Origin of the sequence: Geodermatophilus saharensis, assembly GCF_900188205.1 — a bacterium.
Taxonomy (GTDB): Bacteria; Actinomycetota; Actinomycetes; order Mycobacteriales; family Geodermatophilaceae; genus Geodermatophilus; species Geodermatophilus saharensis.
Map to the genome: position 1 here is coordinate 227,995 of NZ_FZOH01000006.1, position 57,671 is coordinate 285,665.

A 57,671-nucleotide genomic window follows, 5' to 3' on the forward strand; every position below is an offset into this window, starting at 1 on the left:
ATGCCGATGATCGGCTTCACGCCGGCCGCGTTGGCCTGCTTGTAGAAGTCGTACGCGCCGAAGACGTTGCCGTGGTCGGTCATCGCCAGCGCCGGCATGCCCTGCTCGGCGGCGGCCTTCGTGACCTCGGGCAGCTTGGCCGCCCCGTCGAGCATCGAGTACTCGGTGTGGACGTGCAGGTGCACGAACGAGTCGGTGCTCTGGGCGGCTGTGCTGCTCACGGTGCTGCGGCGCTCCTCACGGGTCGTGCTGGCCCGGCCGTCGGGTGCTCCGGCGGGCGACCGGCGGGGAAGACCGGGTGGTGCGGTGCGGGCTCGGGACTGCTCCGGCCGGGCACCGACGCGGGCCCGGGCCGGTGCCTGCGATCCTCGCACCGGGGACGTTCTACGCCGAGGGTCTGACAGGACGTGTCTCGGCCCGGCGGGAGGCGCCGGTCACGTTCCCGGCGCGTCGTGCCGCAGCGGCCGACGCATCGTCACGTGCACGATCCCCGCCTCCACGTACTCCTCGCCGACGGCGGTGTAGCCGGCCCGCTCGTAGAAGCCGCGGGCGCCCAGCTGCGCGTGCAGCTCCACCTCGGCCAGGCCGCGAGCGAGCGCCTGGCGGTGCAGCTCGGCGAGCACCGCGGCGCCGTACCCGCCGCCGCGGGCGGAGGCCTCGACCGCCATCCGCCCGATCGCGGCGCGCCCGTCGCGCTCCAGCAGCCGACCGGTGGCCACCACCCGGCCGGCGGGGTCGCGGGCGACGGCGTGGACGGCGACGGCGTCGGCGTCGTCCTGCTCGACCTCCGGCGGCACGCCCTGCTCCTCGACGAACACCCGGGTGCGCAGCGCGACCACCTCGGGCCAGTCGGCCGCCGTCGCCACCGACGCCGTCGGTCCGCTCACGCGGGCGCTCCCCCGGCCGGCCGGCGCCCCGGCAGCGGGCCCGGCACCGGGTCGGGCAGCGCGGAGGCCGGCACCAGCAGGAAGCGCAGGTCGACCGCGGCGTGCAGCAGCACCGGCAGCAGCAGCGAGCCGGTCTGCAGGTACAGCGCGGCGAACACCGCCCCCAGGGCGCCGGTGAGCACCACCCCCGGCAGCCCCTGGTAGGCGTGCGCCAGGCCGAAGGCGACACCGGCGACGGCGACCAGCGCCAGCTGTGGCAGCCCCCCGGCGACCGCGGCGACGACGGCGAGGAAGAACCCGCGGTAGAGCCACTCCTCGCAGACGCCGGCGGTCACCCCGACCACCGAGAACAGCCGCCGCTCCGCCGGGGACCGCGGCAGCAGCGCCAGCGTCGCGTGCACCGGCGGCTCGGCGTGCCGCCCCTGGGCGGGCGCGGCGGACGGCCGCGGCGGCACGGCACGGGCCAGCGCACCCGAGCGCAGGGCGCGCACCGAGGCCAGTGCCATCACCAGCACGAGCACCGTTCCCGCCCCGGTCACCGGACCGGGCAGCCCGGTGGGCCAGGCCAGCCCGACGGCCGCGGCGTCGACGCCGGGCGCGGCCAGCCAGACGACCAGGGCGAGCACTGCCAGGCCCCACTCGAGGACCATCAGCCGCAGGTAGAACGAGCGCCGCGCCGCGGGGTCGGTGCGCAGCCGGCCCTCGAAGCGGCGGTGCAGCACCTGCCCGACCAGCGGCTCGCCGACCACCAGGTACACCGCGACGACGACGGCCGAGAGCGCGGCGGGGCCGAACGCGGCGAGGGAGTCGGGCAGGTCGGTCACGGTGCGGGCGCCCCCGGCGTCAGGACTCGGCGCGCAGGATCGCCAGGGCGCCGGCGAGGTCGTCGGGGTAGCCGCTGGTGAACTCCACCCAGTGGCCGTCGGCGGGGTGGGCGAAGCCGAGCCGGACCGCGTGCAGCCACTGCCGCGACACCCCCAGCCGCGCGGCCAGGGCCGGGTCGGCGCCGTAGGTCGTGTCGCCCACGCAGGGGTGGCGCAGCGCGGAGAAGTGCACCCGGATCTGGTGGGTGCGGCCGGTCTCGAGGTGCACGTCGACCAGGCTGGCGGCGGGGAACGCCTCGATGACCTCGTAGTGGGTGACCGAGGGCCGCCCGCCGCTGACGACGGCGAACCTCCAGTCGTGCCGGGGGTGGCGGTCGATCGGCGCGTCGATGGTGCCGCGCGAGGGGTCGGGGTGGCCCTGCACCAGCGCGTGGTAGCCCTTGTCGACGGTGCGCTCCTTGAACGCCGCCTTGAGCACGGTGTAGGCCCGCTCGCTCTTGGCCACCACCATCAGCCCCGTCGTCGCCGCGTCGAGCCGGTGCACGACGCCCTGCCGCTCCGGCGCTCCGGAGGTGGAGACGCGGTAGCCGGCCGCGGCCAGCCCGCCGACGACGGTCGGGCCCTCCCAGCCGGGGCTGGGGTGCGCGGCGACGCCGACCGGCTTGTCGACGACCACGACGTCGTCGTCGTCGTGGACGACGGTGAGGCCGGGGACCGGCTCGGGCGCGGGCGGCTCCCCGGGCGGCGGGGGCAGCTCGACCTCCAGCCAGCTGCCGCCGGTGAGCCGGTCGCCCTTGCCGCGGACGCGGCCGTCGACCCACACCCGCTCGGCGTCGGCGAGGTCGGCGGCGGCGGCGCGGGAGAGACCGAACAGCCGGGCCAGGCCCTGGTCGACGCGCTGACCCTCCAGCCCGTCGGGCACCGGCAGCGCGCGGTGCAGGCCGGGGGAGCTCACTGGTCCATGGTGACAGGTGGCGGAGGTCAGCCGCGGGAGACGGCGTCGGTCCCGGAGTCGTCCCGGCCGCGCGTGCCGTCGAACTCCACGCCGCGCAGCGCCAGGTAGGCGCCGAGCACGCCGCCGCAGACGATCGCCGAGTCGGCGACGTTGAAGATCGGGTAGACCTCCCCGTCCGGCGCGAACACCGACACGAAGTCGACGACGCCGCCGCGCAGGAAGCCGGGGTCCCGGAAGACCCGGTCGACCAGGTTGCCGACCGCGCCGCCGAGGACCAGGCCCAGCGCCACCGCCCAGCCGGTGGAGAACAGCCGCCGCGCCGTCCGCACGATCACCACCGCCACCGCGACGGCGATGAGGGTGAACACCACGGTGAAGCCCTCGGCGAAGGAGAACGCGGCGCCGGTGTTGCGGGCGTGGGTCAGGTAGACCAGCCCGCCGAGCAGGCGCAGGTTCTCGCCCTGCTCGACGGTGGCGACGACGAGCAGCTTGCTCGCCAGGTCGACGAGGAACACCGTCGCCGCGAGGACGAGCAGCAGCCGCGTGCGCGGCCGGCGGGCCGGCGTCGCGGGGACGGCGTCCTCGGGGTGGTCGTTCAGCGGGTGCTCCTGGGGTGGGGGGCCGACCTCGCGAGGGTAGCCGCGGTGGCTGGGCGCACCGGGCCCGCCGCGCGGCCGTCGTCCGGCCCCGGACCGGCGCCCGCGGGTGGCCGCCCGGACGCCGGAGTAGCGGATCTCACACCCCGCCGAGTGCGTGTTCACCCGCTGTTCGGCCGATCGTCGGAGGTGGCGCACGTCCACCGGCAGGAAGGCAGTCGTGTCCACCGACCTCGGTTCAGCCACCGACCCCGACGTGGTCCTCGTCGGCGGCGGCATCATGAGCGCGACCCTGGCGTCGCTGCTCGGTGTCGTCGCACCGGACCGGACGATCACCGTCTTCGAGTCCGCGCCCGAGGTCGCCGGGGAGAGCTCGGACGCGTGGAACAACGCCGGCACCGGTCACGCGGCGCTCTGCGAGCTCAACTACACCCCGGCCGGGCCCGACGGCCGGGTCGACACGGCCAAGGCCCGCACCATCAACGAGCAGTTCCAGGTCTCGCGCCAGTTCTGGTCGCACCTGGTGCGGACCGGGCTGACCGGCTCGCCCAAGGAGTTCATCTCCCCGGTCCCGCACGTCAGCTTCGTCACCGGCGAGGAGGGCCGCGCCTACATGCGCGCCCGCCACGCGGCGCTGTCGGCCGAGCCGCTGTTCGCCGGGCTCGAGTACACCGACTCGCCGTCGGAGCTGGCCGGCTGGGTGCCGCTGGTGATGGACGGCCGCGACCGCACGCAGGTCGTCGCCGCCACCCGCTCGGTCGCCGGCACCGACGTCGACTTCGGCTCGCTCACCCGGCTGCTGTTCACCCAGGCCGAGGACCGCGGCGTGCAGGTGCACACCGGCCAGCGGGTCACCGGCCTCGACCGGCTCGGCGACGGCCGGTGGAAGGTGACCGTGACCGACCGGCGCACCGGTGAGGAGCGCTCGGTGCGCACCCGGTTCGTGTTCGTCGGCGCCGGCGGTGGCGCGCTGCCGCTGCTGCAGGAGGCCGGCATCCCCGAGATCCGCGGCTTCGGCGGCTTCCCGGTCAGCGGCATGTTCCTGCGCACCCGCTCGCCGGAGCTGGTGACCAAGCACCAGGCCAAGGTCTACGGCCAGGCCGCCGTCGGCGCGCCGCCCATGTCGGTCCCGCACCTGGACCTGCGCCTGGTCGACGGCGAGTACTCGCTGCTCTTCGGGCCCTACGCCGGCTGGTCGCCGAAGTTCCTCAAGTCCGGCTCGGTGTTCGACCTGCCGCTGTCGGTCAAGCCGAACAACCTCGGCTCGATGCTCGGCGTGGCCCGCACCGAGCTGGCGCTGACGAAGTACCTGGTCAGCGAGCTGCTGCAGTCGCGCAGCGCCCGGCACCGCACGCTGACGGAGTTCGTCCCGCTGGCCGAGCAGGCCGACTGGGACATGATCACCGCCGGTCAGCGGGTGCAGGTCATCAAGCGCGACCCGGCGAGCGGCAGGGGCGTGCTGCAGTTCGGCACCGAGCTGATCGTCGGCGCCGACGGCTCGATCGCCGGGCTGCTGGGGGCCTCCCCCGGCGCGTCGACGGCGGTCTCGGCCATGCTCACGCTCGTCGAGCGGGCCTTCCCCGAGCAGGTCGCGGCCAACCGGGCGGCGCTGGAGGCGGCGATCCCGTCCTACGGGCGCGACCTGTCCTCCGACCCCGCCCTGCTGGCCCGCGTCCGCGCGGAGACGATGCAGACCCTGGAGCTCAACGGCTGACCCGGGGGCCGTGCACTTCCGCGGAAGTGCACACCTTCCCCGGGCACTCTCCCGGAAGTGCACGACCCTCCCCGGGCACGTCCGCGGAAGTGCACCGGAGGGGGGTGGGTCAGTCGGCTCCGGTGGCCGAGCCCTGCTCGCCGCGCCAGGTCGCCAGCCGGCCGGCCCGGCTCACCGCCCGCAGCCGCCGCTCCGCCTCCGGTCGCGAGCGGCGCGCGGAGACCAGCAGCGCCTGGTCACCGCGCATCAGCCGGGTGTGGCCGTCGGGCACGAACGAGCGGCCGTCGCGGACGATGAGCACCACCGCGGCGTCGTCGGGGAGCCGCAGCTCGGGCAGGTAGACCCCGTGCAGCCGCGAGCCCTCGGGCACCCGCAACTGCATCAGCTCGGCGTCGAGCTCCTCCAGCGGCGCCGACTCGACCTCGACCTCCCGCGGGGTGACCGGCGCGGCGATGCCCAGCCGGCGGGCCAGCCACGGCAGCGACGTCCCCTGCACCAGGGTGAAGACGACGACGAGCACGAAGACGGTGTCGAAGACGAGGGTCGCGCGGGGCACCTGCGCGGTCAGCGGGACGGTGGCCAGCACGATCGGCACCGCGCCGCGCAGGCCCGCCCAGGACACGAACACCTGCTGCGGCCACGGCACGCGGAACCACGCCAGGCTCGCGACCACCGACAACGGCCGTGCCACCAGCAGCAGCGCCGCGCCGACCAGCAGCGCGAAACCGAGGACGCCGGGCAGCCGGCCGGGCGAGACGAGTAGGCCGAGCAGCACGAACAGCCCGATCTGGGCGAGGGTGGCCATCCCCTCGGCGAAGCCGATGCTGGCCGACCGGTGCGGCAGCGCCGCGTTGCCGAGCACCAGCCCGCACAGGTACACGGCGACGAAGCCGGAGGTGTGCAGCAGGTCGGCCGAGGCGAAGGCCAGCACGCACAGCGCCAGCGTCGCCAGCGGGTAGAACCCCGACAGCGGCAGCGCCGAGCGGCGCAGCAGCCAGGCGCCGCCCGCGCCCAGCACCAGCCCGACCACCGCACCCCCCGCCAGCTCGGCGACCACCTCGGCGGCGGTCACCCACCAGGGGTGCTCCTCGCCGCCGGTGAGCGCGTCCGACAGCGCCGCCACCAGCAGGATCACCGGGGCGTCGTTGAGCCCGCTCTCCACCTCCAGCGCCGCCACCATCCGGCGCGGCAGCGGCAGCCGGCGGAGGTTGGCGAAGACGGCGGCGGCGTCGGTGGAGCTGACGACGGCGCCGAGCAGCAGCGCGAACTGCCAGTCCAGCCCGAGCAGCCACACCGCGACCGCCGCCGTCGTCGCGACGCTGACCACCACGCCGACGGTCGACAGCGACAGCCCCGGGCCGATCGCCCGCCGGACGTCGGCCCAGCGGGTGGTCAGCCCGCCCTCGGCGAGGATGACCACGAGCGCGGCGACGCCGAGGGTCTGGGTGAGCGCGACGTCCTCGAACTCGATGCCCAGGCCGCTCTCCCCCAGCGCGACCCCGAACGCGAGGTAGAGCAGCAGGCTGGGCAGGCCCAGCCGGTCGGCGATCCGCAGCGCGACGGCGGCGACCAGGACGACCAGCGCCCCGACGGCCAGCGCGACGGTGACCGTGTCGTTCACCGCCGGCTCCCGATCACGGGCGCAGTCTCCCGTACCCGCCCGCCGCGGCCGCCGCCCCGGCGGCCGAACGCGCTCGACGGCTCGGGGACAATGGGGACGTGAGCTCTCCCTTCCGTGCGCTGCCGCCCCAGGTCGACCTGCCCGCGCTGGAGCAGGACGTGCTGCGCCGCTGGGAGGACGCCGACGTCTTCGCCCGGTCGCTGGAGGCCACGGCCGGCCGGCCGCAGTGGGTCTTCTACGAGGGCCCGCCGACGGCCAACGGCCGCCCCGGCACCCACCACATCGAGGCACGGGCGTTCAAGGACGTCTTCCCCCGCTTCAAGACCATGCAGGGCTGGCACGTGCCCCGCCGCGCCGGCTGGGACTGCCACGGCCTGCCCGTCGAGATCGCCGTCGAGCAGGAGCTCGGCTTCGCCGGCAAGCCCGACATCGAGCGCTACGGCATCGCGGAGTTCAACGCCCGCTGCCGCGAGTCGGTGGAGCGGCACGTCGCCGACTTCACCGAGCTCACCCGCCGGATGGGCTACTGGGTGGACATGTCCACGGCCTACTGGACGATGGACCCGAGCTACATCGAGAGCGTCTGGTGGTCGCTCAAGCAGGTCTTCGACAAGGGCCTGCTCGTGGAGGACCACCGGGTCTCCCCCTACTGCCCGCGCTGCGGCACCGGGCTGTCCGACCACGAGGTCGCCCAGGGCTACGAGTCCATCACCGACCCCTCGGTGTACGTCCGGCTGCCGGTCACCGACGGCGAGTGGGCCGGCCGGGCCGACCTGCTGGTCTGGACGACGACGCCGTGGACGCTGCCGAGCAACACCGCCGTCGCGGTCAACCCCGACGTTCCCTACCTGGTCGTGCGCAAGGACGACGCCGTCCTCGTCGTCGCCGAGCCGCTGGTGGCCGCGGCGGTGGGCGAGGACACCGAGGTGCTCGCCCGCACGACCGGCCGCGACTGGGAGGGGGTGCACTACCGGCGCCCGTTCGAGCTGGTCGACTTCCCCGACGGCGAGGACACCCACTTCGTCGTCCTGGCCGACTACGTCACCACCGACGACGGCACCGGGCTGGTGCACCAGTCCCCCGCCTTCGGCGCCGACGACCTCGCCGTCGCCCGCGCCTACGGCCTGCCGGTGGTCAACCCGATCGACGCCGCGGGCCACTTCCTGCCCGACGTCGGGCTGGTGGGCGGCCGGTTCTTCAAGGCCGCCGACGACGCCCTCGTCGCCGACCTGCAGCAGCGCGGCGTGCTGTGGCGCGAGCAGAGCTACGAGCACAGCTATCCGCACTGCTGGCGCTGCCACACGCCGCTGATGTACTACGCGCAGCCGTCCTGGTACATCCGCACCAGCGCCATCAAGGACCAGCTGCTCGCCGAGAACGAGAAGACCCACTGGCACCCCGAGACGATCCAGTGGGGCCGCTACGGCGACTGGCTGAACAACAACGTCGACTGGGCGCTCTCGCGCGACCGGTTCTGGGGCACCCCGCTGCCCATCTGGCGCAACGACGCCGACCCCACCCGGCTGGTCGCCGTCGGCTCGCTGGCCGAGCTGTCCGAGCTCACCGGGCGCGACCTGGCCGGCCTCGACCCGCACCGGCCCTTCATCGACGAGGTGACCTTCACCCGCCCCGGCGAGGAGGGCACCTACCGGCGGGTCCGGCAGGTCATCGACGCCTGGTACGACTCCGGCTCGATGCCCTTCGCGCAGTGGGGCGCCCCGCACCGCAACCGGGAGCGGTTCGAGGCGGCCTACCCGGCGCAGTTCATCGCCGAGGCCATCGACCAGACCCGCGGCTGGTTCTACACGCTCATGGCCGTCGGGACGCTGGTGTTCGGCCGCAGCTCCTACGAGAACGTGCTGTGCCTGGGCCACATCCTCGCCGAGGACGGCCGCAAGATGAGCAAGCACCTGGGCAACATCCTCGAGCCGATCCCGCTGATGGACCGGCACGGCGCCGACGCCGTCCGCTGGTTCATGCTGGCCGGCGGCTCGCCGTGGGCAGCCCGCCGGGTCGGCCACGAGACGCTGTCGGAGGTGGTCCGCAAGGTCCTGCTGACCTACTGGAACACCGCCAGCTTCCTCACCCTCTACGCCGAGACCAACGGCTGGGACCCCGCCGTCTCCCCCGCCCCGCCGCGCGCGCAGCGGCCGCTGCTCGACCGTTGGGCGCTGGCGCAGCTGGCCGCGGTCACCGAGGGTGTCACCGACGCGCTGGAGGGCTTCGACACCCAGGGCGCCGGCCGGCTGCTGGCGCAGTTCGTCGACGACCTGTCGAACTGGTACGTGCGCCGCTCGCGGCGCCGGTTCTGGGACGGCGACCCCTCGGCGCTGGGCACGCTGCACGAGGTGGTCGACGGGCTGACCCGGCTGATGGCGCCGTTCACCCCCTTCGTCACCGAGGAGGTGTGGTCCCGGGTGGTCCGTCCAGGGCTCGGGGACGGCGCGCCGGACTCGGTGCACCTGGCGTCCTGGCCCGCCGTCGACGAGGACGCCCGCGACCCGCAGCTGGTCGCGCAGGTCGACCTGGTGCGCCGGCTGGTGGAGCTGGGCCGGGCGGCGCGCACCTCGGCGAAGGTGCGCACCCGCCAGCCGCTGGCCCGCGCGCTGGTCGCCGCCCCCGGCTGGGCGTCGCTGGACCGCGACCTGGTCGCCGAGGTCGCCGACGAGCTCAACGTCGCCGAGCTGGCCGAGCTGTCGTCGGTCGGCGGCGACCTGGTCGACGTGAGCGTGAAGGTCGACTTCCGCGCCGTCGGCCGCCGGCTGGGCCGGCAGGTGCAGGCGGTGGCCCGGGCCGTCGCCGCCGCCGACCCGGCCGCGCTGGTGGCCGCCTACCGGGCCGGCACGGCGGCGGTCGACGTCGACGGGCAGCCGGTGCCGCTCGAGGACGGCGACCTGGTCGTCACCGAGACCCCGCGCGAGGGCTGGACGGTGGCCAGCGGCGGCGGGATCAGCGTGGCCCTCGACCTGACCATGACGCCGGAGCTGGAGCGGGCCGGGATGGTCCGCGAGGTCGTGCGGCTGGTGCAGGAGGCGCGCAAGAACGCCGGCCTGTCGGTGAGCGACCGCATCGAGCTGTGGTGGACCGCGGAGGGTCCGATCGGCGAGGCGCTCGCCGAGCACGGCGACCAGGTGGCCGGCGAGGTCCTCGCCACCCGGGTGCACGCCGGCGCGGCCGGTGAGGGTGCCGGGGTGGAGGGTCCGTCGGGGTCGCGGTTCTGGCTCGCCCGCGCCACCGGCTGAGCGCGCCGGCCGGGCCGCCCGGCGGACCTCAGCCCCGGCGGGCGGCCCGGCGGGCGCGCTCGCGGTGGGCGAGGTGGGCGTCGGGGCCGCACCGGGCGCAGGCGGTGAACCCGTCGGCGCGTGCCTCGCGCACCGGCAGCGGGACCGTCTCCCGGCCGGCCAGCCAGGCGCAGTCGGCGAGGTGGTAGCGGGGGTGCTCGTCGACGACGAGCACCTCGTCGTCGAGGTCGACCACCAGCAGCAGGTCGGTGACCTCCTCGTCCTCCTCCGGCGGGTCGGCCTCCGGTCCGGCGCCTCCCCGGCCGCGCTTGCCGGCCGGTGCCGCGACCGGCTGCGGCCCGGTCGTCGCGGGGGCGGCGGAGGGCCGGGGTCGCGCGCGGCTGCCCGCTCCCGGCCGGGCGGCGGCGGGCTCCTCCCCGTCGGCCGCGGCGGCCGGCTCGGGCCGCTGTGCCGGCGGTCGGGCCGGTTCCGCCGCCGGGCGTTCGTCCGCCCGTGGGGCGGGGACACCGGCCTCGGCCGGCGCGCGCAGCCGGGCGGCGACGAGCAGCGCGGTGGCCAGGGCGCAGGCGCCGACGCAGGCCCAGTACCAGGCGGTGACGGCGGTCATGACGCCGAGGACGAACAGGCCGACGCCCACGAGCACCAGCAGGGCGGCGGCGAGGACCACGGCGCGCACTGTAGCCGCGCTCCCGGCCCGGTGGGACGTGCCCGACCGGGAACGGCGGAGGGCCCCCGGGCGGTGTCCGGGGGCCCTCTCACCCGTGCTCAGTGTCGGGGGGTCAGCGCTCGTCCTGGGAGACCCGCAGCCCCGACTCCGGGGAGAACACGTGCGCCTCTCCCGGGCGGATCGCCACGTGCACCACCTCACCCTTGGCCGGCGGCTTGCGCGCATCCACCCGCAGGGTCAACAGCTTGTCCTCACCTCCGGCCGCCCCGCCGGCGTCGGCGGCGTGCAGGTTGCCGTAGGCGTAGGCATCCGAGCCCAGCTCCTCGACCACCACCACCTCCACCGGGAACCCCTCCCCGGCGCCGACCAGCTCCACCGACTCCGGGCGGAACCCCAGCGTCGCCGTGCGCGCACCCTCACTGCCCAGCGCGGCCACCGCGGTACGCGGCAGCGGCACCGTCGACCCGCCCAGCCGCGCTCCCCCCTCGGCCAGCTCCACGGTCACCAGGTTCATCGCCGGCGAGCCGATGAACCCGGCCACGAACTCGTTGACCGGCTTGTCATAGAGGTTGCGCGGGGTGTCGACCTGCTGCAGCAGCCCGTCCTTGAGCACCGCCACCCGATCGCCCATCGTCATCGCCTCGACCTGGTCGTGGGTGACGTAGACGGTGGTGATGCCCAGCCGCCGCTGCAACGCCGCGATCTCCGTGCGGGTCTGCACCCGCAGCTTGGCGTCCAGGTTGCTCAACGGCTCGTCCATCAAGAACGCCTGCGGCTGGCGCACGATCGCCCGGCCCATCGCCACCCGCTGCCGCTGCCCACCCGACAGCGCCTTGGGCTTGCGGTCCAGATACGGAGTGAGGTCGAGCACCTTGGCCGCCTCCTCCACCCGGGAGCGGATCTGGTCCTTCTTCATCCCGGCGATCTTCAACGCGAAGCCCATGTTGTCCGCCACCGTCATGTGCGGATACAGGGCGTAGTTCTGGAACACCATCGCGATGTCGCGTTCCTTGGGCGGCAGGTGGGTGACGTCGCGGTCGCCGATCCGGATCGACCCCTCGGTCACCTCCTCCAACCCGGCCAGCATCCGCAGCGCGGTGGACTTCCCACTCCCCGACGGGCCGACCAGCACCAGGAACTCCCCGTCGGCGACGTCGAGGTCCAGCCCGCTGACCGACGGCGCGGAGGCCCCCGGATAGGTCAAGGTGGCGTGGTCGTAGGTGATGGCGGCCATGGGTGGTCCTTCCTGAGCCCGGACGTTCGGCGAACTGTGACACGAGCCGCTGCGCCACGCCACGGTCCGGTCCGCTTCGGTCTCGATCCGTGATCGTCACGGGACCGGGTCAGCGCGTGGTGTGATCCTCCCGCAGCAGCACCAGCGCCGCGACGGCGGCCAGCCCGGCGGCGACCGCGGCACCGGCGAAGACGGTGTGCAGCTGGGTGAGCACGGCGGCGTCGGCGGCGGCGTCGTACGCCGGGCAGTCCGCGGGCGAGGTGGGGCACAGCGTCAGCGGCGAGCCGATGGCCTCGACCTCCGCGGTGAAGCGGCGCAGCGCCACGGCGGTCAGCAGCGACAGCCCGACGAGCATGCCGACGGTGCGCGCGACGACGGCGAGCGCGCCGGCGCTGCCGTGCACCGCCGGGCCGGTCACCGCCAGGAGCACCGCGTTGACCGGCGCGATCGCCAGGCCGAACCCCAGACCCGCGGCGAGCAGCACGACGGTCGACGTCCACCGGTCCAGCGAGGTCTCACCCCAGCCGGTCATCGCCCACAGCGCCAGCGCGGCCAGCGCCGTGCCGGCGGCCGCGACCAGCCGCGGGGGGACCCGGCGGCACAGCCACCCGCCGGCCACCGCGCCCACGGGCACCGCGACCAGCAGCCGCAGCAGCACCAGTGCGGCGCCGAGCTGGTCGCCGGGCGTCGTCGTCGCCCGGGCGAACAGCGGCACGTCGACCAGCGCGGCCACCAGCGCCACCCCGACGAGCAGGTTGACCAGCAGCGCGCCCCAGGCGCCGGCCGGGCGCAGCTCGGACAGCGGCAGCACGGGGTCGGGCGTGCGCCGCTCGTGCAGCCAGAACGCGACGGCGGCCGCGGCGGCCACCGGCAGCAGCACCGCGCCGTGCGCGACCACCTCGGTGGCGGGGTCGGCCGCGGCGAACGCCCACACCAGCGCGCCGAGCGCGACGACGGCGAGCAGTGAGCCGGCGACGTCGACCTCGCGCAGCAGCCGCGGCACCCCGCGCAGCGGCAGCACCGCACCGGCCGGCGCGGTGAGGCTGCGGGCGACCAGCGCTCCGGCGGCGACGACGGCGAGCAGCACCAGCGGCGTCGTCGCGCTCGCGCCGTCGAGCAGCGGCACCCAGGCCAGGCCGAGGGTGACGTCCTCGGCCAGCGCCGGCGGCTCGGCGAGCTGCAGGCCCGCCGCGGCGCCGGCGACGGCGAGCAGCGCCAGCCCCAGCGGGTCCGGCCGCCGGCCGCCGGTGACGACCACCCCGGCGGCGAGGACGAGCCCGAGCAGCAGGTTGAGCCAGAACACCGCGCGCCAGTCGGCGACGGCGAGCACCGCGGCACCGGCCAGCGGGCCGAGCACGGCGCCGGCCTCCTGCACCGCGCCGACCACCCCGAGCGGCACCGCCCGGCGTTCGGGCGGCCAGCGGTCGGCCACCAGCGCGAGCGTCGCCGGCACCAGCCCGCCGGCGCCGACCCCCTGCAGGCCGCGCCCGGCGACGGCGGGGACGAGGCCGGTCGCCGTCGCGGTGAGCAGCGAGCCGAGGGCGAACAGCAGCAGGCAGCCGGCGAGCACCGGCACCCGCCCGCGCAGGTCGGCCAGGCGGCCCAGCAGCGGCAACGTGGCGGTGTAGCCGAGCAGGAAGCCCCCGATGATCGGCGTGGCCCGCTGCAGCTCGTCGATGCCGACGCCGACCCCGGTGAGGATGTCGGGCAGGGCCAGGACGACGACGTAGGTGTCGGCCGCGGTGACCAGCACCGCCAGGGTCGCCAGGACGACCAGCGGCAGCCCCGGGGCGGCGCGGGTCGGCGGGTCAGTCGACAGGCGGTGCGGTGATCTCGACATCGGCGCCGGGGTCGGAGAACTCGATGGTGAAGGTGGCGTCCTGGTCGGCGGCGTAGAACGGGCCGGTGAGCTCGGCGCGGCGCAGCTGGCCGCTGTCGGTGGCCACGGAGAAGCGGGCGTCCACCGGCTGGGCGGGGTCGGCGCTGGTGAGCACCTGCTCGACCAGGTCCCCGGGCAGCTCGGCGGTCACCTCGCGCACCACCTCGCCGTCGACCCGCCGCTCCTCCCCCAGCTCGGCGGACTCGGCCTGCGCCAGGAACTGTGAGATGCCGGTGTCGGGGTCGAGCAGCGCGCCGGGGTCGCCGAAGCCGAACTGCGCGGGGTCGACGACGCTGAAGCCGCTGGTGAACGGCAGCTGGGCGTACACGGTGCCGTCGACGGAGACGACGGCGAGGTCGAGCGAGGCCCCCGCCGCGAGGACCTGCAGGGTGCCCTCGAACGACGCCGGGCGCAGGACGTCGCCCTCCCCGCCGGTCAGTGCGGTGCCGGTGGTCGGCGCGCCCTCGCTGGTCAGCACGAAGTGCAGGGACTCGGTCCCGTCGAGCGTCGTCTTGGCGCGGGCGAGCAGGTCGGCGGCGGACTCCTCGGGCTCCCCGCCCCCGCCCCCGCAGCCGGCGAGCGCGACCACGAGCACGGCACCCAGTGCGGCAGCGCGGCGCAGCATCCGACCGTCCTCCCCGTCCGTGCCGGTCCGCCCGGCGCGGGCACGGTAGCGCGCCCGGCGGCTCAGGTCCGCGCGGCGGCGCGGGCGATCCGCCCGGCGAGCTTGGCCTGCGCCTTCACCGGGAACGCCGCGAGCGCCGGCTCGAGCTGGGGGATCCGGTAGGGCTGGGTGGTCAGCGCGCGGAAGGCCAGGCCGGTGGTGACGCCGTGGCCCGGCCGGTGGACGACGCTGACCTCGTCGCCGGCGCCGACGTCGCCGGTCTCCAGCACCCGCAGGTAGGCACCGGTGGCCCCCCGTGCGGTGAACCGCTTGATCAGGTCGGGCACGTCCCAGAACCGGGCGAAGGTGGCGCACGGCGTGCGCGGCGCGGTCACCTCGACCAGCGCCGTCCCGACCCGCCAGCGCTCGCCGATCTCGGCGTGGGTCAGGTCCAGCCCCACCGTCCGCAGGTTCTCCCCGAACCGGCCCGGCGGCAGGTCGCGGTCGAGCTCGGCGGCCCAGAACCCGGCGTCCTCCTCGGCGAAGGCGTAGACCGCCTGCCCCTCCCCGCCGTGGTGCTTGCGGTTGGCCTGGACGTCGCCGTCGAGCCCCAGCTCGCCGACGGCGACCCGGCCTGCGACCGGTCGCTTGTCGATGCCGCTGCGGTCGGGCCGGCGCCCGGGCAGCGGGAGGAGGTCGGGACCGGAGACGCAGACGGCCAGCAGCCGCGGGGTCACTTCTTCGCGGCGGAGGGCTCGCTGGTGGACAGCGCGGCGACGAACGCCTCCTGGGGGACCTCGACGCGGCCGACCATCTTCATCCGCTTCTTGCCCTCCTTCTGCTTCTCCAGCAGCTTCCGCTTGCGGGTGATGTCACCGCCGTAGCACTTGGCGAGGACGTCCTTGCGGATGGCGCGGACGGTCTCGCGGGCGATCACCCGGGAGCCGACGGCGGCCTGGATGGGCACCTCGAACTGCTGCCGCGGGATGAGCTCGCGCAGCTTGCCGGCCATCATCACGCCGTAGCTGTACGCCTTGTCCTTGTGCACGATCGCGCTGAACGCGTCGACCGGCTCGCCCTGCAGCAGGATGTCGACCTTGACCAGCGAGGACTCCTGCTCGCCGGCCTCGGCGTAGTCGAGGCTGGCGTACCCGCGGGTGCGCGACTTCAGGGCGTCGAAGAAGTCGAAGATGATCTCGCCGAGCGGCAGCGTGTAGCGCAGCTCGACGCGGGACTCGCTCAGGTAGTCCATGCCGCCGAGCTGGCCGCGCCGGCTCTGGCACAGCTCCATGATCGCGCCGGTGTACTCGCTCGGCGCGATGATCGTGGCGTTGACGATCGGCTCGTAGACCCGGTCGATCTTGCCCTCGGGCCAGTCGCTGGGGTTGGTGACGGTGTGCTCGGTGCCGTCCTCCATCACCACCCGGTAGACGACGTTGGGCGCGGTGGAGATGAGGCTGATGCCGGCCTCGCGCTCCAGGCGCTCGCGGACGATCTCCAGGTGCAGCAGGCCGAGGAAGCCGACGCGGAAGCCGAAGCCCAGCGCCGCGGAGGTCTCCGGCTCGTAGGTCAGCGCCGCGTCGTTGAGCAGCAGCTTGTCCAGGGCCTCGCGCAGCAGCGGGTACTCGCTGCCGTCGATCGGGTAGAGGCCGGAGTAGACCATCGGCTTGGGGTCGCTGTACCCGCCGATGGGCTCGGCGGCCGGGCGGTGCTGCAGCGTGACGGTGTCACCGACGCGGGACTGGCGGACGTCCTTCACGCCGGTGATGAAGTAGCCGACCTCGCCGACGCCGAGGCCGTCGACCGGCTTGGGCTCGGGTGAGATGACGCCGATCTCGAGCAGCTCGTGGGTGGCGCCGGTCGACATCATCTTGATCCGCTCGCGGCTGGCGATCCGCCCGTCGACGACGCGGACGTAGGTGATGACGCCGCGGTAGATGTCGTAGACGCTGTCGAAGATCATCGCCCGGGCGGGGGCGTCGGCGTCGCCCTCCGGCGCGGGGATCTGGGCGACGATGGCGTCGAGCAGCTCGGGCACGCCCTCGCCGGTCTTGCCGCTGACCCGCAGCACGTCCTCGGGGTCGCAGCCGATGATGTGCGCGATCTCGGCGGCGTAGCGCTCCGGCTGCGCGGCCGGCAGGTCGATCTTGTTGAGGACCGGGATGATCGTGAGGTCGTTCTCCAGGGCCAGGTAGAGGTTGGCCAAGGTCTGCGCCTCGATGCCCTGCGCGGCGTCGACCAGCAGGACCGCGCCCTCGCAGGCGGCCAGCGACCGGGACACCTCGTAGGTGAAGTCGACGTGGCCCGGGGTGTCGATCATGTCGAGGACGTACTCGCTGTCCCCGACCCTCCACGGCAGGCGCACGTTCTGCGCCTTGATGGTGATGCCGCGCTCGCGCTCGATGTCCATGCGGTCGAGGTACTGGGCGCGCATCTGCCGTGCCTCGATGATCCCGGTGACCTCGAGCATCCGGTCGGCCAGCGTCGACTTGCCGTGGTCGATGTGGGCGATGATGCAGAAGTTCCGGATCCGGGCGGGATCGGTGGCAGCGGGAGTCGTCACAGTGCTGCCATGGTCCCACGACCGGCCGGGGTCGCGGAGCACCGTGCCCGGAGGGCCTCGACCGGCCGGGGTGGGACCCGGACGCCGACGCTGGTAACCTGGCAGGCCGGTCCGCTGACGCCTGCCGTCCGGACGCACCGACAGACCCTTTCCCTCCTGCGAGACACCGAGGCTCACGCGTGGCGAACATCAAGTCCCAGATCAAGCGGAACAAGACGAACGAGAAGGCGCGGCAGCGCAACGTCGCCGTCAAGTCCGCCCTGAAGACGGCCGTCCGCCGCTTCCGCGAGGCCGCTGCCGCCGGCGACACCGAGGCCGCGACCACCGCGCTGCAGCGGGCCGGCAAGGCGCTCGACAAGGCCGCCAGCAAGGGGATCATCCACAAGAACCAGGCGGCCAACCGCAAGTCGGGCATGGCCAAGCAGCTGACCAGCCTCTGAGCTGCGCTCCCGGCGAGCCCCGTCCCCCGTGGGGGACGGGGCTCGTCCGCGTCTGCGGGTCCTGACCGGTCGCGGTCAGTACCGGCTGCGCGCGCGGGAGTCGCGGCCGGTGGTGGCGCGGATGTCGACGATGCGGCGGATCGCGCGCTCGAGCGCGTAGTCGGCGCTGGCGGCCACGCCCTTGACGTCGGCGTTGAGCTCGGCGGCCACGCCGATCGCCTGCTGCAGCCCGTCGATGCTCCAGCCCCGCGCCTGGGTCTGCGCCTTCTTGACCTTCCACGGCGGCAGCTTCAGCGCCCGGGCCAGCTCGCCGGTGTTGGAGGTGTTGAGCGAGGTGACCCTGGCCGCGGTGCGGATGCCGTCGGCGATCGCGTCGGCGACGAGCACGTGCGCGACCCCGCGCTCGAGCGCCCACCGCAGCATCTCGATCGACCCCTGCCGGTCACCCACGAGCACCCGCTCGGCGACGGTGAAGCCGCTGACCTCGGCCTGCCCGCGGTGGAACCGCGCGACGGCGTCGGCGTCGACCGTGCCGCCGACGTCGGCCACCAGCTGGGTGGCCGCCGACGACAGCGCCCGCAGGTCGCCGCCGACGGCGTCGACCAGCGCGCCGACCGCGTCGGGGGTGATGCGGCCACCGGCCGCGCGGACCTCGTTGCGGACGAACGCCGCCCGGTCGCCGGCCGAGGAGATCTTCGGGCACTCGTCGACGGCCGCCCCGGCGGCGGTGAGGGTCTTCAGCAGCGCCTCGTTGCGCTTGCCACCGTGGTGGACGACCACCAGCGTGAGGTCGGGGTCGGGGTCGGCGCAGTAGGCGGTCAGCGCGTCGACCAGGGCGCCGGCCGCCTCCTGCACGCCCGCGACGACGACGAGGCGGTGCTCGCCGAACAGCGAGGGGGCCAGGACGTCGGCCAGCTGGCCGACCGGCAGGCCGAGGGCGGTCAGCTCGTGCAGCTCGGCCTGCGGGTGCCGCTCCAGGACGGCGGCCCGCACGGCGGCGACGGCACGGGAGCGCAGCAGCTCCTCCTCGCCGACGACGGCCCGCAGGCGGGAGGTCGGGGCGGGGGGTGCTGCGGCCACACGGGCATGGTGTCACGCCCCGCCGACGCCCCGGCGCTACCGGCCGGGACGTCGGGTCAGGCCGTCAGCCGGCGTCCTCGCGCACCACGGCGGCGCCCCGGGCGGGCACGAGCACCTCGCCGTCGACCGCCCGGCCGGTGAGCAGCTCGGTACCGCGGGCCGGCACGCGCTGCTCCTGCCCGGTGTGGTCGAGGCAGAACAGGTAGGAGCGCGCGCCGTCGTCGGAGACCCGGCGGACCACCTCCACGCCGGGCGGCACGGCGGCGACCGGCGCGACGCCGGCCTCCTCGAGCACCCGGCGCAGCAGCGCGTCCCAGGAGGCGTCGTCGAGCTGGGTGGCGACGTACCAGGCCACACCCCCGCCGGGCAGCGGGCGGCGGGTGACCCCCGGCTGGCCCGGCACCGGCCCGCTGAGCGCGCGGGCCACGACCTCGACGTCGTCGTCGACCGTGCCCTCCTCGGACCAGACCGTTCCCCGCCAGCCGTGCTCGAGCTCGAGCTCCTCACCGGGCAGCAGCGGCAGGACCTCGGTCATCCGCACGCCGAGCAGGTCGCGGAAGGCGCCCGGGTAGCCGCCGAGCCGGACGTGCTCGTGCTCGTCGACGATGCCCGAGGAGCACGTGACGACGACGGAGGCGCCCGCGGCGCCCGCGGCGGCGATCGCCTCGGCGGTGGCGTCGGTGCACAGGTGCAGGGTCGGGACGACGACCACGCGGTGTGCGGCCAGCCGCCCGGCGAGGTCGTCGCCGGCGACGGGGACGACGTCGCTGGTGACGCCCGCCGCGCGCAGTACGCGGTGCACCGCGCGGCCGGCGTCGAGGTAGTGCAGCAGCTCGGTGGGCCGGGAGGGGGCGTCGTTGGACCACCAGGCCTGGTGGTCGAAGACCTGCGCCACATCGGCCTGCACCCGGGTGCCGCGGACCTCGTCGAGGCTGCGCAGGGCGCGGCCGAGCTCCGTCATCTCCCGCCAGGTGCGCGAGTCGGTGCCGGCGTGCGGCACCAGGCCCGAGTGGTGCTTCTCCGCGCCGGCCCGGCTGGCCCGCCACTGGAAGAAGCAGATGCCCTCGGCGCCGCGGGCGACGTGCACGAGGCTGTCGCGGACCGCCTCCCCCGGCCGCTTGGCGACGTTGACCGGCTGCCAGTTGACCGCGGAGGTCGAGTGCTCCATGAGCAGCCAGCGCCCGCCGCCGGCCAGCCCGCGGGTGAGGTCGGCGCAGAAGGACATCTCCGCGTGGGGGTCGGGCAGCCGGTGGTCGAGGTAGTGGTCGTTGGACACCACGTCCTGGGTGGGGGCCCAGGTGCCGTAGTCCATGGCCCACTGGTGGCTGGTCACCATGAAGTTGGTGGTGACCGGCACGTCCGGGGTGACCCGTCGCAGCACCTCGGCCTCGGCGCGGTACTGGTCGAGCAGCTCGTCGGAGGAGAAGCGCAGGTAGTCCAGCCGCTGCGTGGGGTTGCCGGTGGCCGTCGTCCGCCGCGGCACGCCCACCTCGGCCCAGTCGCCGTAGCGCTGGCTCCAGAAGGCGGTACCCCAGGCCTCGTTGAGCGCGGCGAGCCCGTCGGCGCCGCTGCCGTAGCGGCGCTGCAGCCAGCCGCGGAAGGCCTCGGCCGACACGTCGCAGTAGCAGTGCGCGTTGTGGCAGCCGAGCTCGTTGTTGACGTGCCACATGGCCAGCGCCGGGTGCTGGGCGTAGTGGCGGGCCAGGTGCTCCACCAGGGCCAGCGAGCGCTCCCGGAAGACCGGTGAGGACGGGCACCACGTCTGCCGCCCGCCGATGGCGAAGCGGGTGCCGTCCTCGGCGACGGGCAGCACCTCGGGGTGCAGCCGCGCCAGCCACGGCGGCGCCGACGCGGTGGCGGTGGCGAGGTCGACCCGGATCCCGCCGTCGTGCAGCAGGTCGAGGACCTCGTCGAGCCAGCCGGTGTCGAACCGGCCGGGCTCGGGCTCGAGCAGGGCCCAGCTGAACACCCCGACGGTGACCAGGTCGACGCCGGCCTCCCGCATGAGGGCGACGTCCTCGGCCCAGACCTCGCGCGGCCACTGCTCGGGGTTGTAGTCCCCGCCGAAGGAGATGGAGTCGGTGGGCCAGCGGCTCACCTGTCCGACCCCGCGGCCAGGCCGGCCCGCCAGTACCGCTGCAGCACGAGGAACGTGATGATGAGGGGGATCACCGACACCAGTGAACCGGTGACGGTGAGGATCTGCAGCTGCGGGTCGCGCGACACCTGGGACTGCCAGGAGAACAGTCCGAAGGTGATCGGCCACAGCGAGCTGTTGCGCAACATGATCAGCGGGAGCAGGAAGTTGTTCCAGATCACGACGAACTGGAACAGGAAGATCGTCACCAGCGCCGGGCTCATCAGCCGGGCGGCGATGGTGGAGAAGATCCGCCACTCGCTGGCACCGTCGAGCCGGGCGGCGTCGATCAGCTCGTCGGGCACCGAGGCGGCGGCGAAGATGCGCGACAGGTACACGCCGAACGGGCTGACGATGCTGGGGAGGAACACCGCCCAGAAGGTGTTGGTGAGGTCCACCCGCGCGAAGAGCAGGAACAGCGGCAGCGCCAGCGCGGTCGCCGGCACCAGGACCCCGCCGAGGACGATCGAGAACAGCAGTTCGCGGCCGCGGAACTCGTACTTGGCCAGGGCGTAGCCGGCCATCGCGGCCAGCAGGGTGCCGACCGCCGCGCCGAGCCCCGCGTAGAGCAGGCTGTTGAGCGCCCAGCGCAGGAAGACACCGCCGTCCCGGGAGAACAGCTCCGACAGGTTCTGCCCGAGGTTCCAGTCGGCGAACCAGAAGCCGTTGCTGTTGATCAGGTCCGGCTGGGACTTGGTCGAGTTGACGACCAGCCAGTAGACCGGCAGCAGGAAGTACACGGCCGCGCCGATCAGGACGATCATCGCCACCGCGACCGAGAGCGGGGACTCCTGGGTCGCCCCCCGGCGCGCCAGCCGCGACCGCGACGGGGTGCCGCTCTGCTCGCCCTGGACGGGTGCCACGGTGCTCACAGTCCCGACCGCCTCGAGGTCGCCCGCAGGAACGCGAAGGAGAGGATGAAGGTCGCCACGGCCAGCACGACCGACATGGCGGCGGCCAGCGGGTAGTTGTTGGCACTCGCCGTGGTGTAGGCGAGCAGGTTGGGGGTGTAGCTCGACGTCACGTTGGTCGAGATGGCCCGGAAGACGATCGGCTCGGTGAACAGCTGCAGCGTGCCGATGATCGAGAAGACCCCGGTGAGGACCAGTGCGGGCAGCACGAGCGGGATCTTGATGGACCACGCGGTGCGCAGGCCGCCCGCGCCGTCGACCTTGGCCGCCTCGTAGACCGACTGCGGGATCGCCTGCATCGCCGCGAAGATGATCAGCATGTTGTAGCCGGTGTAGGTCCAGGTCACCACGTTGGCGATCGACCACAGGATGGTGCCCGAGCCGAGGAACTCGACGTCGAGCCCGCCGTCCTGGAGCAGGCCCACGATGGGGCTCAGCTGCGGGCTGTAGAGGAACGCCCACATCAGCGCGGCGATGACGCCGGGGATGCCGTAGGGCAGGAAGTAGACGATCCGGAAGGTGCGCTTCAGGCGCGCGACCGCCGAGTCGAGCAGCAGGGCCAGCAGCAGGGCGAAGCCGAGCATCACCGGCACCTGCACGACGCCGAAGAGCAGGACCCGCCCGACGCCGTTGAGGAAGGCCGGGTCGGTGACCACCCGGGAGTACTGCTCGAGCCCCGCGAACGTGGTGGTGGTCTCGCCGAAGATCCCGCCGGTGCGCTCGGTCTTGGTGAGGCTCTGGCCGATCGCGTACCCGATGGGCAGCAGGTAGAAGAGGACGAACGGGACCAGGAACGGGAGGGTGAACCAGATCCAGGCCCGGGAGCGGACCGCCGTCCTCCCCTGCCGCCGCGGCGCGGCGGCAGGGGAGGACGGCGTGGTCGGCGGAGCGACGGCGGTCATGACAGGTGCGAGGTCAGTCCGCGACCTGGACGCCCTGGCTCTCCAGCGACTCCACCGACGCGGCCTGGGCGTCGGTCAGCGCCTCGGAGAGCGTGCCCTGACCGTTGAGGGCGGCGGTGAAGCCGTCGCTCATGGCCGTGTAGGTGTCGGTCATGGTCGGACCCCAGGTGAAGTCGGTGTCGACCTGGCTCGACGCCTCGGTGAAGATCGAGAAGATCTCCTGGCCGCCGTAGAACTCGACGCCCTCCTGCAGGGCGGGCAGCTCCGAGCCGGCGTTGGCCGCCGGGAAGAGGCCACCGAGCTCGTTGGCCATGGCCAGCGCCTCGGGGTCGGTGTTGAGCCACAGCGCGAACTGGGCCGCCTCGGCCGGGTGCTCGGTGCCGGAGAGGACGGCGGTGGTCGACCCGCCCCAGTTGCCGGCGGCCTCGTCACCCTCGGACCACTGCGGCATGGGAGCGACCCGCCACAGCCCCGCGGTGCTGGCCGCGTTGTCCCGGATGGTCGAGTAGCCCCAGGCCGCGGACGGCCAGCTGGCGACCTGGCCGGAGTTCCACGCGGCGTAGAGGTCGGGCGAGAAGCCCTGCAGGTTGGTGGCGACGAGGTCCTCGTCGATCATCCGCTGCCAGTAGTCGGCGACCTCCTGCGCCTCCGGGCTGTCGACGTTGACCTGCACCTGGTCGCCGTCGAGCTCGAAGAGACTGGCCCCGCGCTGCCACAGCAGGCCGGTGAACCAGTTCGCGTCGCCCTGCGGGAAGTGGGTGATGTAGGCGCCGGTGGCCTGCTTGAGCTGCTTGGCGGCCTCGTAGTACTGCTCCCAGGTGGTCGGCGGCTCGGTGATGCCGGCCTGCTGGAAGAGGTCCTCGCGGTAGAACAGCGCCATGGGACCGGTGTCCTGCGGGATCGCGTAGACGCCGTCGTCGCCGAGCTGCACCTGCGACCAGGTCCAGTCGACGAAGTCGCCCGAGGCCTCCGAGACGCCCTCGCAGGCGCTTATGTCCTGCAGCCCGTCCTGCAGCCGGAAGCTCGACAACGAGTCGTACTCGATCTGGCTGAGGTCGGGTGCGGTGCCGGCCTCGAGCCCGTTGAACAGGTTGCTGTAGGTACCGGCGTTGCCGGCCGGGGTGGTCTCCACCTCGACCTGGATGTCGGGGTTCTCCTGGTTCCACATGTCCACGACCTGGTCCATGCCCGGCACCCAGGTCACGAAGTTCAGCGTGACCTCGCCGTCGGACGCAGCGCAGTCGGTGGAGCCGCCCCCGCCTCCACCTGCCGCCGTCTCCTCGTCCCCGCCTCCGCCGCACGCAGCCAGGGCGAGCATGGGCAGGGTCATCGCGGCCACCATCAGGCGGCGCTGGTGCTTCACAGAAAACTCCTCGTCATTGGGGGGTCCGGCAGAGGGTGACTGTTTCGCTGTAGTGACGTCAAGGAGACGGGCCGCGTCCGGCCACACCCCAGCCGCCGTCGTCACCGACGACGGCGAGGTCGCCCTGTTGGTCCGTGCGGTGCACCCGCATTCCGGACCGAGAGAGTACGGAGAGCAGGCTCGGCGCCGGGTGTCCGTAGGGGTTGTCCGCGCCGACCGAGACCAGCGCCACCCGGGCGCCGGTGGCCGCCAGGAACGCCGGATCGGCGTCGCCGCTGCCGTGGTGGGGGACCTTGAGGACGTCGGCGCGCAGGTCGACCCCGCGGTCGAGGACCCGCGCCTCGGCGGCCGCGCCCAGGTCCCCGGTGAGCAGGACCCGCAGGCCCCGGTGGGTGAGCCGGACCACGAGGGACAGGTCGTTGGGCTCGGCGGCCGCGGTCGCGATCTCCGGTGGTGGGGCGAGGACCTCGAGCGTCGCCCCGCCGACGGTCCGCACGTCGCCCGGGACGAGCGTCTCGCGCCGGGCGCCGGACCGGGCGGCCAGCCGGTCGAGGGCGGGCCGGCGGTCGTCGGCCGGGGACAGCGTGCCGGTGGCCACCGTCCCGACCGCCCGCCCGGCCAGCGCCCCGGCCAGCCCGCCGGCGTGGTCGGCGTCGAGGTGGGAGAGCAGCACCAGCGGGAGCGTGTCGATGCCCAGCCCGTCCAGGCAGCGGTCGACCGGCCCGACCTCGGGTCCGGCGTCGACCAGGAGGCCCTCCCCCGGGCCGGTGGGCACCACGAGCGCGTCGCCCTGGCCCACGTCGCACGCCACGATCACGGCGCCGGCGGGTGGCCAGCCGCCGGTCACCTGGCGCAGTGGCCAGCCGAGGACCACCAGGCCGAGGAGGACGGCGAGGGCCAGGGCGCGCAGCCGCCGGTACCGGCACAGCACCAGCCCGGCGACCAGCACGACGGCGGTGAGCAGCAGGGCCCCGCGGGTGCCGGCCGGCCAGCCGGTCGCCCCGTCGGGCAGGGCGGCCGCCGTCCGCGCGACGGCCACCAGCCACCGCACCGGCCAGCCGGCGACCCACACGAGGACGTCACCGGCGGGCGGCACCACCGCCCCGACGAGGGCGGCGAGCAGGCCGAGCACCGTCGCGGGCGCCACGGCCGGGGCGGCGAGCAGGTTGGCCGGCAGGGACACGGGACTGACCAGGCCGGACAACCCCGCGACCAGCGGCGCGGTGGCCACACCGGCGGCCGCGGCGACGGCCACCGCGTCGGCGAGGACGCCGGGCCACCGGCGGCGCTGCAGCGCCCGGGACCAGCCGGGCGACAGCAGGACCATGGCCGCCGTCGCGGTGACCGACAGGGCGAAGCCGGCGTCCCGCGCCAGGCGGGGGTCGAGCAGCAGCAGGACCGTCACCGCGGCGGCGAGCGCGGGCACCGCCACGCGGGAGCGGCCGGAGGCGAGCGCCAGCAGGCCCACCCCGCCCATCGCCGCCGCCCGGACGACGCTGGCCGTCGGCCGCGCCAGCACCACGAACCCGGCGAGCGCGACGAGGGCGACCAGCGCCTGCACCCGGCGGTCGACCGCCCGGCGCCGCAGCGGCGCGAGCACCCCGGCCAGCACGATCGCCACGTTGGCGCCCGACACGGCGGTGAGGTGGGACAGCCCGGCCAGCCGGAAGTCCTCGGTGAGGACCGGGTCCATCTCCCGGGTGTCCCCGACCACCAGGCCGGGCAGCAGGCCGGCATCCGGGGCGTCGAGGACGCGGGCCGCCGAGCCGGACAGCCCGTCGCGCAGCCCACCGGCCAGGCGCTGCACCCAGGGCGCCTCGCCGACCGGCTCCGGAGGTCCCCGGGCCGACAGCCGGGCGACGACGCCGTCGGAGGCCGGGGCCGCGGTGACGGCGACCCGCGCCCGGAGCCGCTGTCCGGGGACCACGTCGGCCCAGCCGTCCTCGGGCGCGAAGACCACGACGGCGGCGCTCAGGTGGACCGTGCGGCGGTCGTCGTCGACGGCGGTGACCGTGGCGTCGAGGACCAGGCGCGGCGCCGCCGCACTCCCCACCCGCCGGGGGTCGCCATCGACCTCCAGCAGGACGGTCACCGAGCGCTCCCCCGCGGCGCCGGCCAGCGGCGAGGCGGCCCGCGCGGCGCCGCGCACGGCCGCGACCCCGGCCGCGGTGGCCACCGCGGCGAGCACCGCGAGGACGACGAGCGCCCCGGCGCGGTGCCGTCGGCGGGACACGATCAGCCCGGCGAGCACGGCTGCGGCCGCGACGGCGGCCGGTACGACCGGCGGCACGGCGACCGCGGCGAGGGTGACCAGCCAGACGGCGGCGGCGACGGGAACCAGGCGGAGGTCCAGCCAGGTCCAGCGGTCCGGCCGGGTGCCGGTCACACGCGCACCAGGTCGGCCAGCTCGGCGTAGATCGCCGGGCCGATGCCCGGGACGTCGTCGAGCTGCTCGACGCTGGTGAAGCGGCCGTGGTCCTCGCGGTGGGCGATGATCCGCTCGGCCAGCACGGGGCCGATGCCGGGCAGGGCGTCGAGGTCGGCGGCGGTGGCGGCGTTGAGGTCCAGCGGCCCGGCCGGTGCTCCGCCCTGCGCGGGAGCGGTGGCGGGGTCTGCCGGTACGGCGCCGGGCACGCCGACGGCGATCTGCTGGCCGTCGGCCACGACCGCGGCCAGGTTGACCGACGCGGGGTCGGCCTCGGGCAGCAGTCCGCCGGCCGCGGCGACCGCGTCGGCCACGCGCGCCCCCTCGGGCAGGGTGACGAGGCCGGGCCGGGCGACCAGGCCGACCACGGAGACGACGACGGTCGGCTGCGCCCCGGCGGCCTCCTCCGCCGACGGCGAGGCCGGCGCGGCCGCGGAGGTCACGGCCGGCGGTGCCGGTTCCACGCGCGGCCGGTCGAGCCAGGTCCACCCCGCCACCGCCAGGCCGGCCAGCAGGCCGGCCACCCACAGCGCCCGGCTGCCCCGCCGCCCGGGGTCGACGCGCACCGTCCGCGCCGGTGCGCGGTGGCGGCCCAGCGCGCCGGGGAGCGCGTCGTCGAGGTCCGGCTGGTCGTCGACGGGGTGGGGTCCGGCGTCGAGGGGATCGCGAGGGGACTCGTCGTCGGGGAGCCAGCCGGACCGCCGGCCCTCGGCCAGCAGCACCCGCAGACGGGCACGGATGACGTCGGGGTCGTCACGGCGTGAGGTCAGGCGCACGCGGCGGACGGTAGGCAGGCGGCGGCCTGCCGCGGACCGCCGCGCGGGGGCCTGTGGACGGCCTCCCCGCCTGTGGACGGGCCGGGCGGGAGGGGCGGCGGCCGGGTGCACGCTGCACCGGTGACCGCCTCCCTGCGTTCAGTCCTCCGGGCGCTCCGCGTCCGGAGCGGTCTCCTCTGGCGTGTCCGCCGGCTGTTCCGCGGGCGCCACGACGACGCCCACCGCGCCCGGGCCGACGTGCGCGCCGATGACCGCACCCAGCTCGCTGACGTGCAGCTCCCGCATGCCGGGGATCGCCTCGCGGAGTTGGGCGGCCAGCTTCTCGGCGCGGTCGGCGGCGGCCAGGTGGTGCACCGCGACGGAGGCGCCCGGGCCGCCGGCCGCCTCGGCGGCCCGCTGCACCATGCGGCTGATCGCGCGGGTGGTGGTGCGGACCCGCTCCAGCGGGACGACCCGGCCATCGGCCACGTGCAGCACCGGCTTGATCGACAGCGCCGTGCCGAGCAGGGAGGCGGCCGAGCCGATCCGGCCACCGCGGCGCAGGTGCTCGAGGGTGTCGACGACGAACAGCGTGCGGGTCCGCGCCGCGGCGGTGTTGGCGACCGCAGCGACCTCGGCGGCGTCGGCTCCGGCTGCGGCGGCACGCGCGGCGGCGAGGACGGCGAAGCCGGTGCCCATGGCCGTCGAGCGGGTGTCGACGACCGTCACCACGTGCTCGCCGACCTGCGCGGCGGCCAGGCGGGCGGCGTCCCAGGTGCCGGAGAGGTCGGCCGAGAGGTGGACCGAGACGACCCGGTCGGCGCCGGCCGCCAGGCGCCGGCGGTAGGCGGCGACGAAGTCCCCCGGCGTGGGCCGGGAGGTCGACACCCGCTGCCCGCGGACGGCCAGCGCGCGGGCCACGTCCCCGGGGGTCACGTCCTCGCCCTCGCGCCCGGAGCGTCCGGCGAGGACGACGTAGCAGGGCACCACCTCGATGCCGTACTGCGCGACCACCTCGGGCGGCAGGTAGGCCGTGGAGTCGGTGACCACGGCGACGGGCATCAGCCGAGGCTAGCCGCAGCCCGCGGCGGGTCCCCCGGGGTGCCGCCGGCTGCCGCGCCCGGGTGCCGGAAACGCACGTCGGTCACGACAGCGCGTCGGCGTCCTGGGCCGGGGGTGCGCCCTCCGGCGTGGCGCCGGCGTCGAGCACGGCGCCTCGGGCGTGCCCGTCCGCCGCCGGGACGACGGTGACGGCGCAGTTGTGCCGGACGAGCCGCCACCGCTCCCCCTGCCGGACGAGCTCGCTCCAGCCGCAGTTGGCCAGCGGGCCGAACACCCGCCGGTGCTGCGGCCCGAGTCCGAGCAGCGCCTCCATCAGCCGCCCGGCGGTCCCCCCGTGGGTGACCACCACGGCGACGTCGGCCGCCGGGAGGTCGGCGAGGGCGGCCAGGGCCCGGGCGACGACGGCCGCGTTCTCCTCGCCGCCACGACCGCGCACCGGCCGGCCGGCGGCCCAGTCGGCGAACTGGTCGGGGAACCGGTCGGCCACCTCGTCCCGGGTCAGCCCCTCCCAGCGGCCCAGCCCGTGCTCGCGCAGGCGCTCGTCGAGCCGCAGCGGGACGCCGAGCAGCGCGGTCAGCGCGGCGGCGGTGTCGGCGGCGCGGACGAGGTCGCTGGAGACGACGACGGTCGAGCCGGGGTGCAGCCCGCCGGCGACCAGGTGCGGCGCCGTGCGGACCGCCTGGGCCCGGCCCTCGGCGTCCAGCGGCGGGTCCAGCTGCCCCTGGAAGCGGCCGGTGGCGTTCCACTCCGTCCGGCCGTGCCGCCACACGACCAGGCGCGGAACGGGCAGGTCGGGCAGGTCGGCTGGGAGGGCGGCCGTCACCGGCCGGTCGCGTCCGGGTTCCCGGGCTCAGCCGCGGCCCCGCCGACCAGCGGGTCGCCCTCGAGCACGTCGTCGTCGAGCAGGTCCTCGTCGGTGGTCGTACCGCCTGCGCCGGATGCCGGCTCGTCCGGGTCGGGGGCCAGCAGCACGGAGCCGGCGCCGGCCGGGTCGACGTCGTCCGCCGACAGGGTCGCGGCCGAGGCGCCGTCGCCGGACGGGAGGGCCCGGTCGACGAACGGGATGGTCGGGCAGTCCTTCCACAGCCGCTCGAGGGCGTAGTAGGCGCGCTCCTCGGCGTGCTGGACGTGCACGACGACGTCGACGAAGTCGAGCAGCACCCAGCGGGCCTCCGCGACGCCCTCGCGCCGCACCGGCTTGATCCCGCGCCCCCGCAGCCGCTCCTCCACCTCGTCGACGATCGACTGCACCTGGCGCTCGTTGGGCGCGGAGGCCAGCACGAAGGCGTCGGTGATCGCCAGCCGGTCGCTGACGTCGACGATCGACACGTCGGTGGCGAGCTTGTCGGCTGCGGCCTGGGCCGCGAGCAGCGCGGTCTCCCGCGCCTCGGCCGAGGCGGTCATCGGGGCACCTCCTGGAGGGCGGTCGACGGGGGGTCGGACGGGCCGGCGGCCGGCCGGTCGGAGCGCGGGGCACCCGGACGGCGGGGCACCGGCCCCGAGCGGTAGAGGCCGCGCTTCTCGATGTACTGGACGACCCCGTCGGGCACGAGGTACCAGACCGGCATGCCGCGGGCCACGCGGTCGCGGCAGTCGGTGGAGCTGATCGCCAGCGCCGGGACCTCGACGAGGCTGACGGCCCCCTCGGGCAGGTGCCCGTCGGCCAGGGTGAACCCGGGACGGGTGACCCCGACGAAGTGCGCCAGCCGCAGGAACCGCTCGCTGTCGCGCCAGGTGAGGATCTGCGCGAGCGCGTCGGCGCCGGTGATGAAGAACAGCTCGGCATCCGGGCGCTGCCGGTGCAGGTCGGTGAGCGTGTCGATCGTGTAGGTCGGGCCCTCGCGGTCGACGTCGACGCGGCTGACGGTGAACCGCGGGTTGGAGGCGGTGGCGATGACGGTCATCAGGTAGCGGTCCTCGGCGGGACTGACCGCGCGCTCGGTCTTCTGCCAGGGCTGGCCGGTGGGGACGAACACGACCTCGTCGAGCCCGAACAGGCCGGCCACCTCGCTGGCGGCCACCAGGTGGCCGTGGTGGATGGGATCGAACGTCCCGCCCATCACGCCGATCCGGGTCCCGGTCACCGACCGAGCCTAACCGGCCCCCGTCCGGGCCGGTGACGCGACGGAACGGCTCCCTCGCAGGGACCCGCCGCGAGCCTGCGAGTGGTGGGGGGCGAGGGGTCCTCGATCAGAGGGTGGTGCCGAGCTCAGAGGGTGGTCACGAAGTCGGCGAGCTGGGTGGCGTTGCGGCACTCGACCATGTCGACGACCTCGCCGTACCGGTCGGCCGCCGAGTCACCGCTGCCCCACAGCCGGCGCGGCTCGGGGTTGAGCCAGTGCGCCGAGCGGGCGCGGCGGACCAGGTCGGTCAGCACCGGCAGGCCCGGCTGGCGGTAGTTGGTCCGCCCGTCGCCGAGCACGAGCAGCGACGTCTTCGGCCCGACGGCGGTCGGCCAGCGGTCGGCGAACACCTCCAGGGCGTTGCCGTAGTCGCTGTGCCCGTCGAAGGCGACGACGTCGGCCTCCCGCCCGATGCGCGCGATGGCGCCGGCGACGTCGGCACCTGGGCGGAAGAAGCGGGTCACCTCGTCGGTGGCGTCGACGAAGGCGAACGCGCGCACGCCGGAGAAGTGCTCGCGCAGCGCCTGGGTGAGCATCAGCGTGAAGTGGCTGAACCCGGCCACCGAGCCGCTGACGTCGCAGAGCACGACCAGCTCGGGCTTGTGCACCTTCCGCGGCCGGTGGTGGGTCACCACCGGCACCCCGCCGGTGCCGAGCGACGCGCGCACCGTCCGGCGGAAGTCCAGCCGGCCCTCGCGGCCCATCCGCCGCCGCGCCGACAGCCGCACCGCCAGCCGCCGGGCCAGCGGCGCCACCGCCCGCCGCAGCTCGGCGAGGTCGGCCTGCTGCGCCCGCAGGAAGTCGACCTGCTCGGCGAGCGGCCGCACGGCGCTCTTCGCCACCCGCTCCCGGCCCCGCTCCGCCGCGCTGCGCCGGCGCACCTCCGCGTCGACCGCGGCCCGGAAGGCGGCCAGCCGCTCGCGCACGGTCTGCCGGGCGACCTGCTCGGCCAGCCCGCCGCGGCCGCTGTCCCCCAGCAGGCCGGCCAGCAGCTGCGCGACCAGCGTGTCCGGCGAGAGCGCCCGCATCACCCGGTAGCCGAAGTACGACTGCCCCGACGGCGAGGCCGGCGCCCGCCCGAGCTGGTCGACCGCCCGGCGGGCGAAGCGGCGCAGCGCCTCGTCGTCGCCCTCGAGCAGCAGGCGGGCCAGCTCGGCGCGCATCCGGTCGGAGAGGTCCCGCTGGTCGCCGTGCCCCTCGGGCAGGTCCAGGCTGACGCCGTCGTCCTCCTCGGGGTCGGCCTCGGGGTCCCCGCCGGACGTGACCGGGCGGTCCGACAGCGGCCACCACAGGTCGAACAGCACGTCGTAGGCGGGGCGCTGCGAGGCGCGCTGCAGCAGCACCGCCGCCAGCCCGTGCCGCAGCTGCTCGCGCTCGAGCAGGTCGACGACGGTGAGGATCTCGGCGGCGTCGACGGCCTGGCTGATCCCGACCGGGATGCCGGCCTCGCGCACCGCGCGCACGAAGCCGTCGAGGTGCCCGGCCAGCCCGCCGGGGGCGACCGGTCCGGCGGCCGGCCCCGCGGGCGACGGTGCGGACATCAGTTGAGCCGCAGCTCGGCGGCGGCGCGGTCCTGGTCGCTGGCGTGCTTGAGCACCACGCCCAGCGTCGAGCGGACCGCGGTCTCGTCGAGGGTGTCGAGGCCCAGCTCCAGCAGCGTCTGCGCCCAGTCGAGGGTCTCGGAGATCGACGGCGACTTCTTCAGCTCCATCGCCCGCAGGGCCCGGATGGTGCGCACCAGCTGCTCGGCCAGGCCCGGCGCCAGGTCGGGCACCCGCGAGAGCACGATCTCCCGCTCCCGCTCGGCCGAGGGGTAGTCCAGCGACAGGTACAGGCAGCGCCGCTTGAGCGCCTCGGACAGCTCGCGGGTGGCGTTGGAGGTCAGCACCACCGTGGGCCGCCGGGTGGCGGTCACCGTGCCGAGCTCGGGGATGGTGACCTGGAAGTCGCTGAGCACCTCCAGCAGCAGGCCCTCGACCTCGACGTCGGCCTTGTCGGTCTCGTCGATGAGCAACACGGTGGGCTCGCTGCGCCGGATGGCGGTCAGCAGCGGCCGGGAGAGCAGGAACTCCTCGCCGAAGATGTCGTCGTGGACGGTGTCCCAGTCCGCGCCGTCGCCGCCCTGCGCCGCCTGGATGCGCAGCAGCTGCTTCTTGTAGTTCCACTCGTAGAGCGCCCGCGCCTCGTCGAGACCCTCGTAGCACTGCAGCCGGATCAGCTCCGACCCCGTCGCCGCGGCCAGCGCCTTGGCCAGCTCGGTCTTGCCGGTGCCCGCGGGCCCCTCGACCAGCAGCGGCTTGCCCAGCCGGTCGGCGAGGAAGACCGTCGTCGCGATCCGCTCGTCGGGCAGGTACCCGGCCGTCGACAGCCGCTTGCCCACGTCGGCGACGGAGGAGAACTGCGGCGACTGCGTCGGGGGGCGGGGCATGGGGCTCCTCGGGGAGGGCACGGGTCAGCGGGTGTGGCCGCTGCCGGTGACGACGTAGGTGGTGCTGGTCAGCTCGGGCAGGCCCAGCGGACCGCGCGCGTGCAGCTTCTGCGTGGAGATGCCGATCTCGGCACCGAAACCGAACTCGCCGCCGTCGGTGAACCGCGTGGAGGCGTTGACCATGACGGCGGCGGCGTCGACCCCGGCGGTGAACGCGGTGATCGCCGAGGCCGAGTCGGCGACGATCGCCTCGGTGTGCCCGCTCCCCCACCGCGCGACGTGGTCGAGGGCGGCCGGCAGGTCGTCGACGACCCGCACCGCCATGTCCATCGACAGGTACTCGGTGGCCCAGTCCTCGTCGGTGGCCGGGACGACGGCGTCGTGCGCGGCGCGGGCGGCGTCGTCGCCGTGCAGCGTGACCCCGGCGTCGGCCAGCGCGCTGAGCAGCCGCGGCAGGAACGGCACGTCGCGGTGCACCAGCAGCGTCTCGGCGGAGTTGCAGACGCTCACCCGGTGGGTCTTGGAGTTGAGCACGACCGCCTCGGCGGTGGCCGGGTCGGCGGAGGCGTCGACGTAGACGTGGCAGTTGCCGACGCCGGTCTCGATCACCGGCACCTGCGCCTCGCGCACCACCCGCTGGATGAGCGAGGCGCCGCCGCGCGGGATGACGAGGTCGACGTGCCCGCGGGCGCGCAGCAGCTCGCCCACCGAGGCGCGGTCGGCCGGCAGCAGCTCGACCGAGCCCTCCGGCAGGCCGGCCTTCTGCGCCGCCTCCGACAGCACCGCGACCAGCGCGGTGTTGGTGCGGTACGCCGAGGCCGACCCGCGCAGCAGCGCCGCGTTGCCGCTCTTGAGGCACAGTCCCGCGGCGTCGACGGTCACGTTCGGCCGCGCCTCGTAGACGATGCCGACCACGCCGAAGGGCACCCGGACCTGCCGCAGCTCCAGCCCGTTGGGCAGCCGGGAGCCGCGGACGACGTCGCCCACCGGGTCGGGCAGGGCGACCAGCTCGCGCAGCGCGGCGGCGACGCCGGCCACCCGCGGGGCGTCCAGCCGCAGCCGGTCGAGGACCGACGCCGGGGTCCCCTCGGCCGCCGCGGCCTCGACGTCGAGCGCGTTGGCGGCCAGCACCTCGTCGGTGCGCTCGACCAGCGCGTCGGCCATCGCCGCGAGCGCGGCGTCCTTGACATCGGTGGGCAGCGTCCGCAGCACCCGGGCGGCGGCGCGGGCGCGCAGGACGGCGGCCCCGATCAGCGGCAGCTCGACGACGTCGGACACGCCCCGGAGGGTACGCGCCGCCCCTCCCGCCCGGGCACGTCCCGACCCGTGTGAGAATGGTTCTCATGACCAGGACCGCGGCCCGAGTCGCCGCCGCCGCCGCGACCGCCCTGCTGCTCGCCGCCTGCGGCTCCTCCGGCGGGGACGAGGCCGCCGCGGCCGACGGCGTCCGGGTGCAGGCCGCCTTCTACCCGCTGCAGTGGGCGGCCGAGCGGGTCGGCGGTGACCGGGTCGACGTCGCCTCGCTCACCCCGCCGGGCGCCGAGCCGCACGACCTCGAACTCACTCCGCAGGACGTCGCCGCGCTGAGCGAGGCCGACCTCGTCGTCTACCTCGAGGGCTTCCAGCCCGCGCTCGACGACGCCGTCACCCAGGCCGGCGACGCCGCCTGGGACGCCGGGCAGGCCGCCGACCTGTCGCTCACGACCGAGGCGCACGAGCACGAGGGCGAGAGCGAGGAGGAGCACGCAGCGCACGGCGAGGAGGACGGGGAGGTCGCCGACCCCCACTTCTGGCTCGACCCGACCCGCCTGGCCGACGTCGGCGACGCGCTGGCCGACCGGCTCGCCGAGGTCGACCCCGACGGGGCGGACACCTACCGCGCGAACGCCGAGGCGCTGCGCGGCGACCTCGAGAGCCTCGACGCCGAGATGCAGGAGGGGCTCGCCGACTGCGCGGTCACCACGCTGGTCACCGGCCACGACGCCTTCGGCTACCTCGCCGACCGCTACGGGCTGGAGGTGGTCGGCGTCAGCGGGCTGAGCCCCTCGGCCGAGCCCACCCCCGAGCAGCTGGCCGAGATCTCTACGCTGGTCCGCGAGCGCGGCGTGACGACCGTCTACACCGAGACCCTCGCCGACCCCGCCGTCGCCGAGACCGTCGCCGAGGAGGCCGGTGTGCAGACCGCCGTCCTCGACCCGATCGAGGGCCTGACCGACGAGTCGGCCGGTGACGACTACCTCGAGGTCATGCGGGCCGACCTGGCCACTCTGCAGGAGGGGCAGGGCTGCGCGTGACCGACCTCGCGCTCCGGCTGGCCGGCGCCACCATCGGCTACGGCGACGTCGCGATCGTCCGCGACGCCGACCTGACGGTGCGGCGCGGCGAGGCGGTCGCGGTGCTCGGCTCCAACGGCTCGGGCAAGACGACGCTCTCCCGCGGCCTGCTCGGCCTGGCCACCGTCCTCGGGGGCACCGTCGAGGTGCTCGGCGCCCCGGTCGGCCGGCAGCGCGAGCACGGCCGCATCGGCTACGTCCCCCAACGGCACACCGTCAGCGGCGCGATGCCGGCCACGGTCCGCGAGGTGGTGGGCGTGGGCCGGCTGCCCCGGCTGGGGCTGTTCCGGCGCCCCGGCCCGCGCGACCGGGCCGCGGTCGCCGAGGCGGTCGACGCCGTGGGCCTCGCCGACCGGCTCGAGGACCCGGTGGCCGCACTCTCCGGCGGCCAGCAGCGGCGGGTGCTCGTGGCCCGCGCGCTGGCCGCCGAGCCGGAGCTGCTGGTCATGGACGAGCCCACCGCCGGGGTCGACGCGGCCAGCCAGGCCGCACTGGCCGCCGTGCTGGCGCGGGTGTCGGCGGCCGGCACGACGCTGCTCGTCGTGACCCACGAGACCGGGCCACTGTCGGGCGTGCTCATGCGCGCGGTCGTCGTCGACTCCGGGCGCCTCACCTTCGACGGCCCGCTCGCCGCGGTCGGGCCGGTGGCCGGCGCCGACTGCCACCACCCCGCCGGGGCCGCCGCCCCGCCGGTGCGCGGGTACCGGCTGGACCAGCCGCGGCCGGCCCCCGACGCGGTCCGCGTACGCGACGGGAGCCGCTGACGTGGAGCTGCTCGAGTACGGGTTCATGCAGCGGGCGCTGCTGGCCTCGCTGATGGTCGGCCTGGCCGCACCCGCCGTCGGGGTCTTCCTGGTGCAACGGCGGCTGTCGCTGCTCGGTGACGGGCTGGGGCACGTCGCGCTCACCGGCGTCGCCGTCGGCGTGCTCACCTCCACCGCGCCGGTGGGGACGGCGCTGGTCGCCGCCGTGCTCGGCGCGGTGCTCATCGAGCTCGTCCGCGCCCGCGGCCGGACCAGCGGCGACGTCGCGCTCGCCGTCCTGTTCTACGGCGGCATCGCCGGCGGCGTCGTGCTGCTGTCGCTGGCCCCGCGCGGGCAGGCGACCAACCTCGACGCCTACCTCTTCGGCGCCATCACCACGACGACCGGCGCCGACGTCGCCGTCTTCGCGGCCATCACCGTGGTCGTGCTGGCCGTCGTGTGGCTGCTCGGGCAGCGGCTGTACGCGGTGAGCGACGACGAGGAGTACGCCCGCGCCGTCGGCCTGCCGGTGCTGGCGCTCAACGTCGTCCTGGCCGTGCTGGTCGCCTCGACGGTCGTGCTCTCGATGCGGGTGGTCGGCCTGCTGCTGATCAGCGCGCTGATGATCCTGCCCAGCGCCATCGCCCAGCTCGTCGGGCGCAGCTTCCGCAGCACGCTGTACCTGGCCTGCGCGATCGGCGTCGTCGTCAGCGTCTCGGGCACCGCCGGCTCCTACTACACCGGCACCCCCTCGGGGGGCACGATCGTGCTGCTGGCCATCGCGCTGTTCCTCGTGGTCACCGCCGCGGCCGCGCTGCGCGAGGCGACGGCGCGGCGGCGGCACGTCCGCCGGGTCGAGGTGCACGCCGCCCACCCCCACGAGCACGGCGAGGGGTGCGGCCACCGGGCGGTGCCGCACGGCGACCACGTCGACTACGACCACGACGGGCACCTGCACGCGCCGCACCGGACCGGCACCGGGACGCACTACGACGAGCACAGCGACCACGCGGCGACGCCGCCGGTGGGGACGGAGCGGCCGTGAGCGCCCCCGAGGTCCCGGTCCGCCGGCAGACGCGGCAGCGGACGGCGGTGCTGACCCTGCTCGACCAGCTCGACGGCTTCCGCACCGCGCAGGACCTGCACGCCCTGCTGCGCGAGCGCGGCGACGCCGTCGGGCTGGCCACCGTCTACCGCGCGCTGCAGGCGCTGGTCGACGACGGCCTGGTCGACGTGCTGCGCGGCGAGGACGGCGAGGCGGCCTACCGGCGGTGCTCGCCGGTGCACCACCACCACCTGGTGTGCCGGTCCTGCGGGCTCACCGTGGAGGTCGCCGACCCGCCGGTGGAGCGCTGGGCCGCACGGGTGGCCGCCGAGCACGGCTTCGCCGACGTGCAGCACCAGCTGGAGGTCTTCGGCACCTGCGGCCGCTGCACTCCCGCTCAGCGGTAGGGGTCGGTCACCTCGCGCAGCCGGGTGAGCGCCGCGCGCAGCTGCGCCGTGGTCTCCTCCCCCAGGTGGGCCGTCCACTCGGCCTCGACCTCGGCCTCCACCCGGCGGGCGATGGCCACCATCTCCCAGCCGCGCTCGGCGATCTGCACCAACCGGGCGCGGGCGTCGGTGGGGTCGGGGACGCGGCGGACGAAGCCGCCGCGCTCGAGCTGGTCGACCAGGTGGCCGGCGGTCTGCTTGGTGACCAGCGCCTGCGCCGCCAGGTCGGTCAACCGGGTGCCGGAGGGGCCGATCCGGGCGGCGATGCGGGCCTGGGCGATCGTGATGTCGCCGACGCCCTCGGCCGCCAGTGTCGCGAGCAGCCGGGCCTCCATCGCCCGGGACGGGTAGAAGCACAGCAGGGCCAAGTTCTGGTGGTCCGGGTCCTGGTGGTCCGGGTCCTGGTGGTCCGGGTCCTGGTGGTCCGGGTCCTGGTGGTCCGGGTCCTGGTGGTCCGGGTCCCGGCGACCCCGGCGGTCCCCGTCCTGCCCGACCCCGTCGCTCCCGCTCACGGCACCCCTTGACGTTGGTCAGATGTTCTGACTGAATGGTCAGACCATCTTACCAACTCCGAGGGGGCCGTCGTGGACCTCGACGACGTGTGGCGCACCATCGACGCCCAGCGCTCGAGCCTGGCCGACCTGTTCGACGACCTGTCGCCGGCCGAGTGGGAGACACCGTCCCTGTGCGACGCCTGGCGGGTGCGCGACGTCGCCGCACACCTGACCTTCTCGCAGGCGCGCCTGCGGGAGGCGATCGTGCCGGCGATCCGGGCCGGCGGCAGCTTCGACCGGATGATCCGTGACTCGGCGCTGCGCGTCGGCCCGCTGCCCCACGCCGAGTACGGCCGGCGGATCCGGGCGATGCTCGGCTCCCGGCGGCGGGTGCCGTTCGTCAGCCCGATCGAGCCGCTCACCGACGTGCTCGTGCACGGGCAGGACGTCGCGATCCCGCTGGGTCGCGAGCGGCCCGTCCCGCCGGTGCCCGCAGCCGTGTCGGCCAGGCGGGCCTGGGACCTGAGCTTCCCGTTCGGGGTGCGGAGGCGACTGGCCGGCCTGCAGCTGCGGGCCACCGACAGCGACCTCGTGCTGGGCGAGGGCGCACCGGTCGAGGGCACCACCGGTGACCTGCTGCTGCTGGTCACCGGACGCACCGCCACGCTCCACTGGCTCTCCGGCGAGGGCGTGCACAGGCTGCCGGCGGCGAAGGGCCGCCGGGAGGACTCGAGGAGGACGACATGACCCTGGGCGTGATCACGGACGTGTCCGCACCCGTGGAGGCCTACGACGCGGTGCACGCGGCGATGCTCGAGCGGATGGGCCCGGCCGTCGACGGCCTGCTGCTGCACCTGGCCCGGCCCACCGCGGGCGGCTTCCAGGTGATCGACGTGTGGGAGTCCCGCGAGGCCTACGAGCGCGGGATCCGGGAGGTGGTCGGGCCGGTGTCCGCGGAGGTGCTGGGAGGTCAGGCACCGCCGCCCTCGGTGGTCACCGAGTTCGAGGTCCGCGGCCTCGTGCTGCCGCGGGCCGGCGTCGCCGTCTGACGCCCACGTCCCCGCTCGACGAGGAGGACGCGATGACGTGGGCGGTGATCGAGGACGTGTCGCCACCGGCGGAGCCGTACGACCTGGTGGAGCTGTACGACACGGTGCACCGGCTGCTGCTGGAGCGCACCGGTGGGGCCTTCGACGGCCGGCTGGTCCACCTGGCCTGGCCGACCGCCGACGGGCTGCGGGTGGTCGAGGTGTGGGACTCCCGGGAGCAGTACGACCGCTACGGCCGCGAGGTCGTCGGGCCGCTGGTCGACGAGGTCCTGGCGGGCCGGCCGCACCCGCCCGAGCAGGGGACCCCGTTCGAGGTCCGCGGCCTGGTGGTCCCGGCCGGCGGGGTGGTGGTCCCGGCCGGCGTGACGGCCCGCTGACCCGCCGGGACGGCCCTGCGCACGGGGTCCTCCGTCAGTTCAGCGCGCGGGTGCCGGGCGGCAGGACGCCGCCGCCGACCATCTCGACGACGGCGTCCTGCAGCGCGGTGAGCGCCACGCGCTGGGTGAACGGGCCGGTGGAGACGCGGGCGACGCCGAGCTCCTGCATCTCGCGGGCCGGCAGCGACGCGCCGGGCACGCTGATCAGCGTCAGTCGGTTGCGGCCCAGCCCCTCGACGACCGCCTCGATCTCCTCGCGGGCCACCAGGCCGGGCACGAACACGACCGGCGCGCCGGCCTCGAGGAACGCCCGGCCGCGCCGGACGACCTCGTCGAGCAGCTGCGCGCGGTCGGCGCCGGCGCCGGCCCGCAGCAGGGCGTCGGTGCGGGCGTTGAGCACGAAGTCGATGCCGGCATCGCGGCCGGCCCGCACCACGGCCTCGACGGCGGCCACGGCGTCGTCGAGCGGCTTCATCTGGTCCTCGAGGTTGCCGCCGACCACGCCCTTCTCGATGGCCCGGCGGGCGGTCTCGCCGGCGTCGCCGTAGCCGGCCTCCATGTCCATGCTCACCGGCAGGTCCACCGCGGCGGCGATCCGCCCGACCATGTCCAGGTGCAGGTCGAGCGGGATGTTCTCGCCGTCCTCGTAGCCGAAGGTCGACGCGATCCCGTGGCTGGCGGTCGCGAGCGCGCGCACGCCGTCGGTGGCGGCCACCACCTGGGCGGAGACCACGTCCCACACGTTGGTGAGGACGAGGATCTCCGGGGCGGTGTGCAGGTCGAGCAGGGTCCGGGCGCGGGTGGCGAGATCGGTCACGGGGGCGACCGTACGGCTCAGCGGGACCGCAGGGCGCGCAGGGCGCTCTTGCGGGCCTCGCCGGTGAGCCGGTCGAGGAAGACCTTCCCGTCGAGGTGGTCGACCTCGTGCTGCAGGCAGCGCGCCATGAGGCCCGAGCCCGACAGCCGCAGCGGCTCGCCGTGCACGTCGAACCCCTCGGCGACGGCGTGCATCGCCCGCACGGTCGGTGCCCAGATGCCGGGGATGGACAGGCAGCCCTCGTCGCCGTCCTGGACCTCCTCCGACAGCTCCACGATCCGCGGGTTGACCAGGTGACCGATCTCGCCGTCGACGTGGTAGCTGAACACCCGGGCGCTCACCCCGATCTGCGGGGCCGCCAGCCCGGCGCGGCCGGGGTGGTCGACGGTCTCCTCGAGGTCGCGCACCAGGGCGGCGAGTTCCTTGTCGAAGGCCCGCACCTCGTCGGCGGGCGTGCGGAGCACGGGGTCACCGAGCTCGCGGATGGGGCGGATGGTCACCCGGGCAGTCTCGCAGCCGTCCGCGGGCGTCCCACCAGCACCATCTCGTCGCGGTGGACCACCTCGCGGCGGTACTCGGGGTCGAGGTCGGGAGTGCGCCGGCCGAGCAGCGCGGGCAGCTCCCGGGCGTCGTAGGCGACCAGCCCGCGGGCGACGACGGCGCCGTCGGGCCCGACCAGCTCCACCGGGTCGTCGGCGAGGAAGTCGCCGTCCACGCCCGTGATGCCGGCGGCCAGCAGCGACGCCGACCGCTCGCGCACCGCGCGCACCGCGCCCTCGTCGAGGACCAGCCGCCCGCGCGGCCGGCTGGCGTAGCGCAGCCAGAACTGCCGCCCGGAGGGACGGCGGCCGGTGGGGGTGAACAGCGTGCCCACCCGCTCCCCCGCCAGCGCCGCGGCCGCCCGCGGCGTCGAGGTGACGACGACGGGCACGCCGGCGCCGGAGGCGATGAACGCCGCCTCGACCTTGGTCGCCATGCCGCCGGTGCCCACGCCGTTGCGCCGGGCGGTGCCGAGGGTGACCGCGGCGAGGTCGGCCGGGCCGGCCACCCGGTCGAGCAGCCGCGCCGGGCCGGTGCGCGGGTCGCCGTCGTAGACGCCGTCGACGTCGGAGAGCAGGACCAGCGCGTCGGCGGCGGCCACGTGCGCCACCAGCGCCGCGAGCCGGTCGTTGTCGCCGAAGCGGATCTCCTCGGTGGCGACGGTGTCGTTCTCGTTGACGATCGGGAGCACGCCGAGCGTGAGCAGCCGCTCCAGCGTCTGGCGGGCGTTGCGGTAGTGGCCGCGGCGGGTGAGGTCGTCGGCGGTGAGCAGCACCTGCCCGACGACGATGCCGTGCCGGTCGAAGGCGTCGGCGTAGGTCTGCACCAGGCGCAGCTGCCCGACGCTGGCGGCGGCCTGGGCGGTGGCGAGGTCGCGCGGGCGGCCCTCGACGCCCAGCGGCGCCAGGCCGGCCGCGATCGCGCCGGAGGACACCAGGACCACCTCGCGGCCCGACGCGCGCACCGCGGCCAGGACGTCGACCAGCGCGGTCAGCCGGGCCGGGTCCAGGCCGCCGGGCAGCGTGGTCAGCGACGAGGAGCCGACCTTCACCACCACGCGGCCGGCGCCGGCGATCTCCGGGCGGACGGTCACGCGTCGTCGTCCCGGGGGTCCGCGGGCAGGTCCTCGTCGGCCCAGGTCTCGGTCATCTCGTAGGGCACCCGGCGGGCCTTCTTGGCCGCCAGCCGCTCGGCGGCCCGCACACGGTGCGGGGCGTCGATGCGGCTGTCGGTGCCGCGGCCGCCCAGGCCGGCGGTCTCCTCCGCCAGCGGCGTGCCGGCGGGCAGGCTGGGCTGGAAGTCGAAGGCGACGTCGCCGATGACGACGGTGTCGCCCTCCTGCGCGCCGAGGCGGGTGAGCTCGTCCTCCACGCCGAGCCGGTTGAGCCGGTCGGCGAGGAAGCCGACGGCCTCGTCGTTGCTGAAGTCGGTCTGCCGCACCCAGCGCTCGGGCTTGACGCCGCGGACGACGAAGGTCCCCTCGTCGTCGGGGTCGGCGGTGACGGTGAACCCGGAGTCGTCGACCGCGCGCGGCACGACGGTCACGCGGGCCGGCTCGGGCTCCGGCAGGGCGGCCCGGTGCTCCTCGACGGCGGCGGCGAGCGCGTAGCCGAGCGCGGCCAGCCCCTCGCCGGTGGCGGCGCTGACCGGGAACACCTGCAGGCCGCGCTCCTCGAGGGCCGGGCGCACGAGGTCGACCAGCTCGCGGCCGTCGGGCACGTCGATCTTGTTGAGGACGGCGACGCGCAGCCGGCCGACGAGGTCCTCGCGGTACTGCGCCAGCTCGTGCTGCAGCGCCTCGATGTCGCTCTCGGGGTCGCGGCCGGGCTCGAGCGTGGCGGTGTCGACGACGTGCACCAGCACCGCGCAGCGCTCGATGTGGCGGAGGAACTCCAGGCCCAGCCCGCGGCCCTCGGACGCGCCGGGGATGAGCCCGGGGACGTCGGCCATGGTGAACACGGTGTCGCCGGCCCGGACGACGCCGAGGTTGGGCACCAGCGTGGTGAACGGGTAGTCGGCGATCTTCGGCCGCGCCGCCGACATGGCCGCGATCAGCGAGGACTTGCCCGCCGAGGGGAAGCCGACCAGGCCGACGTCGGCGATGCTCTTGAGCTCGAGGACGGCGTCGAGGGCCTCCCCCGGCTCCCCGAGCAGCGCGAAGCCGGGCGCCTTGCGGCGGGGGTTGGCCAGTGCGGCGTTGCCCAGCCCGCCCTTGCCGCCCTGGGCGAGCACGACCCGGGTGCCGGCGCCGACGAGGTCGGCGATCACCTCGCCGTCGGGGGTGCTGACGACGGTGCCCTCGGGGACCCGCAGCACCCGGTCCTCGCCGTTGGCGCCGTTGCGGTGGCTGCCGGCGCCGGGGCGGCCGTTGCCGGCCTTCTGGTGCGGGCGGTGGTGGAAGTCCAGGAGGGTGTGGACGTTGGGGTCCACCTCGAGGACGACGTCACCGCCGTTGCCGCCGTTGCCGCCGTCGGGGCCACCGAGGGGCTTGTACTTCTCGCGGTGCACGGACGCGACGCCGTGACCGCCGTTGCCCGCGGCGACGTGCACGACGACGCGGTCGACGAACGCGGCCATGTCTGCTCTACCTGCTCACTGCCTCGGGAACGCCACGAGCGCACGGGCCGGCCGGCCCGTGCGCTCGTCGCGGGGTGTTCTGGGGAGAGCCCTGCGGGCTCAGGCGTCCACGGTCGTGACGGAGACCGTCTTGCGACCACGCCGGGTGCCGAAGGTGACCGCGCCGGGCTGCAGCGCGAACAGCGTGTCGTCGCCGCCGCGGCCCACCCCGAGACCCGGGTGGAAGTGGGTGCCGCGCTGGCGCACGATGATCTCGCCGGCCTTGACGACCTGGCCGCCGAAGCGCTTGACGCCGAGGCGCTGGGCGTTCGAGTCGCGGCCGTTACGGGAGGACGAGGCGCCCTTCTTGTGTGCCATGTCGTCGTCAGCCCTTCGTGATGTCGCGGACGACCACGTCGGTCAGCGGCTGACGGTGGCCCTGACGCTTGTGGTAGCCCGTCTTGTTCTTGAACTTGTGGATGCGGATCTTCGGGCCCTTGCCGTGGCCGACGATCTCGCCGGTCACGGTCACGCCGGCCAGCGCCTGCGCGTCGCTGGTGACGGTGTCGCCGTCGACCAGGAGCAGGGCCGGGAGGGTGACGGTGTCGCCCGCCTCACCCGCGAGACGGTTGACCGTGAACCGGTCGCCCACGGCCACCTTGTGCTGCCGGCCACCGGCCTTCACGACTGCGTACACCACTGAACTCCTCGATCGCTGCTGTCGGTCCCGCGACGCGTCCTGGACGCACCCCGGCGCGGGAGCCGGGTGCCGGACGGGCCGCACCGCCTCCTCGACCCCTGGCGCGGAGCCGGGTCGGGGCGGTGCAACCCGACCAGCGTACCCGAGCGGCCGGGACCGGGTCGAACGCGGCCCCGCCGCAGGGTCCCACCGCGAGCGTGCGAGCGGTGAGGGGCGGTGGGGTCCTGCCACGAACGCGGTCCCGGCCGCCCGGAGGTCAGGACGCCGGCGGACCGGCCGGGCGGCTGGCCGCGCGACGGCGCCGCGGGCGCGTGCCGCCGGCGACCGTGGCCGCCCCGTCCCCGGTCGCCCCGGCACCGGCCGGGGCGGTCGTCTCGGCGGGGGGCGCCGTCTCGGCGGGGGGCGTCGTCTCGGCGGGGGCTGCCTCGGCAGCGGGCGCGTCGGCGGGGTCGTCGTCCATCGGGCCGGGGTCGTCGATGCCCGCGCCGGGCGGCAGCGCCGCCTCGTCGTCGCCGGCGTCCGGCGTCGCCACCGGCTCGGGAGACGGCTCGGGAGCCGACTCGGGAACCTCCGCGCCGGGCACCTCGGCGCCGATCTGCACCGTCACCTCGACCTCGGGGGCGCCGTCGGTCAGGGCGGACCCGGCAGCCGGGACGTCCTCGGGAGCGGGAACGTCCTCGGGAGCGGTCGCGGCGGTGAGCACGGCGGCGTCCTCCGCGGCCCGCTCCTCCCCCGACTGCCCGCGGTTGCGCCGGCCGCGGTTGCGCCGGCCACCGGGACGCTGTCCGTCCCCGGCGTCGCCGTCCGGGCCGGGCTGCCCGGTCGCGACGACCTCCGCGGGCTCGCGCTCGGCCTCCTTGCGCTCGGCCTCCTTGCGCTCGGTGTCCTTGCGATCGGTGTCCTTGCGCTCGTCCCGGCGGGCCGGCTCGCGCCGGCCGCCGTTGCTGCCGGAGCCGTTCCCGCCGGAGCCGCTCCCGGAGCCGCTGCGGCGCTTCTCGTCCACCGGGTCGGTGTGCACGAGGACGCCCCGGCCGCGGCAGTGCTCGCACGGCTCGGAGAACACCTCGAGCAGGCCCTGGCCGACCCGCTTGCGGGTCATCTGCACCAGGCCCAGCGAGGTCACCTCGGCCACCTGGTGCTTGGTGCGGTCGCGGCCCAGGCACTCGGTGAGCCGGCGCAGAACCAGGTCGCGGTTGCTCTCGAGCACCATGTCGATGAAGTCGATGACGATGATGCCGCCGATGTCGCGCAGCCGGAGCTGGCGGACGATCTCCTCGGCCGCCTCCATGTTGTTGCGCGTGACGGTCTGCTCGAGGTTGCCGCCGGAGCCGGTGAACTTGCCGGTGTTGACGTCGACGACGGTCATCGCCTCGGTGCGGTCGATGACCAGCGAGCCGCCCGAGGGCAGCCACACCTTGCGGTCGAGCGCCTTGGCCAGCTGCTCGTCGACGCGCAGGTCGCGGAAGACGTCGCCCTCGCCGGTGTGGCGGGTCAGCCGGCCGGACAGCTCCGGGGAGACGTGCGCGACGTAGGCCTCGACGGTGTCCCAGGCGTCGTCGCCCTGGACGACGAGCTCGGTGAAGTCCTCGTTGAAGACGTCGCGGATGACCCGGATGGCGAGGTCGGGCTCGCCGTAGAGCAGCGCGGGCGCGTTGCTCGACGAGGACGCCTTGGTCTGGATGACCTCCCACTGGGCCTTGAGCCGGGCGACGTCGCGGGTGAGCTCCTCCTCCGAGGCGCCCTCCGCGGCGGTCCGGATGATCACACCGGCGTCCTCGGGGACGATCGTGCGCAGGACGTCCTTGAGCCGCTGCCGCTCGGTGTCGGGCAGCTTGCGGCTGATGCCGGTCATCGAGCCGCCGGGCACGTAGACCAGGAAGCGGCCGGGCAGGTTCACCTGCTGGGTGAGCCGGGCGCCCTTGTGGCCGATCGGGTCCTTGGTGACCTGGACGAGCACCTTGTCGCCGGACTTGAGCGCCTGCTCGATCGAGCGCTGCTTGCCGGTGAGGCCGGCGGCCTCCCAGTTGACCTCGCCGGCGTACAGGACGGCGTTGCGGCCCTTGCCGATGTCGATGAACGCCGCCTCCATGCTGGGCAGCACGTTCTGCACCCGGCCGAGGTAGACGTTGCCGGCGAACGACGTCGCCTGCGCCTGCGTGACGTAGTGCTCGACGAGCACGCCGTCCTCGAGGACGGCGATCTGCGTGCGCTCGCCGCGCTGGCGGATGACCATCCGGCGCTCCACCGCCTCGCGGCGGGCGAGGAACTCGGCCTCGGTGAGGATCGGCGCGCGGCGGCGCCCGGTGTCGCGGCCCTCCCGGCGGCGCTGGCGCTTGGCCTCCAGCCGGGTGGAGCCGGTGACGCCGCGGACGTCGTCGTCGCTGGTGACCCGGCCGTTGCGGCCGGCCCGCTCGGGGCGGTCGTCGTCGTCCTCGGTGCCGGACTCCGCGGCGGCGTCCCCACCCCGGCGACGGCGGCGGCGACGGCGGCGGGTGGTCGACCCGCCCTCGGCGTCGTCGGCCTCGGCGTCCTCGGTCTCGGCGTCCTCGGTCTCGGCGTCCTCCTCGTCGGCGTCCTCCTCGTCGGAGGCGCCGTCGCCCGCGGCCCGCTCGTCGGCGGCGGGCTCGCCGGTCTCGTCCTCGGCGTCGGCGGACTCGTCGCCGCTGCGCCCCCGGCCCCGGCCCCGGCGGCCGCGGCGGCGGCGCCGGCTGCCACCGGACTCGTCGCGGTCGACGTCGTCACGGTCGGACTCGTCGCGGTCGGACTCGTCGCGGTCGGTGTCGCCCGCGTCCTCGTCGGTGTCCTCGTCGGCGTCCTCGACCGCCTCGACGGCGGTCCGGTCGTCGGCCTCGGCCGTGGCGCCGCGGCGGCGCGACCGGCTCCGGCGCGAGCGCGGCGCGGGGGCCTCGTCGTCCTCAGCGGGTGCGGCGGCGTCGGCGACGTCCTCGACGTCGGGCGACTCCGGCAGCGGCCGGCGGCTGCGACGGCGGGGCGCCGGCGGGGCCTCGGCCTCCAACGGCGCCACGAAGCTGACGAAGGCCGGGATCGCCGGCGCGACCGGCGGCGAGGGCGGAGCCGCCACGGGGTCGGCCGATCCGGCGGGGCGCGTGGCCCGGCGGCGGGGCCGGGCGATGACCGCCGTCGGCTCCGGGGAGCTGAACTGCGCGCCGAAGGGCGAGCCGACCGGCTCGTCCTCGGGCTCCTCCGGCTCCTCCTGGGGCTCGGTGCCGGCCTGCGCCCCCGGCTCGGCGGCGGCCGTCTCGGCCGGCTCCTCCTCGGGGGTCTCCCCCGTCGCCGCCTCCCCGGTGAGCACCTCCGCGACGGCGGGAGCGTCACCGCCCGGGGTGCCGGCGGGAGTGCTGTCCGGCGTGGTCGTGTCGCTGCTGGTGTCGTTGTCCTGGTCGGCCACGAGGGCTCGCCTCCTGTGTGGTGCTCCCGGGCGCCGGTCCCCTCGGGACAGGCGGCCGCGCAGGAGCACGGGTTGGGCGGGCCGGGCGGCCGCTCCGGGTGCGGCGGCGCGTCCGGCCTGCGAAGTCTGTGGTCGGTCCCGGTCGGCGGTGGCCGTGTCCGGAGCCGGTCTGCAGGTGGTGCGGGACTGCAGGTGGTGCGGTGGTCTGGGGTGCTGCGGTGGTCTCGGTGGTGCCGGGCGGGCGCGTCACGTCTGGCAGCCGTGCCGCTCGACGTCGCGGTGGCGCCCGGGCTCGCCGGTCAGACCGCGGCGTGCTCCCCCTGGCAGCGGGTGCGCGCCGCTCGGTCGGGACCGAGCGGATCGGCCACGGTCCCGCTGTCGTCGAGCCGGCCCTGCGCCTCACGCACGGCCCGGGGGGGCGACGGCGGGCGCAGGTCGGCGACGGCAGCGAGAGCGGCCACCACGTCGTCGGGTCGAACGGCGGGCGTCACCTGCCGGACGACCACGTGCAGTATGGCACGTCCCGCCGCGCCGCCCGCGGTCGCCGAGGCCACGGGGCCCCGCGCATCGACGTCGCGCAGGCCGTTCTTGGTGCGCTTGGCCACGGTGACCTCGTCGCGGGCGAGGAAGGTGGCGAGCGCCGCCGACAGCTCGGCGGGCTCGATGCCGGGCAGCTCGATGCTCCACCGGGCGGCGTCGATCCGGTCGGCGAGCGACCCGCCGCCCTCGGCCGCCTCGACGCACTCGAGCACGTCGATGCCCGGCGGCAGCGAGGCGTCCAGCGCCGCCCGGACCTCCTCGGGGTCGCGCCGCTGCGCCAGGCCGATCTCCAGGTACTCCGCCTCGCTGGCCGCCCCGGTGGGGGCCGCGCCCACGTAGCTGATCTTCGGGTGCGGGGTGAAGCCGGCCGAGTAGGCCATCGGCACCCGCGACCGGCGCAGCGCCCGCTCCAGCGCGCGGGCGAGGTCGCGGTGGGAGGCGAAGCGCAGCGGGCCGCGCTTGGCGTAGCGCAGCCGCAGCTTCTGCACGGTCGGCGGCGGGGGCGGGCCCTCCGGGGAGCGGGCCACCTCAGCGGCCCATCTCAGTGGCCCACGACGGTGAGCGGCAGCAGGCTGCGCCCGGTGGGGCCGATCTGGATCTCGGTGCCCATGGTGGGGCAGACGCCGCAGTCGTAGCAGGGGGTCCACCGGCAGTCGGCGACCTCCTCCTCCGAGAGCGCCTCCTGCCAGTCGTCCCAGAGCCACTCCTTGTCCAGCCCGGAGTCGAGGTGGTCCCAGGGCAGGACCTCGTCCTGGGTGCGCTCGCGGGTGGTGAACCAGTCGAGGTCGACGCCGAACGGGGCGAGCTCCTCGGCGGCCGCGGCGACCCACCGCTCGTAGGAGAAGTGCTCGCTCCAGCCGTCGAACCGGCCGCCCTCGCGCCAGACCCGCTCGATCACCCGGCCCACCCGGCGGTCGCCGCGGGAGAGCAGTCCCTCGATCACGCCGGGCTTGCCGTCGTGGTAGCGCAGCCCGATGGAGCGGCCGATGCGGCGGTCGGCGTTGATGGCCTGCCGCAGCACCCGCAGCCGGTGGTCGATGGTCTCGGCGCTCGCCTGCCCGGCCCACTGGAACGGGGTGTGCGGCTTGGGCACGAAGCCGCCGATGGAGACGGTGCAGCGGATGTCCTTGCGGCCGCTGGCCTCCCGGCCGGCGCGGATGACCTCGACGGCGAGCTCGGCGATCTCGAGCACGTCCTCGTCGGTCTCCGTGGGCAGGCCGCACATGAAGTAGAGCTTCACCTGCTGCCAGCCGTTGGCGTAGGCGGTGGTGACGGTGCGGACCAGGTCCTCCTTGGACACGGTCTTGTTGATCACGCGGCGGATCCGCTCGCTGCCGCCCTCGGGCGCGAACGTCAGCCCCGAGCGCCGGCCGTTGCGCGAGAGCTCGTTGGCCAGGGTGACGTTGAAGGCGTCGACGCGGGTGGAGGGCAGCGACAGCCCGGTGTTGGTGCCCTCGTAGCGGTCGGCGAGCTCCTTGGCCACCTGGGCGATCTCGGAGTGGTCGGCGCTGGACAGCGACAGCAGCCCGACCTCCTCGTAGCCGGTGGCGCGCAGCCCCTGGTCGACCATCGAGCCGATGCCGGTGATCGTCCGCTCGCGGACCGGCCGGGTGATCATCCCGGCCTGGCAGAACCGGCAGCCGCGGGTGCAGCCGCGGAAGATCTCCACGCTCATCCGCTCGTGCACGCTCTCGGCCAGCGGCACCAGCGGCGTCTTCGGGTAGGGCCACTCGTCGAGGTCCATGACGGTGCGCTTGCCGACCCGGGCCGGCACGTCGTCGCGGGTGCGGGTCACCGCCGCGATGGCGCCGTCGGGGCCGTAGGAGACGGCGTGGAAGCGCGGCACGTAGACGCCGTCGACGCGGGCCAGCCGGGCCAGGAGCTCCTCGCGGCCACCGGGGCGGCCGGACTCCTTCCACGCCTTGACGACGTCGGTGACGTCGCCGACGGCCTGCTCGCCGTCGCCCAGGACGGCGCAGTCGACGAAGTCCGCGATCGGCTCGGGGTTGAACGCCGCGTGCCCGCCGGCGACCACGACCGGGTGCGTCTCGTCGCGGTCGACCGCGTGCAGCGGGATCCCGGCGAGGTCGAGGGCCTCGAGCAGGTTGGTGTAGCCGAGCTCGGTGGCGAAGCTCACCCCGAGGACGTCGAAGTCGCGCACGGCGCGGTGGGCGTCGACGGTGAACTGGCCGACACCGTGCGCGCGCATCAGCGCGGCGAGGTCGGGCCAGACGGCGTAGGTGCGCTCGGCCAGGGCGTCGGGCCGCTCGTTGAGCACCTCGTAGAGGATCATGAGGCCCTGGTTGGGCAGCCCCACCTCGTAGGCGTCGGGGTACATCAGCGCCCAGTGGACGGCGACGTCGTCCCACGCCTTGACCTGCGCGTTCAGCTCCCCGCCGACGTACTGGATCGGCTTCTGCACCTGGGCCAGCAGCGGCTCGAGACGGGGGTAGAGGCTCTCTCCGGTCATGACCGGTCCAGGGTAGACGCCGGCCCCGGGGCGCCGGACTCCTCCGTCGAACTGCAGCCCTGCGTGATCGCTTCTAAACTCATCGTCACCAACGGGGGACGTCGACGAGGGGGAGCATGACGCAGCCGGCCGGGAGCACGAGCACGCTGCAGGACGACGGCGGCGCGCCCCGCACCCGACCGCGGGGCCCGGTCGCGCTCTCCCTCCCCCGCGGCCGCACGATGCCCCCCGAGCAGTGGTCGGCCCACCACGCCTTCGTCCTGCGCACGCTCGCCGTCCTGGTCGCGGCGGTGCCGGCCTACGCGCTGGTGCGCGGCCACGACCTGGTGTCCGCGGCCCTGCACACCGCTCCCCCGGCGCTGCTGGCGCTGCTGGCCTGGGCGCCCGGGGTGGGCCGCGACGCCCGCGCCGCGGCCGCCGCCCTCGGGCTCATGACCACCGCCGCGGTCGGCGTGCAGCTGTCCGGCGGGGCGACCGAGGCGCACTTCCTGTTCTTCGCGCTGCTGCCGCTGGCCGCGCTCTACGCCGCGCGGGCGCCGTTCCTGCTCGCGATCGCCTTCGTCGGCGTCCACCACTTCGCGCTCGGCACCCTGGTGCCGCACGCGGTGTTCGAGCACGACGTCGCGCCGCTGCCCATGGCCGCCCTGCACGCGGCGTTCGTGCTGCTGGAGAGCTGGGCGTGCCTGGTGGCCTGGCGGCGGTTCGACGACCGGCGCGAGCACGTCGAGGCGCTGGTCGCCGAGCGCACCGCCGAGCTCGCCGCCCAGCGCGACGAGCTCGCCGGCCTGGCCGCGGTCGTGCAGTCCACCGACGACGCGGTGGTCACCGCCACGCCCGACGGCCGGATCACCTCCTGGAACCCCGGGGCCGAGCGGCTCTACGGGTGGCCGGCGGCCGAGGTGCTCGGCCGGCACGTGTCGCTGGTCGGGACCGGTCAGGAGCTGCCCGCGGACCTCACCACGATGCCCACCGGGACGATGGAGCGGCGGCAGCGGCGCCGCGACGGGGCGCCGTTCGACGCGCTGGTCACCCTCTCGGTCGTCCGCGGGCAGGACGGCACCGCGACGGGGGTGGCCGCCATCGTCCGCGACATCACCGGGCGCAAGCGCAGCGAGGCCCAGGCGCACGCCACCGCCCGCCAGCTCGAGCAGCAGGCCGGCGAGCTGGCCCGGATGGCGCTGCACGACCCGCTCACCGGGCTGGCCAACCGCGCGCTGATGCAGGACCGCCTCGAGCACGCCCTCGCCGACCGCCGCGTCCGCCGGCACGCGGTCCTGCTGCTCGACCTCGACGACTTCAAGGCGGTCAACGACGTCTGCGGGCACGAGGCCGGCGACGCCGTGCTGACCGCCGTCGCGCGGCGGCTGGAGTCCTCCGTGCGCCCGGCCGACACCGTCGCCCGGCTCGGTGGTGACGAGTTCGTCGTCCTGATGGAGGACGTCGAGGGCCGCCGGGACGTGGTGACCGTGGCCGAGCGGCTGCTGCGGGCACTGCGGGAGCCGGTGGCCTGGGGCGACGAGCGGTTCACCGTGGGCGGCAGCGTGGGGGTCACGCTCACCGACGCCGGGGACCGCCGCGGCATGGACGACCTGCTGCGCGACGCCGACCTGGCCATGTACGTGGCCAAGTCCGGCGGCAAGAACCGGGTGCGGGTCTTCGAGCGCGGGATGCGGGAGGAGGTCGCCGCGCAGGACGAGCTGGTGCGCGACCTGCGTCGGGCCGTCGACGGCGGTGAGCTGAGGCTGCTCTACCAGCCGCAGGTCGACCTGCGCACCGGCGCGGTCACCGGCGTCGAGGCGCTGGTGCGCTGGCAGTCGCCCGGTCGCGGGCTGGTGGAGCCGTCCGGGTTCCTCCCGGCCGCCGAGGCCACCGGGATCGTCGACGCGATCGACGACTGGGTGATCGGCGAGGCCTGCGCCCAGCTGCGCTCCTGGGACGCGGCGGGCCTGCCGGAGCTGCGCATGGCGGTCAACGTCTCGCCGCGCCGGCTGGCCACCGGTGACCTCGCCGCCTCCCTGGCCGCCGCCGCGCGCGCCACCGGGGTCGACCCCGGGCGGCTGGAGATCGAGGTCCCCGAGGCGGTGGCCGCCGGGCCCGACGCCGCGGCCGGCATCCGGGAGGTCCGGGCGCTGGGCGTGCACGTGGCCATCGACGACTTCGGCACCGGCTCGTCGTCGCTGGCCCGGCTGCGGGAGCTGCCGCTGGACCGGCTGAAGATCGACCCGTCGTCGGTGGCGCTGCTGGCCGAGGGGGCGGCGGGTGGCTCGCTGGCCCGCGCCGTGGTCGCCCTCGGCGACAGCCTGGACCTGGAGGTCGTCGCCGAGGGCGTGGAGCAGCCCGGGCAGCTCGCCGCGCTGCGCGCCCTGGGCTGCGGCGCCGCGCAGGGCCACCTCCTCGGCTCGCCGGCGCCGGCCGCGGACGTGGCGTGCCTCGTCCGCACCGGTCGGCCGCTCGTCGGCGCCGCCTGACGACGGCGGGCGGGGCGCCGGCCCGGCGCGCTCAGCGGCGCCGCGCCATGGCCGCGCCGGTGACCGCCAGGCCGGCCAGGCACCAGGCGGCCAGCACGGCGTAGGGCGTCCACGCGACGCCGCCGAGCGGCGCGGTCAGGCTCTCGCGCACCGCCTGGGCCATGTACTGGACGGGGAGCACGTCGTGCACGGCGGCCAGCCAGTCCGGCAACCGCTCGGCCGGGAAGTTCACCGGCGAGAACAGCAGCACGGAGAAGACCAGCACCTGGGAGGCGAGCACGGCCAGCACCGGGCGCAGCAGGTGGGCCAGCGCGTAGCCGACGGCGGTGGCGGTGACGGCGACCAGCAGCACGGCCGGGACGACGAGCGGGCCGGGACGCAGGGCGACGTCGAAGCGGAGGACGGCGGTGAGCAGGCCCAGGGCCACGCCCGGCAGCACCGCGAGCAGCCACAGGGTCAGGTCGGCCGCGAGGAGGGCCAGGCGCGGCACCGGCAGCGCACGCTCGACGTCGAACCGTCCCTCCAGCTTGGCCTGCGCCACCATCTGGGGGACGATCACCAGCCCCACGGTGAGCAGGGTGACCGTCGGGGCGCCGGTGGACAGGTACAGCGCGGTCTGCGGGTCGAGGGCGGGCACCAGGAAGGCGAAGCCCACCACGATCCCCACGGCCATCATCGCCTGCACCACGAGGACCACCGGGAGAACGGCGGCCAGGCGGATCACCTGCCAGCGCAGCAGCAGCCCGTAGCTAACGCACCAGTGCCGCACGGTGCACCTCCTCCGATCCGGCGCGGTCGGCGTCCTCGCCGACCAGGCGCACGTAGACGTCCTCCAGCGACAGCGCACCCAGGTGCCACTCCTCCACGGCACCGGTCCGCTGCTGGCCGACCAGCCAGTGGCCGACGGCGTCCGCGGCGTCGGCGGGCGCACGGGCGACCAGCCGCGGGCCGCTGTGGTGCGCGTCGTGGACGCAGGGCGGCAGGACGGGTGCGGGCCGGCCGGGTGGGAGCACCAGCTCCACCCGCAGGTCCGCGTCCGCGCCGCCCTTCAGCGCCGAGGGCGTCGCCTCCGCCACGACCCGCCCGCGGTCGAGCACGGCCAGCCGGTCCACCACCCGCTCCGCCTCCGCGACGGCGTGGGTGACCAGCAGGACGGCGGTGCCCTCGTCGGCCAGCCGGCGCACCTCCTGCCAGAGCAACCGGCGGCGGACGGGGTCGACGTCGTTGGACGGCTCGTCGAGCATGACCACCCGCCCGGGTTCGACGGCCGCCATCGCGAAGGAGACGAGGCGGAGCACGCCGCCGGAGAGCTTCTCGCCGGGGGTGTCGTACCAGCGCTCGATGTCCAGCGCCGCCGCCAGTGCCGCGCCGCGACGGACCACCTCGCGCCGGCCGCCACCGCGGATGCGTCCCGTGAGCTCCACCGCCGCGCGAGGGGTGATGCCGACCATGGGGACCTGCGCCTGCTGCTGCAGCGAGCACAGGCTGCGGGCGAGGGCCGGCCGCGCGACCAGGTCGCACCCGTCCAGGTGGATCGAGCCACCGGTCGGCCGCAGCAGGCCGACCACCTGGGACAGCAGGGTCGTCTTGCCCGCTCCGTTGTGGCCGAGCAGCCCGAAGACCTCGCCGGGCCCCACGTGGAGGGTGATCCCGTCGTTGGCCCGCACGGTCCCGCGTCGGCCGCGGTACACCTTGACCAGATCCCGGATCTCGATCACGTCGACCTCCAGATACCGAGTGGTATCGACATACCATCTGGTATCCGGAGGTCTGTCAAGAGGGAGGAACGCCGTGCCACCGAGCCGACGGCAACAGCAGGAGCACACCCGCGAGCGGCTCCTCGAGGCCGCCGAACGGGTGTTCACCGCCCGGGGCTTCGCCGGTGCGTCGGTCGACCAGGTCGCGGCGGAGGCCGGCCTCACGAAGGGCGCGGTGTACTCGAACTTCGCCTCCAAGGAGGCGCTGGTCGTGGCCCTCATGCGGCGACGCCTCGAGGCGAGCATGAGCGAGGTCCGCGAGCAGCTGGCCCGTTCGGGGCCGGCGGACTTCTACGCCGAGGCCGGCCGCGAGTACCAGGCAGAGGCCCGGCGCGGGGCCGGCTGGGCGATGCTGGTCGTGGAGTTCTGGCTCTACGCGATGCGCCACCCTCCGGTCCGGACCGTGCTGGCCGACCTCGAGCACGAGCTGCGCACGCAGCTCGCCGCCTTCCTCGACGACCTCGCGGCGCAGGGCGGTGGGCGGCCCGCGCTGCCCGGGTACGAGATGGCCGCCGTCCACACCGCCCTGGACATCGGCATCGCGCTGCAGGCGCTCCTGGACCCGGAGCGCGTGTCCCCGTCGCTCTACGGCACCGCCGTGGGCCTGCTCGGCGGCGAGGCCCCACCCGGGCGGGACGGCCGACAGCCGCCGCCGGCCCCCCGGCACCCCGGTCGACCGCCGGACGCGGCACCGGGGGCCGGGTCGAGCCCCTCCTAGGAGAGACCGGGGAAGAACAGGCCGATCTCGCGGGCCGCGGACTCGGCGGAGTCCGAGCCGTGGACGATGTTGGACTGCACCTCGAGGGCGAAGTCGCCGCGGATGGTGCCGGGCGCGGCCTTCACCGGGTCGGTGGCACCGGCCAGGGCGCGGAACGCCTCCACCGCGCGCGGCCCCTCGACGACGAGGGCCAGCAGCGGGCCGCCGGTGATGAACTCGACCAGCGAGCCGAAGAAGGGCTTGTCGCGGTGCTCGCCGTAGTGCTCCTCGGCGACCTCGCGGGTGAGGGTGCGCAGCTCGGCGGCGACCAGGCGCAGGCCCTTGGCCTCCAGCCGCGAGACGACCTCTCCGACCAGGCCGCGGGCGACGCCGTCGGGCTTGACGAGGACCAGGGTGCGATCAGTCACGGGACGGCAGCCTACGGGGACCGATGTGTCAACCGGGATTGACAGCCTGCCGTTCGTCAACCACAGTTGACGCCATGACCGGCCGCACCTCCGACGAGACACTCACCGCCGCCACCAGCGACGACCCGGCGGTGGGCCTGCGCGGGGTCCGCGCGCTGCGCGACCTCGCCGACCGGCTGGAGGTGCTGCAGGTCGCGGCCGCCCGCCGTCGCGGCTGGTCGTGGCAGCAGGTCGCCGACGCACTCGGCGTCACGCGGCAGGCGGTGCACAAGAAGCACGCCCGGTCCTCCGGGCGCTCGTGGGAGGAGTCCTGAGGTGTTCGAACGATTCGCCGCCGAGGCCCGCACGGTCGTGGTCCTGGCCCAGGAGGAGGCCCGCAGCGCCGGCGCGGACAGCGTGGACCCGGTGCACCTGCTGGTCGCCCTCGCCGCCGCCCCCGGCCCGGCCGGCCGGCTGCTCGACGACGCCGGCGCCTCCGTGGTTGGCCTCCGCGCGGGGCTGGCCCCCGGCGCGGGCAGCGGCCCGCTCGACGCGGAGGCGCTGGCCGCGCTGGGCATCGACCTCGACCGGGTGCGGGCCGCCGCGGAGGCCGCGTTCGGCCCGGGCGCGCTCGACCGCGGCTCGCGCACCCGGCGGTCGGGGCACCTGCGCTTCGCCGCCGGCAGCAGGGAGGCGCTCAAGGAGGCGCTGCGCGCGGCGATCCGGCGCGGCGACCGGGTCATCGACGGCCGCCACCTGCTCGCCGGCGTCCTCGCGGTGGGCGACCCCGCGGTCGCCGCGGCGCTGGCCCGGGCGGGCGCCGACGTCGCCGACCTGCACCGCCGCCTGGCCGGAGAGGCCGACGCGGCCTAGCTAGGGCTCCTCGGAGGGAGCTGCCGGCTCGCCGAAGGGCGAGCCGAGCAGCTCCTTGCGGATCTGCAGCAGGTAGAGCCAGATGAGCACGAAGACGCCGCCGACGAACCACATGGCGGCGTCGATCAGGCCGGTGAGCAGCAGCGGCACCTGCAGCGCGGTGCCGACCTCCAGGCCGCGCGGCCGCCGCTGGATGCCGCCGGCCAGCACCAGGACGAGGGCCAGCACGAGCAGCACCGTCAGCCGCACGCCGCCGAGGCCGGCCGCGGTCTGGGCGATGGCGCGCGGCACGAACAGCACCGCGATGCCCTCGAGCAGCAGCACCGCCGCGGCCGCGCCGCGCAGCGCCCGGGCCGCGCGGACCGGGTCGGGCGCCGTCACGGCCTGCCGCCGAGCACGGTGCGGGCCTCCCCCGCGGTGACCACGCTGCCGGTGACCAGCACGCCCGAGCCGCCCAGCGCGTCGTCCGGCCCGGCCTCGGCCAGCTCGATCGCCTCGGTGAGCGCCTCGGCCAGCCGCGGGGAGACGCTCACCCGGTCGGCGCCGAACACGTCGACGGCCAGCGCGCCGAGCTCGTCGGCCGGCATCGCGCGCGGCGAGGCGTTCTGGGTGACCACCAGCTCGGCGCAGACGGTCTCCAGCTCGCGCAGCATCCCCTCGACGTCCTTGCCGCGCACGCAGCCGACGACGCCGACCAGCCGGGTGAAGTCGAAGGACTCCCGGATCGCCTCCACCGTGGCGGCCATGCCGGCGGGGTTGTGCGCCGCGTCGACCAGCACCGTGGGGCTGGTGCGCACCCGCTCCAGCCGGCCCGGGGAGCGCACCGCGGCGAACGCCGCGCGCACGGTGTCGACGTCGACCGGCCCGGTGGACGCGCTCGCGCCGAGGAACGCCTCGACGGCGGCCAGCGCGGTGACGGCGTTCTGCGCCTGGTGCGCGCCGAACAGCGGCAGGAACACCTCGGCGTACTCCCCGCCCAGGCCCTGCAGCCGCAGCTGCTGCCCGCCGACGGCGACCTTGCGCTCCAGCACGCCGAACTCGGTGCCCTCGCGGGCGACGACCGCCTCGACCTCGACCGCGCGGCGCACCAGCGCGTCGAGGGCGGCCGGCTGCTGGCGGGCCAGGACGGCGATGGAGTCGGGCTTGACGATCCCCGCCTTCTCGCCGGCGATCGTGCCGACGTCGGGCCCGAGGAACTCGGCGTGGTCGAGGGCCACCGGCGTGACGACGGCGACCCGGGCGTCGACGACGTTGGTGGCGTCCCACGTGCCGCCCATGCCCACCTCGACGACGGCGACGTCGACCGGGGCCTCGGCGAACAGGGCGTACGCCATGCCGACCATCACCTCGAAGAAGCTCATCGGGTGCTCGCCGGCGGCGTCGACCAGCCGCACGTAGGGCGCGACGTCGTCGTAGGTCTCGACGAACCGCTCCTCGCTGACCGGCTCGCCGTCGAGCACGATCCGCTCGCGCACCGACTGCAGGTGCGGGCTGGTGAACCGGCCCACCCGCAGGCCGAACCCGCGCAGCAGCTCGTC

At 75.5% G+C, this 57,671-nt stretch carries 55 protein-coding genes (2 of these 55 only partly in view); 14 read left to right on the forward strand and 41 right to left on the reverse strand.

The window, feature by feature from the left end:
* From dnaE to lspA, 5 genes are all read right to left on the reverse strand, one after another.
* Positions 1–221 carry the beginning of a DNA polymerase III subunit alpha gene (dnaE, locus tag CHC04_RS16095; protein ID WP_245817307.1) on the reverse strand. 3,355 nt of this gene lie to the left of the window's left edge, so the window shows 221 of its 3,576 coding nt (coding positions 1–221); the start codon lies at positions 219–221; its stop codon lies off the left edge, out of view.
* Between the two features lie 213 nt (positions 222–434).
* The gene (locus CHC04_RS16100) at positions 435–887 is read right to left on the reverse strand and encodes a GNAT family N-acetyltransferase (protein ID WP_089404945.1); all 453 of its coding nucleotides are present in this window, start codon (positions 885–887) and stop codon (positions 435–437) included.
* Positions 884–1,711, reverse strand: coding sequence for a CPBP family intramembrane glutamic endopeptidase (locus tag CHC04_RS16105; protein ID WP_089404946.1), 828 nt, complete (start codon positions 1,709–1,711; stop codon positions 884–886). The genes CHC04_RS16100 and CHC04_RS16105 overlap by 4 nt, the downstream gene beginning before the upstream one ends.
* Positions 1,712–1,730: 19 nt before the next feature.
* Entirely contained in the window at positions 1,731–2,666 is a 936-nt protein-coding gene (locus CHC04_RS16110; protein ID WP_245817309.1) for an RluA family pseudouridine synthase, read from the reverse strand.
* Between the two features lie 26 nt (positions 2,667–2,692).
* Positions 2,693–3,427 carry a signal peptidase II gene (lspA, locus tag CHC04_RS16115; protein ID WP_245817311.1) on the reverse strand — a complete coding sequence of 245 codons (735 nt, stop codon included), beginning with the start codon at positions 3,425–3,427 and terminating at the stop codon, positions 2,693–2,695.
* Positions 3,428–3,482: 55 nt separating this feature from the next.
* Between lspA and mqo the strand changes: the two genes are divergently transcribed.
* Positions 3,483–4,976 (forward strand): malate dehydrogenase (quinone), encoded by a 1,494-nt coding sequence (mqo, locus tag CHC04_RS16120; protein ID WP_089404947.1) that lies wholly within the window; start codon positions 3,483–3,485, stop codon positions 4,974–4,976.
* Positions 4,977–5,085: 109 nt separating this feature from the next.
* Here the strand turns inward: mqo and CHC04_RS16125 are convergent, their stop codons facing one another.
* Complete coding sequence (locus CHC04_RS16125; RefSeq protein ID WP_089404948.1) at positions 5,086–6,597, reverse strand: potassium/proton antiporter; 1,512 nt, start codon at positions 6,595–6,597, stop codon at positions 5,086–5,088.
* Positions 6,598–6,695: 98 nt separating this feature from the next.
* Here CHC04_RS16125 and ileS point away from each other — a divergent pair, with 98 nt between their 5' ends.
* Positions 6,696–9,839, forward strand: coding sequence for an isoleucine--tRNA ligase (gene ileS, locus CHC04_RS16130; RefSeq protein WP_089404949.1), 3,144 nt, complete (start codon positions 6,696–6,698; stop codon positions 9,837–9,839).
* A gap of 28 nt (positions 9,840–9,867) precedes the next feature.
* Here ileS and CHC04_RS16135 read toward each other — a convergent pair whose 3' ends face one another.
* From CHC04_RS16135 to lepA, 6 genes are all read right to left on the reverse strand, one after another.
* Complete coding sequence (locus CHC04_RS16135; protein WP_217897401.1) at positions 9,868–10,506, reverse strand: hypothetical protein; 639 nt, start codon at positions 10,504–10,506, stop codon at positions 9,868–9,870.
* Between the two features lie 112 nt (positions 10,507–10,618).
* Positions 10,619–11,740: an ABC transporter ATP-binding protein gene (locus CHC04_RS16140; RefSeq protein ID WP_089402914.1), complete on the reverse strand. Its 1,122-nt coding sequence runs from the start codon at positions 11,738–11,740 to the stop codon at positions 10,619–10,621.
* A gap of 109 nt (positions 11,741–11,849) precedes the next feature.
* On the reverse strand, positions 11,850–13,580 hold the full coding sequence (locus CHC04_RS16145; RefSeq protein ID WP_089404951.1) for an MFS transporter: 1,731 nt from the start codon (positions 13,578–13,580) through the stop codon (positions 11,850–11,852).
* On the reverse strand, positions 13,549–14,244 hold the full coding sequence (locus tag CHC04_RS16150) for an LppX_LprAFG lipoprotein (protein ID WP_089404952.1): 696 nt from the start codon (positions 14,242–14,244) through the stop codon (positions 13,549–13,551). The genes CHC04_RS16145 and CHC04_RS16150 overlap by 32 nt, the downstream gene beginning before the upstream one ends.
* 62 nt (positions 14,245–14,306) lie before the next feature.
* On the reverse strand, positions 14,307–14,960 hold the full coding sequence (locus CHC04_RS16155) for an MOSC domain-containing protein (protein ID WP_089404953.1): 654 nt from the start codon (positions 14,958–14,960) through the stop codon (positions 14,307–14,309).
* Entirely contained in the window at positions 14,957–16,786 is a 1,830-nt protein-coding gene (gene lepA, locus CHC04_RS16160; RefSeq protein ID WP_089404954.1) for a translation elongation factor 4, read from the reverse strand. Before lepA ends, CHC04_RS16155 begins: the two co-directional genes overlap by 4 nt.
* Positions 16,787–16,965: 179 nt before the next feature.
* Here lepA and rpsT point away from each other — a divergent pair, with 179 nt between their 5' ends.
* Entirely contained in the window at positions 16,966–17,226 is a 261-nt protein-coding gene (gene rpsT / locus CHC04_RS16165; RefSeq protein WP_089404955.1) for a 30S ribosomal protein S20, read from the forward strand.
* Between the two features lie 75 nt (positions 17,227–17,301).
* On the opposite strand, the gene holA is transcribed toward rpsT, so the two are convergent.
* From holA to CHC04_RS16235, 14 genes are all read right to left on the reverse strand, one after another.
* Positions 17,302–18,306 (reverse strand): DNA polymerase III subunit delta, encoded by a 1,005-nt coding sequence (holA, locus tag CHC04_RS16170; protein ID WP_089404956.1) that lies wholly within the window; start codon positions 18,304–18,306, stop codon positions 17,302–17,304.
* A 64-nt stretch (positions 18,307–18,370) separates the two neighbouring features.
* A complete protein-coding gene (locus tag CHC04_RS16175) occupies positions 18,371–20,404 on the reverse strand; it encodes a beta-galactosidase (protein WP_089404957.1) in 2,034 nt (677 codons plus the stop codon).
* Positions 20,401–21,306, reverse strand: coding sequence for a carbohydrate ABC transporter permease (locus CHC04_RS16180; RefSeq protein WP_217897402.1), 906 nt, complete (start codon positions 21,304–21,306; stop codon positions 20,401–20,403). The genes CHC04_RS16175 and CHC04_RS16180 overlap by 4 nt, the downstream gene beginning before the upstream one ends.
* A gap of 5 nt (positions 21,307–21,311) precedes the next feature.
* Positions 21,312–22,256, reverse strand: a complete 945-nt coding sequence (locus CHC04_RS16185; RefSeq protein ID WP_089404958.1) for a carbohydrate ABC transporter permease — start codon at positions 22,254–22,256, stop codon at positions 21,312–21,314.
* Positions 22,257–22,269: 13 nt separating this feature from the next.
* Complete coding sequence (locus CHC04_RS16190; RefSeq protein ID WP_217897403.1) at positions 22,270–23,619, reverse strand: ABC transporter substrate-binding protein; 1,350 nt, start codon at positions 23,617–23,619, stop codon at positions 22,270–22,272.
* Between the two features lie 58 nt (positions 23,620–23,677).
* On the reverse strand, positions 23,678–26,005 hold the full coding sequence (locus CHC04_RS16195; protein ID WP_089404959.1) for a ComEC/Rec2 family competence protein: 2,328 nt from the start codon (positions 26,003–26,005) through the stop codon (positions 23,678–23,680).
* A complete protein-coding gene (locus CHC04_RS16200) occupies positions 26,002–26,820 on the reverse strand; it encodes a ComEA family DNA-binding protein (RefSeq protein ID WP_089404960.1) in 819 nt (272 codons plus the stop codon). The genes CHC04_RS16195 and CHC04_RS16200 overlap by 4 nt, the downstream gene beginning before the upstream one ends.
* Before the next feature lie 138 nt (positions 26,821–26,958).
* Positions 26,959–27,861, reverse strand: coding sequence for a DegV family protein (locus CHC04_RS16205; RefSeq protein WP_089404961.1), 903 nt, complete (start codon positions 27,859–27,861; stop codon positions 26,959–26,961).
* A gap of 82 nt (positions 27,862–27,943) precedes the next feature.
* Positions 27,944–28,684, reverse strand: coding sequence for a histidine phosphatase family protein (locus CHC04_RS16210; protein ID WP_089404962.1), 741 nt, complete (start codon positions 28,682–28,684; stop codon positions 27,944–27,946).
* Complete coding sequence (gene rsfS / locus CHC04_RS25030; RefSeq protein WP_176450039.1) at positions 28,681–29,265, reverse strand: ribosome silencing factor; 585 nt, start codon at positions 29,263–29,265, stop codon at positions 28,681–28,683. The genes CHC04_RS16210 and rsfS overlap by 4 nt, the downstream gene beginning before the upstream one ends.
* The gene (nadD, locus tag CHC04_RS16220) at positions 29,262–29,945 is read right to left on the reverse strand and encodes a nicotinate-nucleotide adenylyltransferase (protein WP_245817313.1); all 684 of its coding nucleotides are present in this window, start codon (positions 29,943–29,945) and stop codon (positions 29,262–29,264) included. The genes rsfS and nadD overlap by 4 nt, the downstream gene beginning before the upstream one ends.
* 125 nt (positions 29,946–30,070) lie before the next feature.
* Entirely contained in the window at positions 30,071–31,525 is a 1,455-nt protein-coding gene (locus CHC04_RS16225; RefSeq protein ID WP_089404963.1) for a vWA domain-containing protein, read from the reverse strand.
* The gene (locus tag CHC04_RS16230; protein ID WP_089404964.1) at positions 31,525–32,412 is read right to left on the reverse strand and encodes an AAA family ATPase; all 888 of its coding nucleotides are present in this window, start codon (positions 32,410–32,412) and stop codon (positions 31,525–31,527) included. Before CHC04_RS16230 ends, CHC04_RS16225 begins: the two co-directional genes overlap by 1 nt.
* A gap of 24 nt (positions 32,413–32,436) precedes the next feature.
* Positions 32,437–33,690, reverse strand: coding sequence for a glutamate-5-semialdehyde dehydrogenase (locus CHC04_RS16235; RefSeq protein ID WP_089404965.1), 1,254 nt, complete (start codon positions 33,688–33,690; stop codon positions 32,437–32,439).
* A gap of 65 nt (positions 33,691–33,755) precedes the next feature.
* Between CHC04_RS16235 and CHC04_RS16240 the strand changes: the two genes are divergently transcribed.
* The 4 genes from CHC04_RS16240 to CHC04_RS16255 are packed head-to-tail and all read left to right on the forward strand — an operon-like array spanning position 33,756 to position 36,940.
* Positions 33,756–34,706 carry a metal ABC transporter substrate-binding protein gene (locus CHC04_RS16240; protein ID WP_089404966.1) on the forward strand — a complete coding sequence of 317 codons (951 nt, stop codon included), beginning with the start codon at positions 33,756–33,758 and terminating at the stop codon, positions 34,704–34,706.
* A complete protein-coding gene (locus CHC04_RS16245; RefSeq protein WP_245817315.1) occupies positions 34,703–35,509 on the forward strand; it encodes a metal ABC transporter ATP-binding protein in 807 nt (268 codons plus the stop codon). Before CHC04_RS16240 ends, CHC04_RS16245 begins: the two co-directional genes overlap by 4 nt.
* 1 nt (position 35,510) lies before the next feature.
* Complete coding sequence (locus CHC04_RS16250; RefSeq protein ID WP_089404968.1) at positions 35,511–36,533, forward strand: metal ABC transporter permease; 1,023 nt, start codon at positions 35,511–35,513, stop codon at positions 36,531–36,533.
* On the forward strand, positions 36,530–36,940 hold the full coding sequence (locus CHC04_RS16255) for a Fur family transcriptional regulator (RefSeq protein WP_089404969.1): 411 nt from the start codon (positions 36,530–36,532) through the stop codon (positions 36,938–36,940). Before CHC04_RS16250 ends, CHC04_RS16255 begins: the two co-directional genes overlap by 4 nt.
* Here CHC04_RS16255 and CHC04_RS16260 read toward each other — a convergent pair.
* The gene (locus tag CHC04_RS16260; RefSeq protein ID WP_245817317.1) at positions 36,931–37,491 is read right to left on the reverse strand and encodes a MarR family winged helix-turn-helix transcriptional regulator; all 561 of its coding nucleotides are present in this window, start codon (positions 37,489–37,491) and stop codon (positions 36,931–36,933) included. The two genes, CHC04_RS16255 and CHC04_RS16260, sit on opposite strands and share 10 nt — an antisense overlap.
* A 72-nt stretch (positions 37,492–37,563) precedes the next feature.
* Here CHC04_RS16260 and CHC04_RS16270 point away from each other — a divergent pair, with 72 nt between their 5' ends.
* Genes CHC04_RS16270 through CHC04_RS24275 form a run of 3 tightly spaced genes read left to right on the forward strand, consistent with a single transcriptional unit; the run spans position 37,564 to position 38,899 of the window.
* Positions 37,564–38,220 (forward strand): maleylpyruvate isomerase family mycothiol-dependent enzyme, encoded by a 657-nt coding sequence (locus CHC04_RS16270; RefSeq protein WP_089404970.1) that lies wholly within the window; start codon positions 37,564–37,566, stop codon positions 38,218–38,220.
* Entirely contained in the window at positions 38,217–38,522 is a 306-nt protein-coding gene (locus CHC04_RS16275) for a hypothetical protein (protein WP_089404971.1), read from the forward strand. The genes CHC04_RS16270 and CHC04_RS16275 overlap by 4 nt, the downstream gene beginning before the upstream one ends.
* Positions 38,523–38,554: 32 nt before the next feature.
* A complete protein-coding gene (locus CHC04_RS24275; protein WP_089404972.1) occupies positions 38,555–38,899 on the forward strand; it encodes a hypothetical protein in 345 nt (114 codons plus the stop codon).
* A 34-nt stretch (positions 38,900–38,933) separates the two neighbouring features.
* Here CHC04_RS24275 and CHC04_RS16285 read toward each other — a convergent pair whose 3' ends face one another.
* The 9 genes from CHC04_RS16285 to CHC04_RS16325 all read right to left on the reverse strand — a co-directional run bounded on the left by CHC04_RS16285 (position 38,934) and on the right by CHC04_RS16325 (position 49,931).
* Positions 38,934–39,716 (reverse strand): isocitrate lyase/PEP mutase family protein, encoded by a 783-nt coding sequence (locus tag CHC04_RS16285; RefSeq protein WP_089404973.1) that lies wholly within the window; start codon positions 39,714–39,716, stop codon positions 38,934–38,936.
* A 17-nt stretch (positions 39,717–39,733) separates the two neighbouring features.
* Positions 39,734–40,216 carry a peptide deformylase gene (def, locus tag CHC04_RS16290; RefSeq protein WP_089404974.1) on the reverse strand — a complete coding sequence of 161 codons (483 nt, stop codon included), beginning with the start codon at positions 40,214–40,216 and terminating at the stop codon, positions 39,734–39,736.
* A complete protein-coding gene (gene proB, locus CHC04_RS16295; RefSeq protein ID WP_089404975.1) occupies positions 40,213–41,349 on the reverse strand; it encodes a glutamate 5-kinase in 1,137 nt (378 codons plus the stop codon). Before proB ends, def begins: the two co-directional genes overlap by 4 nt.
* A complete protein-coding gene (gene obgE, locus CHC04_RS16300; RefSeq protein WP_089404976.1) occupies positions 41,346–42,833 on the reverse strand; it encodes a GTPase ObgE in 1,488 nt (495 codons plus the stop codon). Before obgE ends, proB begins: the two co-directional genes overlap by 4 nt.
* A 99-nt stretch (positions 42,834–42,932) precedes the next feature.
* Complete coding sequence (gene rpmA / locus CHC04_RS16305) at positions 42,933–43,190, reverse strand: 50S ribosomal protein L27 (protein WP_089404977.1); 258 nt, start codon at positions 43,188–43,190, stop codon at positions 42,933–42,935.
* A 7-nt stretch (positions 43,191–43,197) separates the two neighbouring features.
* Positions 43,198–43,509 (reverse strand): 50S ribosomal protein L21, encoded by a 312-nt coding sequence (gene rplU, locus CHC04_RS16310; RefSeq protein ID WP_089405053.1) that lies wholly within the window; start codon positions 43,507–43,509, stop codon positions 43,198–43,200.
* Between the two features lie 259 nt (positions 43,510–43,768).
* Positions 43,769–46,921, reverse strand: a complete 3,153-nt coding sequence (locus tag CHC04_RS16315; RefSeq protein WP_089404978.1) for an Rne/Rng family ribonuclease — start codon at positions 46,919–46,921, stop codon at positions 43,769–43,771.
* A 299-nt stretch (positions 46,922–47,220) separates the two neighbouring features.
* The gene (locus tag CHC04_RS16320; RefSeq protein WP_089404979.1) at positions 47,221–47,988 is read right to left on the reverse strand and encodes a TIGR03936 family radical SAM-associated protein; all 768 of its coding nucleotides are present in this window, start codon (positions 47,986–47,988) and stop codon (positions 47,221–47,223) included.
* 14 nt (positions 47,989–48,002) lie between these two features.
* A complete protein-coding gene (locus CHC04_RS16325; protein WP_089404980.1) occupies positions 48,003–49,931 on the reverse strand; it encodes a TIGR03960 family B12-binding radical SAM protein in 1,929 nt (642 codons plus the stop codon).
* A gap of 116 nt (positions 49,932–50,047) precedes the next feature.
* Here CHC04_RS16325 and CHC04_RS16330 point away from each other — a divergent pair, with 116 nt between their 5' ends.
* A complete protein-coding gene (locus CHC04_RS16330; protein ID WP_089404981.1) occupies positions 50,048–52,399 on the forward strand; it encodes a putative bifunctional diguanylate cyclase/phosphodiesterase in 2,352 nt (783 codons plus the stop codon).
* A gap of 31 nt (positions 52,400–52,430) precedes the next feature.
* Here CHC04_RS16330 and CHC04_RS16335 read toward each other — a convergent pair whose 3' ends face one another.
* Together CHC04_RS16335 and CHC04_RS16340 are read right to left on the reverse strand one after the other, a co-directional pair.
* On the reverse strand, positions 52,431–53,168 hold the full coding sequence (locus CHC04_RS16335) for an ABC transporter permease (RefSeq protein WP_089404982.1): 738 nt from the start codon (positions 53,166–53,168) through the stop codon (positions 52,431–52,433).
* Positions 53,149–54,117 (reverse strand): ABC transporter ATP-binding protein, encoded by a 969-nt coding sequence (locus CHC04_RS16340; RefSeq protein WP_089404983.1) that lies wholly within the window; start codon positions 54,115–54,117, stop codon positions 53,149–53,151. Before CHC04_RS16340 ends, CHC04_RS16335 begins: the two co-directional genes overlap by 20 nt.
* 73 nt (positions 54,118–54,190) lie before the next feature.
* Between CHC04_RS16340 and CHC04_RS16345 the strand changes: the two genes are divergently transcribed.
* A complete protein-coding gene (locus CHC04_RS16345) occupies positions 54,191–54,874 on the forward strand; it encodes a TetR/AcrR family transcriptional regulator (RefSeq protein ID WP_176450040.1) in 684 nt (227 codons plus the stop codon).
* On the opposite strand, the gene ndk is transcribed toward CHC04_RS16345, so the two are convergent.
* Positions 54,871–55,281, reverse strand: a complete 411-nt coding sequence (gene ndk, locus CHC04_RS16350) for a nucleoside-diphosphate kinase (protein ID WP_089404985.1) — start codon at positions 55,279–55,281, stop codon at positions 54,871–54,873. The genes CHC04_RS16345 and ndk overlap by 4 nt on opposite strands.
* A gap of 74 nt (positions 55,282–55,355) precedes the next feature.
* Here ndk and CHC04_RS16355 point away from each other — a divergent pair, with 74 nt between their 5' ends.
* Both CHC04_RS16355 and CHC04_RS16360 read left to right on the forward strand, forming a co-directional pair.
* Positions 55,356–55,595 carry a helix-turn-helix domain-containing protein gene (locus CHC04_RS16355; protein WP_176450041.1) on the forward strand — a complete coding sequence of 80 codons (240 nt, stop codon included), beginning with the start codon at positions 55,356–55,358 and terminating at the stop codon, positions 55,593–55,595.
* 1 nt (position 55,596) lies between these two features.
* Positions 55,597–56,133, forward strand: coding sequence for a Clp protease N-terminal domain-containing protein (locus tag CHC04_RS16360; RefSeq protein WP_089404987.1), 537 nt, complete (start codon positions 55,597–55,599; stop codon positions 56,131–56,133).
* On the opposite strand, the gene CHC04_RS16365 is transcribed toward CHC04_RS16360, so the two are convergent.
* Both CHC04_RS16365 and CHC04_RS16370 read right to left on the reverse strand, forming a co-directional pair.
* Entirely contained in the window at positions 56,134–56,514 is a 381-nt protein-coding gene (locus CHC04_RS16365) for a DUF4233 domain-containing protein (protein WP_089404988.1), read from the reverse strand.
* A protein-coding gene (locus CHC04_RS16370; protein WP_089404989.1) for a bifunctional folylpolyglutamate synthase/dihydrofolate synthase crosses the window boundary here: on the reverse strand, positions 56,511–57,671 show its 3' portion. It continues 180 nt past the right edge of the window; the window shows 1,161 of its 1,341 coding nt (coding positions 181–1,341); the start codon falls outside the window, past its right edge — the gene reads right to left on this strand; the stop codon is at positions 56,511–56,513. Before CHC04_RS16370 ends, CHC04_RS16365 begins: the two co-directional genes overlap by 4 nt.

Bases quoted from the DNA above. Each gene is read 5' to 3' on its own strand.
- CHC04_RS16145 (WP_089404951.1), bottom strand. From the start codon at position 13,580: ATGTCGAGATCACCGCACCGCCTGTCGACTGACCCGCCGACCCGCGCC.
- CHC04_RS16140 (WP_089402914.1), bottom strand. From the start codon at position 11,740: ATGGCCGCCATCACCTACGACCACGCCACCTTGACCTATCCGGGGGCC.
- CHC04_RS16225 (WP_089404963.1), bottom strand. From the start codon at position 31,525: ATGTCCGCACCGTCGCCCGCGGGGCCGGCCGCCGGACCGGTCGCCCCC.
- rsfS (WP_176450039.1), bottom strand. From the start codon at position 29,265: ATGACCGCCTCGGCCGAGGCGCGGGAGACCGCGCTGCTCGCGGCCCAG.
- CHC04_RS16230 (WP_089404964.1), bottom strand. From the start codon at position 32,412: ATGCCCCGCCCCCCGACGCAGTCGCCGCAGTTCTCCTCCGTCGCCGAC.
- CHC04_RS16275 (WP_089404971.1), top strand. From the start codon at position 38,217: ATGACCCTGGGCGTGATCACGGACGTGTCCGCACCCGTGGAGGCCTAC.
- CHC04_RS16330 (WP_089404981.1), top strand. From the start codon at position 50,048: ATGACGCAGCCGGCCGGGAGCACGAGCACGCTGCAGGACGACGGCGGC.
- CHC04_RS16205 (WP_089404961.1), bottom strand. From the start codon at position 27,861: ATGCCCGTCGCCGTGGTCACCGACTCCACGGCCTACCTGCCGCCCGAG.
- rpmA (WP_089404977.1), bottom strand. From the start codon at position 43,190: ATGGCACACAAGAAGGGCGCCTCGTCCTCCCGTAACGGCCGCGACTCG.
- CHC04_RS16185 (WP_089404958.1), bottom strand. From the start codon at position 22,256: ATGACCGCCGTCGCTCCGCCGACCACGCCGTCCTCCCCTGCCGCCGCG.
- CHC04_RS24275 (WP_089404972.1), top strand. From the start codon at position 38,555: ATGACGTGGGCGGTGATCGAGGACGTGTCGCCACCGGCGGAGCCGTAC.
- obgE (WP_089404976.1), bottom strand. From the start codon at position 42,833: ATGGCCGCGTTCGTCGACCGCGTCGTCGTGCACGTCGCCGCGGGCAAC.
- CHC04_RS16150 (WP_089404952.1), bottom strand. From the start codon at position 14,244: ATGCTGCGCCGCGCTGCCGCACTGGGTGCCGTGCTCGTGGTCGCGCTC.
- CHC04_RS16355 (WP_176450041.1), top strand. From the start codon at position 55,356: ATGACCGGCCGCACCTCCGACGAGACACTCACCGCCGCCACCAGCGAC.
- CHC04_RS16240 (WP_089404966.1), top strand. From the start codon at position 33,756: ATGACCAGGACCGCGGCCCGAGTCGCCGCCGCCGCCGCGACCGCCCTG.
- CHC04_RS16325 (WP_089404980.1), bottom strand. From the start codon at position 49,931: ATGACCGGAGAGAGCCTCTACCCCCGTCTCGAGCCGCTGCTGGCCCAG.